This window comes from Humidesulfovibrio sp. (genome assembly GCF_035560995.1).
In the GTDB taxonomy this organism is placed as follows: domain Bacteria; phylum Desulfobacterota; class Desulfovibrionia; order Desulfovibrionales; family Desulfovibrionaceae; genus Humidesulfovibrio.
The window spans coordinates 1-42,976 of sequence record NZ_DATMYK010000044.1 but is presented as its reverse complement, the minus strand read 5'-3'; the positions used below and the strand labels follow the sequence as shown (position 1 = coordinate 42,976).

30 protein-coding genes are annotated in these 42,976 nt (G+C 62.3%); 20 read left to right on the top strand and 10 right to left on the bottom strand.

Features of this window, described 5'->3' with window-relative positions:
• Window positions 1-329 precede the first annotated feature (329 nt).
• Both VN419_RS01570 and VN419_RS01565 read right to left on the bottom strand, forming a co-directional pair.
• The gene (locus VN419_RS01570) at window positions 330-1,340 is read right to left on the bottom strand and encodes a glycosyltransferase family 4 protein (RefSeq protein WP_325643726.1); all 1,011 of its coding nucleotides are present in this window, start codon (window positions 1,338-1,340) and stop codon (window positions 330-332) included.
• A complete protein-coding gene (locus VN419_RS01565; protein ID WP_325643724.1) occupies window positions 1,337-2,494 on the bottom strand; it encodes a glycosyltransferase family 4 protein in 1,158 nt (385 codons plus the stop codon). Before VN419_RS01565 ends, VN419_RS01570 begins: the two co-directional genes overlap by 4 nt.
• A 158-nt stretch (window positions 2,495-2,652) precedes the next feature.
• Between VN419_RS01565 and VN419_RS01560 the strand changes: the two genes are divergently transcribed.
• A complete protein-coding gene (locus tag VN419_RS01560; RefSeq protein ID WP_325643722.1) occupies window positions 2,653-3,288 on the top strand; it encodes a phosphatase PAP2 family protein in 636 nt (211 codons plus the stop codon).
• A 32-nt stretch (window positions 3,289-3,320) separates the two neighbouring features.
• Here VN419_RS01560 and VN419_RS01555 read toward each other — a convergent pair whose 3' ends face one another.
• Genes VN419_RS01555 through VN419_RS01545 form a run of 3 tightly spaced genes read right to left on the bottom strand, consistent with a single transcriptional unit; the run spans window position 3,321 to window position 6,994 of the window.
• Complete coding sequence (locus VN419_RS01555) at window positions 3,321-4,064, bottom strand: TVP38/TMEM64 family protein (RefSeq protein WP_325643720.1); 744 nt, start codon at window positions 4,062-4,064, stop codon at window positions 3,321-3,323.
• Window positions 4,054-4,440, bottom strand: a complete 387-nt coding sequence (locus VN419_RS01550) for a hypothetical protein (RefSeq protein WP_325643718.1) — start codon at window positions 4,438-4,440, stop codon at window positions 4,054-4,056. The genes VN419_RS01555 and VN419_RS01550 overlap by 11 nt, the downstream gene beginning before the upstream one ends.
• A gap of 19 nt (window positions 4,441-4,459) precedes the next feature.
• The gene (locus tag VN419_RS01545) at window positions 4,460-6,994 is read right to left on the bottom strand and encodes a diguanylate cyclase domain-containing protein (RefSeq protein ID WP_325643716.1); all 2,535 of its coding nucleotides are present in this window, start codon (window positions 6,992-6,994) and stop codon (window positions 4,460-4,462) included.
• 141 nt (window positions 6,995-7,135) lie between these two features.
• Between VN419_RS01545 and panC the strand changes: the two genes are divergently transcribed.
• The 3 genes from panC to metK are packed head-to-tail and all read left to right on the top strand — an operon-like array spanning window position 7,136 to window position 9,547.
• Window positions 7,136-7,984 carry a pantoate--beta-alanine ligase gene (gene panC / locus VN419_RS01540; RefSeq protein WP_325643714.1) on the top strand — a complete coding sequence of 283 codons (849 nt, stop codon included), beginning with the start codon at window positions 7,136-7,138 and terminating at the stop codon, window positions 7,982-7,984.
• 6 nt (window positions 7,985-7,990) lie between these two features.
• Window positions 7,991-8,350: an aspartate 1-decarboxylase gene (gene panD / locus VN419_RS01535; protein WP_325643712.1), complete on the top strand. Its 360-nt coding sequence runs from the start codon at window positions 7,991-7,993 to the stop codon at window positions 8,348-8,350.
• Window positions 8,351-8,377: 27 nt separating this feature from the next.
• On the top strand, window positions 8,378-9,547 hold the full coding sequence (metK, locus tag VN419_RS01530) for a methionine adenosyltransferase (RefSeq protein ID WP_325643710.1): 1,170 nt from the start codon (window positions 8,378-8,380) through the stop codon (window positions 9,545-9,547).
• Window positions 9,548-9,722: 175 nt separating this feature from the next.
• Here the strand turns inward: metK and VN419_RS01525 are convergent, their stop codons facing one another.
• The 3 genes from VN419_RS01525 to VN419_RS01515 are packed head-to-tail and all read right to left on the bottom strand — an operon-like array spanning window position 9,723 to window position 13,677.
• On the bottom strand, window positions 9,723-11,399 hold the full coding sequence (locus tag VN419_RS01525; RefSeq protein WP_325643708.1) for a glycosyltransferase family 4 protein: 1,677 nt from the start codon (window positions 11,397-11,399) through the stop codon (window positions 9,723-9,725).
• The gene (locus tag VN419_RS01520; protein WP_325643706.1) at window positions 11,396-12,547 is read right to left on the bottom strand and encodes a glycosyltransferase; all 1,152 of its coding nucleotides are present in this window, start codon (window positions 12,545-12,547) and stop codon (window positions 11,396-11,398) included. Before VN419_RS01520 ends, VN419_RS01525 begins: the two co-directional genes overlap by 4 nt.
• Window positions 12,547-13,677, bottom strand: coding sequence for a glycosyltransferase family 4 protein (locus VN419_RS01515; protein WP_325643704.1), 1,131 nt, complete (start codon window positions 13,675-13,677; stop codon window positions 12,547-12,549). The genes VN419_RS01520 and VN419_RS01515 overlap by 1 nt, the downstream gene beginning before the upstream one ends.
• A gap of 204 nt (window positions 13,678-13,881) precedes the next feature.
• Here VN419_RS01515 and VN419_RS01510 point away from each other — a divergent pair, with 204 nt between their 5' ends.
• The 8 genes from VN419_RS01510 (at window position 13,882) to asnB (VN419_RS01475) (ending at window position 26,375) form a co-directional block, all read left to right on the top strand.
• Window positions 13,882-16,509: a bi-domain-containing oxidoreductase gene (locus VN419_RS01510; protein WP_325643703.1), complete on the top strand. Its 2,628-nt coding sequence runs from the start codon at window positions 13,882-13,884 to the stop codon at window positions 16,507-16,509.
• Window positions 16,503-18,866 (top strand): methyltransferase domain-containing protein, encoded by a 2,364-nt coding sequence (locus tag VN419_RS01505; RefSeq protein WP_325643700.1) that lies wholly within the window; start codon window positions 16,503-16,505, stop codon window positions 18,864-18,866. Before VN419_RS01510 ends, VN419_RS01505 begins: the two co-directional genes overlap by 7 nt.
• A 103-nt stretch (window positions 18,867-18,969) precedes the next feature.
• Window positions 18,970-19,779 (top strand): ABC transporter permease, encoded by an 810-nt coding sequence (locus VN419_RS01500; protein WP_325643698.1) that lies wholly within the window; start codon window positions 18,970-18,972, stop codon window positions 19,777-19,779.
• On the top strand, window positions 19,772-21,544 hold the full coding sequence (locus VN419_RS01495) for an ABC transporter ATP-binding protein (protein WP_325643696.1): 1,773 nt from the start codon (window positions 19,772-19,774) through the stop codon (window positions 21,542-21,544). The genes VN419_RS01500 and VN419_RS01495 overlap by 8 nt, the downstream gene beginning before the upstream one ends.
• 9 nt (window positions 21,545-21,553) lie before the next feature.
• Window positions 21,554-22,510 carry a class I SAM-dependent methyltransferase gene (locus VN419_RS01490; protein ID WP_325643694.1) on the top strand — a complete coding sequence of 319 codons (957 nt, stop codon included), beginning with the start codon at window positions 21,554-21,556 and terminating at the stop codon, window positions 22,508-22,510.
• Window positions 22,511-22,575: 65 nt separating this feature from the next.
• Entirely contained in the window at window positions 22,576-22,905 is a 330-nt protein-coding gene (locus VN419_RS01485) for a hypothetical protein (protein WP_325643692.1), read from the top strand.
• A complete protein-coding gene (locus VN419_RS01480) occupies window positions 22,902-24,269 on the top strand; it encodes a class I SAM-dependent methyltransferase (protein WP_325643690.1) in 1,368 nt (455 codons plus the stop codon). The genes VN419_RS01485 and VN419_RS01480 overlap by 4 nt, the downstream gene beginning before the upstream one ends.
• Before the next feature lie 117 nt (window positions 24,270-24,386).
• Window positions 24,387-26,375 carry an asparagine synthase (glutamine-hydrolyzing) gene (asnB, locus tag VN419_RS01475; protein WP_325643688.1) on the top strand — a complete coding sequence of 663 codons (1,989 nt, stop codon included), beginning with the start codon at window positions 24,387-24,389 and terminating at the stop codon, window positions 26,373-26,375.
• 168 nt (window positions 26,376-26,543) lie between these two features.
• Here the strand turns inward: asnB (VN419_RS01475) and rffA are convergent, their stop codons facing one another.
• Window positions 26,544-27,773, bottom strand: a complete 1,230-nt coding sequence (gene rffA / locus VN419_RS01470; RefSeq protein ID WP_325643686.1) for a dTDP-4-amino-4,6-dideoxygalactose transaminase — start codon at window positions 27,771-27,773, stop codon at window positions 26,544-26,546.
• 917 nt (window positions 27,774-28,690) lie between these two features.
• Between rffA and VN419_RS01465 the strand changes: the two genes are divergently transcribed.
• From VN419_RS01465 to asnB (VN419_RS01430), 8 genes are all read left to right on the top strand, one after another.
• Window positions 28,691-29,479 carry a class I SAM-dependent methyltransferase gene (locus VN419_RS01465; protein ID WP_325643684.1) on the top strand — a complete coding sequence of 263 codons (789 nt, stop codon included), beginning with the start codon at window positions 28,691-28,693 and terminating at the stop codon, window positions 29,477-29,479.
• Window positions 29,480-29,590: 111 nt separating this feature from the next.
• Entirely contained in the window at window positions 29,591-30,562 is a 972-nt protein-coding gene (locus VN419_RS01460) for a glycosyltransferase family 2 protein (RefSeq protein ID WP_325643682.1), read from the top strand.
• A gap of 264 nt (window positions 30,563-30,826) precedes the next feature.
• Window positions 30,827-31,696, top strand: a complete 870-nt coding sequence (locus VN419_RS01455) for a class I SAM-dependent methyltransferase (protein ID WP_325643680.1) — start codon at window positions 30,827-30,829, stop codon at window positions 31,694-31,696.
• A 121-nt stretch (window positions 31,697-31,817) separates the two neighbouring features.
• Window positions 31,818-33,812, top strand: coding sequence for a hypothetical protein (locus VN419_RS01450; protein ID WP_325643678.1), 1,995 nt, complete (start codon window positions 31,818-31,820; stop codon window positions 33,810-33,812).
• 93 nt (window positions 33,813-33,905) lie between these two features.
• Window positions 33,906-35,024, top strand: coding sequence for a non-hydrolyzing UDP-N-acetylglucosamine 2-epimerase (wecB, locus tag VN419_RS01445; protein WP_325643674.1), 1,119 nt, complete (start codon window positions 33,906-33,908; stop codon window positions 35,022-35,024).
• Window positions 35,025-35,053: 29 nt separating this feature from the next.
• On the top strand, window positions 35,054-36,295 hold the full coding sequence (wecC, locus tag VN419_RS01440; RefSeq protein ID WP_325643672.1) for a UDP-N-acetyl-D-mannosamine dehydrogenase: 1,242 nt from the start codon (window positions 35,054-35,056) through the stop codon (window positions 36,293-36,295).
• Between the two features lie 17 nt (window positions 36,296-36,312).
• Window positions 36,313-38,451 carry a bi-domain-containing oxidoreductase gene (locus VN419_RS01435; RefSeq protein ID WP_325643671.1) on the top strand — a complete coding sequence of 713 codons (2,139 nt, stop codon included), beginning with the start codon at window positions 36,313-36,315 and terminating at the stop codon, window positions 38,449-38,451.
• 7 nt (window positions 38,452-38,458) lie between these two features.
• The gene (asnB, locus tag VN419_RS01430; protein ID WP_325643669.1) at window positions 38,459-40,360 is read left to right on the top strand and encodes an asparagine synthase (glutamine-hydrolyzing); all 1,902 of its coding nucleotides are present in this window, start codon (window positions 38,459-38,461) and stop codon (window positions 40,358-40,360) included.
• 35 nt (window positions 40,361-40,395) lie between these two features.
• Here the strand turns inward: asnB (VN419_RS01430) and VN419_RS01425 are convergent, their stop codons facing one another.
• Window positions 40,396-42,792 carry an alginate lyase family protein gene (locus VN419_RS01425; RefSeq protein ID WP_325643667.1) on the bottom strand — a complete coding sequence of 799 codons (2,397 nt, stop codon included), beginning with the start codon at window positions 42,790-42,792 and terminating at the stop codon, window positions 40,396-40,398.
• Window positions 42,793-42,976 lie beyond the last annotated feature (184 nt).

The window sequence follows — 42,976 nt, the reverse complement described above, 5'->3', positions numbered from 1 at the left end:
GACCCCGCCAGAGGGCACGAGGCCCTCTGGACTCCCTGTGGCGCGGGATATTGCTTCAGGCGCGAAAGCAGCCTGAAGCAATATCCCGCGCGGAGGATCCGGGCGGGAGGCGACACGGGCCTGGGGCATGCGTCACCCCCGCGTCTTCACCCGCACTTGCGGCGAACTCGCAAAAGTCCAACAGACCTGCAACCGGCCCCCAGCCCTGCCCTGCCCCAACGGAGAAGCCCCGGAGCGCTTTTGCGCTCCGGGGCTTCTCGCTTGGCCTGCGGGTCCAGGGGGTGCATACCCCCTGGCGGGGTCTGGGGCAGAGCCCCAGCTCTTTCCCCTTACAGCCCCAGCGCCCGCCACAGTTCCGGGGCCATGCGCTCCAGGCTGAAGCGCTGCACCACGGTGGCGCGCGCGGCCTGGGCCATGCGCTCCAGCAGGTCGCGGTCGCCCGCCAGGGCCAGGATGTGCGCGGCCCAGTCGGACGGCTGGCGCACGAGCAGCCCGTCCTGGCCGTGGGTCAGGATCTCGTTGTTGAAGCCCACGGCCGAGGCCACGGGCACGGCCCCGCAGGCCATGTACTGCAGAATCTTGAAGCCGCATTTGCCGCGCGTGTACTCGTCGTCGGTGAGGGGCATGAGCCCGACCTCGAAGCCGCGCAGCTGGTCCACTTCCAGGCTGGGGCTCCAGCGCTCGAAGCTCACCATCTCGTGCAGTTCGCCCTCGTAGGCGTGGTCGGACACGATGCGGATATCCAGGCGCTCGCGGTGCGGGGAAAGCTGGCGCAGCACCTCGGGCAGGAAGAACAGGTTGCCGCTGGTGCCCATCCAGCCCACGCGGAAGGGGCCTATGCCGTGGGCGTCGGGCGGGGCCGGGGTGTATTTGGCGGTGTCGAGCAGCGTGGGCAGAACGAAGATGTTGGCCTGGGTCTCGCGCGCGTGCCCGGCCAGATAGTCGTTGCCCGCGATGACGAGGTCGACGTTGGCGCAGGCGTGGGCGAAGCGCGCCTTGATCTTGGCGGCCTTTTCCGCGCTGCCGGGCTGGCCGATTTCGGCCGGGTGCAGGGCCCACAGGGCGTCGTCCACGTCGTAGACGAGGGTTTGGCAGCGACGGCGGATGAGGGACAGCTCCCAGGGAGCGAAGAGCTTCTGCTGGATGACGATGACGCGCGCGCGCGGCAGGGTGAGCAGGAAGCCCAGGCGCTGGTGGATGGCCTTGGGCGCGCGCCGCCAGTCGACCGCAAGCCCGCGCGCGCGGCCAAGGTCCACAAAGGGCAGCACGCGGAAGCGCACGCTGGGCAGGGTCTCGCCCGAAGGCGTGAGGAACAGCAGGTCGAGGGCGGCTCTGCTCATGGGCGGCCTCGTTTTTCCAGCAGCAGTTGGTCCACCATGTCCAGATAGGGCGCAAGGCCGCTGGGCTGGCCGTCGGGCCAGACGAAGGCCGGGCGGGTGGCGTCCGCGGCTTGGGCCGCCGCGGTGGTGATGAGCCGGGCAAGGGTTTCGGCGTCGCCGGGATCGGGCAGGACAAGCTTCGGGTCCACGAACACGGCGCTGCCGTTGCGGCTGCTTGAAATGGCGGGCAGCCCGCAGGCCAAGGCCTCCAGCACGGCGTTGGAGCAGGCGTCGTAGTACGTGGGCAGGGCGAAGACGTCCGCCGCGCCGTAGAAACCGGGCATGTCGTCCACCTTCCCCGCGAAGCGCACGCGGCCCGCCACGCCCAGGCGCTTGGCCAGGGCGATCCAGGCGTCCGGGTGGCGGCCCCCGGCCACGGCCACGTGGAAGTGTTGCGGCAAGAGCGCCAGGGCGCGGATGAGCGTGCCCACGCCCTTGAGGGCGAAATTCGTGCCCGCGGTGCAGACGACGACATCGGCGGGTGTAAGGCCGAGCGCGGCGCGCAGCGCGGCCCTGCGCTCTGCGGGCAGGGGCTGGAAGCGCGAGAGGTCCGGCCGGTTGTAGACCACGCTGACGCGCTCCGGGTCCAGGGCGGGGTGGGCCTCCAGCAGCCAGTCGCGCACCAGGTGCGATACGCAGACCACGCGCTGGTCCGGGTTGGCGGGCGTATCGAACTGCCGGGCCTCCATCCACTTGATGACCGCTGCCGAGGGCGACAGCGCCCGGCGCAGGCTTTTGCCCAGGCGCGTCAAGCCTTCGCCGTGGGCGGCCAGGGTCAGGCGGTTGAAGATGTCCTGGGGTCCGCCGCCCACGCGCAGAATATCCTGGTTCCAGGTGCGGCCCAGGCCGATGACGAGGTCGTAGCCGTGCGCGCGCAGGTGCTTTTCCACCGCCCAGGCGAACCAGAGGTTTTTCACCGCGCGGCCGAAGGGCGGCCGGCCCAGTTCCACCGGGGTGACGCCCTGAGGCAGGCGGCCCTCGGCCCGGGCGCAGAGGAAGCTCACCGCGTGGCCTTGTGCGGCCAGGGCCTCGGCCAGGCGCCAGCCGAAGCCTTCCGCGCCGCCGTAGAGGCCCAGGCGGGGCATGGACAGGGCGATGCTGGCTGGCTGGGTCATGGCGTTTCCTGTGCTGAGTCTGGGTGCTGACGTTTTGGGGCGCGTTTCCGGCGGAAGTCTTGAACGAAATGCCCGGCTTTGACAAGACGCGGGACTTTGGCATAGCGTTTCGGCGTTGCGGAAAGCCCTCCGCGTTCCCCCATTCATGGAGGCCCCCCATGTTCACCGCTTCGCCCCTGGACCTGGACCTGCAACTCCTGCTGAACCAGCAATGGCGCGCCGCAGCGCTGGACGCGATCCTGCCGGTATTCTCCATGCGCGCCGCGCTGTTCATGCTTCTGGCGGGGCTGCTTGTATGGCGCTCGGCCCTGCGGGGCAAGGGGCAGGTGATCTATTTCATCGCCCTGGTGCTGGCCATGGGGGTGACGGACCTGACCTGCAACGCGGTGAAGCACGCCGTGGAGCGGGTGCGGCCCCAGCACACGGTCACGGGGACCTATTTCCAGGAATCCGGCCAGTGGCTGCGCCTTCCCGCGGACCACGAGCCGCGCGATACCGGCACCTCGTTCCCCTCGGCCCACGCGGCCAACTCCATGGCGGCCGCCGTGCTGGCCATGTGCCTGTGGCCCAGGCTGCGGCGCGGGCTATGGGCCCTGCCCCTGGTGGTGGGCTGGTCGCGGGTGTACCTGGGCAAGCATTATCCGTCGGATGTAGTGGCGGGCTGGCTTCTGGGGGCGTTCATCGGCTGGTGCTTCTGGCAGGCCTGGAAGCGCCTGGCCCCGCGCCTGACCCTTGCCGTGCTGCCGGACGACCTGTACCGGCCTTTCCTGCTGCCGCCGCCCGATTGTCGCTAACAGACCGCCGCTAACGGGCTGCCGCTAAAAGCTTACTTCGCGGACGGCTCCACGCGTTCCGCGCCGCTACCGTCCTCCCCGTCATCCTCCACAGGCACCGCGCCCTTGCGCTTGTACGCCCGGTACACGGAAACCCCGAGCCAGGTGGCCGCGGCCAGGAGCAGCACGGAAAGCCCGATGGACAGGGCCTTGCCCAGCGTGGTCTGGGCGTTCACCCCGGCCCCGAAGATGGCGAACACGAGGTTCTGCGGCAGATAGCCCAGGCCGGAGCTCAAAATGAAGGCCGCGGCCGGGATGCTCGTCACGCCCGCGGCCACGTTGGTGAGCATGTTGTGCCCCACAGGAAACAGGCGGATGGCCAGGGCCGAGCGCCAGGGATCGGAGCGCAGGAAGGCGTCCAGGCTGGCCACGCGACGGCCGAAGCGGTGCTTCACGAAATCGCGCCCCAGGGTGCGCGCCAGGCCGAAGTCCATGGCGCAGCCGAGCATGGTGCCCAGAGTGGCCAGAATGGAGCCCCAGAACCAGCCGAAGGCGTAGCCGCCGAGGAAGGCCGTCAGCTGCCGGGGCAGGCCCATGCCCGTCACCAGCCCGGTGAAGCCCAGAAAAAAGAGCACTCCGACCACGCCCTGGCCTTCCACATGGGCCAGCAGCCACTGCTTGTCGTCCAGGTGCTGCTCCAGCCCCAGGGCCCGGGCCAGGGCCACCAGAGCGCCGAACACGGCCAGCATGGCCAGGCCCTTCAGGACGGGCTTGAGCCCGGCCGCGCTATTTGCCACCAGAGCCCTCGCCGTTTCCGGCCCGTTTGGTGCGCTTGGCTTCGCGCTCGGCCGCGCGCCGCTCGGAGCGCGTGCCCTCGAACTTCTGGGGCTGCTCGCCGCGGGTGCTGTTGATGAGGCAGAAGCCGATGAACAGGGCCAGGGCCTGGGCCGCGCCCATGAGCAGGTCGCGCTGGATGATGGCGTACCAGACGCCCGCGCCAGTGCCGATGAGAAGCGGGATAAAGGGCCAGCGCGGGCGGCGGGTGGAGAGCTGCGGCAGGCCGAAGAGCCCGCGCCACAGCACGGCCATGAAGGCCACGAACTGCAAGGCCACGGCCACGGCCAAAAGCTGCGTGGACAGCGGAACCATCACGATGTCGGACATGGGGGACATTGGCTCTCCTTGACGGGGGCTAGAATCGGCTTCTGGACCCGGCCTTGCGGGCTTCCTCGTGCTTGCCCTGCAGAGTCAGGGCCTCCACCAGGGCGCCCCAGAATTCCTGGCGCTCCGGCATCAGCGCGGCGCTCTGCCGGGCCAGCACCTCGGCAATCTGCGGGTCCTCCCCGGCGTCCAGATACAGCCGCGCCAGCATATGCAGGGCGAAAGGATCGTTGTGATTGGCGCTGATGGCCAGGTGCAGATGCTCGCGCGCGCGGTCGGCCTGGCCTTTGGCCAGGGCCACGCGGGCCAGGGGGCGCAGGGCGCTGGCTTCTCCACCGGGCGCGGCCAGGGCGCGGGTGTACAGCGCCTCGGCCTGGTCCAGCTCGCCCGCGGCCTCGGCCAGGGAGCCCAGGCGCAGCAGGCTGAAGCAATGGCCGGGGTCCAGCTCCAGGCAGCGCTCGTAGGCGGCGCTGGCCAGGGCGTTCTCGCCCAGGCGCTGGCAGGCCCAGCCAAGATTGTAGTGGGCCATGACGTCGGAGGGCTCCGCCGCCACCACCAGCTCGAACTCGCGCCGGGCCAGGTCGGGCTTGCCCAGCTGGGCGTAGCAGATGCCGAGCGAGTTTCTGGCCAGCATGTTCTCGGGATCGGCCAAAAGCGAGAGCTTGAACTCCTCCACCGCGGCGTAGAGGTCGCCCTCCACGAAGAGCCTGTCGGCCGCGACGTTCAAGGACACGGAATCGAACAGGGCCACGCGGGGCGCGGGCAGCAGCAGCGCGTGCTCCAGGGCCTTGCGCGCGCACTCCAGGGCGTCGGCCTTGGCGAAATTGAGGAAAGGATAGCTGAACAGCCCCACGGCCAGATCCAGGCCATGCTCCGCCGCCGCCTGGGCGCACAGCTCCTCGGCCTTGGCCAGGGCCTCCGGCCCGGAGCCGCCGGGCAGGAAATGCACCAGCCCGCCCAGGCCGAAGCGCCCGCCAGCCGCCCGCGCGGCTTTCTGGCCCGATTTCTGGCCGGGCTTGGCCTCGCCGGGGCAGGCGCCGGAAACGGATGTCGCGGGCAGAAGGCAGCCCTGGGCCAGGGCGGCCACCTGGGCCACGGCCGCGTCCAGATGCTTCACCGTTCCGCCGCGCCGGTCCACAACGTCGCTCTTCTCGCCGGAAACTCCGGCCCCGCCAGGACTGACCACACGGGTGAGCACGACGGTGAAGGCGTCCGCCCTTTGGCGCACGCGGCCGAAAAAGGCCAAAAAGTCGCGGTAGCTGTAGAGCCCGGTGAGCATGTCGCGCTGGGCCGGGCCCTGGCCGCCCTCCTCCACCGGCTGCGCGGCGAAGAGGCTGTCGCGCTCCTGGATCAGGGTCAGGCGGTCGCCGGGCTCCGGGGCCCAGGCCGAGTCGCCCGCGTGCAGAATCTCGGCGAAGGCGATGTCCTCCTGCACCTCGGTGAGCACGATCTCACCCTTGTACAGCGCGGGCGAACGGCCCAGCAGGCGCTCGTCGCCGGAAAGGCGCGCCTCGATGGTGCGCTCCTGGAACTTGGGCGACCATACGAGGTAGCGCAGGCCCTCCTGCGCGCCCACGCCGCGCCCCAGAGTGACGGAAAGGCGCTGCATGGGCATGACCTCAAGGATGCGGCCGCCCGTGCGCGCGATGTCGAGAAAGCCGAAGACCCGGTTGCGGCCGTGGTCCTTGCTGGTGCCCACGGCCTTGGCCGCCGCGCGCATGAGGATGCGCGCCTGCTCGCCCGGGGTGCGCTCCAGCTGGGGGCCGCGCAGGCACTGGGGATAGTTGGCGTAGCCCAGGCTGGCCGAAACGCTGATCAGGTCGCCCGTCATTTCGTCCTGGAAGGACAGGCCGCCGATGGCTTGGCGCACCTGCTCCGCCAGTTGGAAGGCGCCCTTGGAGCTGGCGTCGGGCACCAGAATGGCGAAGGTGTCGTTGTGGATGCGCGCGGCCGTGACATGGCGCGGGCAGGCCCCGGCGATGGCCCGGCCCACCTGGGCCACCATCTGGTCGCCCAGCTGGTAGCCGTAGCGCTCGTTGATCCACTGGAAGGAGTCCAGGTCAAGCAGGATGACGCCGAGCGCGGCGCTGAAGCACTGCACGTCCGGGTCGGTGCGGCCGCCGGTGGTGGCCTCCAGGCAGTGCCGGATGAGGGCGATCTCCTGGCCGAGCACCTTGTGGAAGTGCTCGCGGCTGGCAAGGCCGGTGAGCGGGTCCGTCACCGAGCGCTTGTACAACAGCATCTGCTCCAGCACCTTGGTGGCCATGGCCAGATACACGGGCGGCATGGCCTTGGGCGCGCCAAGGCGCACCCCGCGCGCCACGAACACCCCCAGCACCCTGCCGCACAGCACCAGGGGCAAAATGAGCTCCCGGCTGCCCGCGTCGTAGCGCAGGCTCGGGGGCTGGCTCCCCTCGCGCGGGAAGTACAGGCTGTAGGTGGTGAAGGGCAGGAAGGCGCGGATGGCGTCCTTCAGGCTGTGTTCCAGGTCGATCAGGTCCTGGCGGGTGAGCTGGACGCTCTCGTCCTTCAGGATGTCGGTGAGGATGTCGGCGGCGGGTCGCATGCAGAACTCTCTATCCTGCCGCAACTTCCAGCACAAGGCCAAACGCCTGGGCCAGCGGCGGGAAGGGGGAAATATCAGTGGACAGCACCACCCAATCGTGCCATGTGTGCCTTCCAAAAACACACCCGCATGGGAACCTCCATGGACCTCCTGAACACCCCCGCAGCCTTACGCATTCAATGCCGCCAGTGGCGCAAACAGGGTCATTCCATAGCCCTGGTGCCCACCATGGGCTTTCTCCACGCCGGACACATGAGCCTCATCGATGAGGCCAGAAAACGGGCCGACAAGCTCGTGGTCAGCGTGTTCGTGAACCCCACCCAGTTCGGCCCGAACGAAGACCTGGACCGCTACCCGCGCGACCTGCCCCGCGACCTGAAGCTGGCCGAGGAGCACGGGGCCGACGCGGTCTTCGCGCCGGAGCCGGGGGCCATGTACGAACCCGACCACGCCACCTGGGTGGAGGTGCCGGAGCTGGCCAAGGGCCTGTGCGGCGCCTCGCGGCCTATCCACTTCCGGGGCGTGTGCACCGTGGTGCTGAAGCTTCTGAACCTCGTGCAGCCCGACGTGGCCGTGTTCGGCCAGAAGGACTGGCAGCAGCTGGCCATTTTGAAGCGCATGGCGCGCGACCTGAACCTGGACGCGGAACTCGTCGGCATGCCCATCTTCCGCGAGGCCGACGGCCTGGCCATGAGCTCGCGCAACGTCTACCTGACCGGTGACGAGCGCGCCCGCGTGCCCGCCATCCGCCAGGGGCTGCTGCTGATGCAGCAGCGCGTGAAAGACGGCGAAACCGACGCCGAGCAGCTGGGCCTCATGTTCCGCCGGCATATTGCCGATACCCTGCCTGATGCGCGCATCGACTACGCAGCCTTCGTGCACCCGGAGTCCATGGCCCCGGTGGCGCGCGTGGACAAAGCCACGCTGCTGGCCGTCGCCGTGTTCATCGGCAAGGTGCGCCTTATAGACAATATTCTCTTAGAGGGGTAAGTACCCATGCCCAGACGCACATTCATGAGCGCCAAGATCCACGGCGCCACCCTCACTTCGCTGAACCTGGACTACGAGGGCAGCATTTCCGTGGATACCGCCCTGCTCGACGCCGTGGGCATACTGCCCAACGAGCAGATAGACGTGCTGAATCTGGACAACGGGGAGAGGCTGACCACCTACGCCATTCCCGGCAAGCCGGGAGAGATCTGCCTGAACGGAGCAGCCGCGCACAAGGGCAAGGCCGGGCAGAAAGTTATTCTGGTGACCTACCTGGAGCTTGAGCCGCATGAAATTGCCTCGCACAAGCCCAGGGTCATACGTGTGGATGCCGCCAACAGGCCCGAGGCGGCCCACGTAACCTAATGTTTACCTGATATACTGGAGGATTGAATGATTTCGCCCAAAAGCCGCTACATGTTCACGTCCGAGTCCGTGACCGAGGGACACCCGGACAAGGTGGCCGACGCCATCTCCGACGCCGTCCTGGACGCCCTCATCGGGCCTGATCCCAGCTCCCGCGTGGCCTGCGAAACGCTCGTCACCACCGGCATGGCCTTCATCGCCGGAGAGATCACCACCAAGGCCTACGCCGACCTGCCCACCATCGTGCGCGAGACCGTGAAGGAAATCGGCTACAACAGCTCCGAGATGGGCTACGACTACGCCACCTGCGCCGTCATGTCCGCCATCGACAAGCAGAGCGCCGACATCGCCCAGGGCGTGGACCGCGCGAAGCCCGAGGACCAGGGCGCCGGCGACCAGGGCATGATGTTCGGCTTCGCCTCCAAAGAAACCCCCACGCTGATGCCCGCGCCCATCTACTACGCGCACCAGTTGTCCCAGCGCCTGACCTTCGTGCGCAAGCAGGGCATTTTGAAGTTCCTGCGCCCCGACGGCAAGACCCAGGTCGCCGTGGAATACGAGAACGGCAAGCCCGTGCGCATCGACAACGTGGTCTGCTCCGCCCAGCACGATGAAACCATCGAGCACGGCGACCTCGTCGAGGCCATCAAGAAGGAAGTCATCTACCACACCCTTCCGCAGAACCTCATCGACGACAAGCTGAAAATTTACGTGAATCCCACCGGCCGCTTCGTCATCGGCGGACCCGTGGGCGACTGCGGCCTCACCGGCCGCAAGATCATCCAGGACACCTACGGCGGAGCCGGCGCCCACGGCGGCGGCGCGTTCTCCGGCAAGGACCCCTCCAAGGTGGACCGCTCCGGCGCGTACATGGCGCGCTATGTGGCCAAGAACATCGTGGCCGCGGGCCTGGGTGAAGTGGCCGAAGTGCAGATCGCCTACGCCATCGGCGTGGCCGAGCCCGTGTCCGTGGTCTGCACCACCCACGGCACCGGACAGGTGGCCGACGACGTGCTGACCCGCGCCGTGCGCGAAGTGTTCGACCTGCGCCCCTACTTCATCCTGAAGCGCCTCGACCTGCGCCGCCCCATCTACAAGCTGACCACCAACTACGGCCACTTCGGCCGCGAGCTGCCCGAGTTCACCTGGGAAGCCACCGACGCCGCTGCGGATCTGCGCACGGCCTGCAAGCTGTAAGAACAAGAGCAAGAGAATATCCGCGGGGGGAGCATGCGCTCCCCCCGCGCCCCCCGCAGGCCAAGCGAAAGGGCCGGGAACGCGAAGACGCGTTCCCGGCCCTTTCGCTTGGGGCGAGGCCGGACGGGAGGCGGGACTCCGTCGAGACAGCCAATGGCCCTGTGCCCCAGGGAAACTACAGGGCGGGCTTCCGGGCGGCGCGCGCTTCTTCCCGGTCAGATGCGCCCGGGGGCTGAGACAGCTCCACAAGAGCGTCCATGATGCGCCTGGTATGCCCGCTCCAGGAGTGCCGCTCCAGCGCAGCCTTTCTGGCTCCCTCTCCAAGCTTGCGCCGCAGTTCCGGGTCATCGGCCAGCAGCTCCAGCGCCCGCGCCAGGTCCTGGGCATCGCCGGGCACGGTCTTGAGCGCGGTCTCCCCCTGCTCCAGCACCTCGTCCATCTGGTCCAAGGCCGAGGCGGCAATGGCCTTGCCCATGGCCATGTACTCGAAGAGCTTGGTGGGCGAGCCGAAAAAGCGGCTGCCATCGGCGTTTGGCACATGGGGCGCCACCAGGATGTCGCAGGCCGCCAGATGCGCGGGGCCCTCCACCTGGGGCACCGTGCCGGTAAACACCGCCAGATCGCGCACCCCTGCGGCGGTGAGAATCTCCTCGCAGGCGGCGCGCCGCACCCCGTCGCCGATGAACAGCAACCGGGCGGAGGAACGCAGGTCGGGCCGCCGGTCGAGCAGCAGGGCAAAAGCCTCGGCAAGTTTTTCAGCCCCGTGCCAGGCGCCGAATGTGCCGATGAAGCCAAACACCAGACGTCCTTCCAGACCGTGCCTGCGGCGCACCGGCTCCCCATCGACGCCTGGATGGTAGACCCCGCAGTCCACGCCGTTGGGGTTCACCAGAATCTTGTGTGCCAGAACGCCGCGCGCAACCAGTTCGTCGCGCAAGGGCTCGCTTACCACCACCACCAAATCCGCAGTGCGGAGGGCCACTGTCTCAATACGCTCCGCAAGGGCCGCGTGGGGCAGCCCGGTGCCCCAGTTGCGCGCCACCCAGACTTCGGAGCCGTTGTATTCGAGCACGAAAGGCAGATTTTGCTCAAGCGCCAGCTGGGTTCCGCTCCAGTTGTTCAGGGCATGGCGCTGGTACAGGAAGGACACGGGTCTGTCGGCCAGCAGGCGCCAGCACTGCGCAGCGAAGTCCTCGCTGAAGGTCAGGGCCGGAAGCCCGCGCTGGCTCCACAGCTTCCGGTGCGTCGGCAGGATGCAGTGGGTCTCGATGTCCCCGCGTACCGTGGGCAGCCTGTCGGTGGTGAAAAGCACCGGTGCGCCGCCGAAGCGGCCAAGATTGTTGCACACTCCGGCCACATGGCCCACGGAGCCTCCGGCCCGCAGATCGGCGATGAGATCCGTGCGCAGATAGGCAGGCTGGTCCGCCAGCCGCACTGGCGGCGGCTTGCGGTTCCTGGCCAAGGCCTCAAGCCTATGCAGCCGCACGTCCAATCCGGCCAGCCAGGTCTGCAGGGCCAGGGCGTCGCGCACATACCTCGCGCCGAAGCGCATCAGGTCGGCAACCCCAAGCGGGCGCACCAGTCCGCGGCCATCGGCGAGCACCACCCGGCGTCCCATCCACCGCGCAGCCAACAAGGCCAGCAAGGGGTCAGGCGCGAAATTCACCGCGCCAGTATACAGCACGACCAGATCGCAGGCGAGGAAGCGCCTCGCCAGTTCTCCGCTCTTGGCCCAAGCGCGCACCATGGCCGGATAGGCCGTTTTTGCGTCCAGAATGCCGGGACCAAAGGCCGGGACCAGTTTTTCCAGCGGGATGGCATCGGCATGATAGGCGAGGACAAGGGTTCTCATGACGCCCCAAGGTTCAGGAGTTTCAAGAGTTCCTCCAAGCGGGGTTGCCAGTCATAGTCAGCTGCGAAGCGCTGGCATTGGGCGACAGGTGGAGCGGCGGCGTTGGCTATGGCTTCGATGAACTCGCGGGCGCTGTCCACCAGGACTGCGGGCGAGCCAAGTTCCTCAAGAGTTCTCCAGCGGGTGGCCACCACGGGCAGGCCTGAGGCCATATATTCATAGAGTTTCAGCGGGTTGATGCCGTGCACCAGGTCGGGGAATGTCGCCACGTCAAAGGGAATCACCCCCACGGCCGCGTGCTGCATGTAGGCCGGCAGGGAAGCGTGGGGACGCGGCCCCAGCAGACGCACGTTGGACAGGCCGTCCAGGCGGTGGCGCGCCCCGCCCTCGGGCCCCACGACGACGAAGCGGTGCCTGGGCAGGGCGGCCGCGGCCTGGCGCAGCCACTGAAAATGGAACCACTCCTTCAGCACACCTGCGTACAAGACCACGGGCCGAGGGTCATCCTCGTATTCCGCCGGCCGGGGCGCTGGCTGCGAAAACAGGGCATTGTCCACGCCGTTGAGAAGCAGCGCGCTCTGTTTCGCGCCCAGAGAGGCCGCTGTCTCGGCCAAATGCGGCGCAGAATAGACCAGCGCGTCGACAAAGCGCGCCACGCTCTCCAGGGCGCGTTGCGCAGCGGGCGTATGGCTGGAAAAACCGGCGGGATTGTCCGCCAGACGGAAAACGCTCTTGCCGTGCCGCAGGCCGCGCCACCAGTATCCCTGGGCGATGGAGTCCACGTACACCAGATCGAATGCTTCAAACCCGGCGCGGGCCAGTACGCGGGCCGGATCAGGCCAGGCCATGGCGCTCCAATGACGCTGTACAGGCCAGGAACGCAGCAGAGGTCTCTCGTTCGGGGTGCACAGGGCCCCGGGCACCCAAGTCCAGAGCCTCTCCTCCACCCAGCGCCCGCCGGAGCGGTGCAGCTTCAGGCGTTCCCGCAACTGCGCAGACAGTCCGCCCAGCAGATGCAGCGGAGACACCGGGTCGCTCACAAAGGCCACGCGCCAACCGCGCTCCAGCAGGCAACGGGCCAGGTGGTGCGAGCCCACATGCCCCGGGCTGCCCCAGTAGTTGCACGCGCAAAACAACGCGTCAGGCATCAGCGCCCCCCTGCGGCGGCGGCCGCGATGAGCCCTTTGAGATGTGCCCGCAACCGCTCGGCGAAGGAGGCGTGACCATATCGCGCCAGCGTGGCTCCGTGCTGGGCCCTGGCCAGTGCGGCGCGCTCCGGGCCAGGCATGTCCGCAAGGCTCCTGAGCAGCGGCAGAATCTCTGCATCGGCGCGAAAGCGCAGCGCTCCCGTGGCCGCGGCGATCTCCGCCAGGCCGCCGGAATCACGCACGGCAGTGACGCAGGACAGGGCCATGCCCTCCACCGCCGCCAGCCCGAAGGCCTCCGCGCAGCGCGAGGGCACCAGACAGACCTGCGCGCCGAGCGAGCGCGCCGCGGCAGGCACATCCGCCACTCGGCCATGAAAAACCGCGTTGCCCGGCATGAGACGGCTCAGAGCCTTCGCAAAATCCTCATCGGCGAAATCAGCGGCGCCCAAAAAATGGAAGCGCAGCCCAGGCAGAGCGCTGGCGGCCTCAACGAGTGCGTCCTGCCCTTTTTCGGGCGAGAGCCTCCCGATGACGAGCACCTCACGCAAGGGGCTGTCGGAATGCCTGTCCTCGTTGGCCAGACCGCCGAAAGCCGCGCCGAGGCCGTTTTCCAGCACGCGCAGCTTCGGCAGACTCCGGCCGTCCTGTTCGAGCACGCCAGCCGCGAAGGACGAGGGCGCCACCAAGGCCAGACAGCCATCCTGCCGCGATGCGGCAAGGAGCAGGCGGCGTTCCAGGCCGCAGTGGGCAAGGTGCGTGTGGATGCAGAAAGGTGTGCCGGCCACGGCTGAGAGCCCCATGACTGCGGGCAGACAGCGAAGGCCGTTGACGTAGATGAGTTCCTGGCGGCTCAGAAAGCGGGCGTGCCGGGCCAGCAGCCCGCCAGTCCACAGGCCCAGGCGCAGCATGTCTGCCGGGCCTTTGCGCCCCTGCCGCAGCGACAGTTCCGGCAGGACGCGCGTTTCCGCTCCGGAGGCCCCCGCAGCGGCCAGCAAAGGGCCTCTTGGCGCCAGCACAGTCACGCGCGCGCCAAGGTCCAGCGCTGCAACGACGAGCTCCAGCAGCACCTGTTGCCCGCCACCAAGGGAGCCGTACTGGTCGAGAAAGGAAAGAGTTAAATTATGGAGCATGTGCAAGCATAACGCAGGAGTGGCTTAGGAACAAGCTGTTGAAGGAACGGTTCACCACTGGGTAGACCTTGACACCTTATCGAGTTCAACTACATAAACCCATAGCCTAATGAATGCTATGGGTTTTGGCCGAGCGGAGAAAACCCATATCCGGAGCTTATGAAACAACTCATCTGCAATAGCGCGGGAGCGCTTGTGGCTCGCATGCCTCGCCCTATTGCCCAGCGTGGGCAAATCCTCGTCCGCGTCCGCTATTCCTTGGTCAGCGTCGGCACGGAAATAGCTTCTCTACGACCCGCGCCCTGCGAACCCCAGACACCCTCTGAGCAATTAAAAAACGCCACGAGCCTGGCCTGCACCTACCTCGGCAAGGCCATTCGCCATCCGGACAAGGCCCTGCGCAAGATCAAGAGCATTGCGGCCCGCCACGCACAGCCCCTGCTTAAGCGCATGCGACCCACCACGTCCGCGCCCAATGCCCAGCCCCTGGCGCCCGGCAGCGCCGCCTGGGTCCGCCACAAAGCGCTGAGCTTCGAGGCCGGGCCCGCTGGGCTCTCCCTAGCTCTCACGTCCGACTCCAGCGAATTCGACTACCAGGCTGGCCTCGGCCCAATCGCCATCCCCGAGGGCCACTGGCCCTTGGTCCGCCTGAGCGGGAAAATCTCCGGCGGCACTCTCGGCATCGGCGTCACCGATGGCGAGGGCAATTCCTGGCTGGTCAACAAGATATATTCTCAAGGCGAATTTGCCGACGAGTTGGCCTGCCCGCTGGCCTCGGGGGCATTCCGCCTCATTGTGTCCAACACCGGTGAACGAAAGACCGTGGAGATGCGCCTGGACACGGTGGAGATCCTCTTTCTCCCCCAGGCCGAATCCCAGTCCTATCGGCCGGATACCGGCGACACAGGCTGGAACGTTGGCTATTCAGCCGCTGGCGAGGTGCTGTCTTGCGGCGAGGGTGTCACAGGTTTCGCCGTGGGCGACCTGGTGGCTTGCTGTGGGGCCGGCATCGCCAACCATGCTGAATTCATAAGTGTTCCCCAAAATATGGCCTGCCTCGTGCCCCAGGGCTGTCCCCTCATCGAGGCCGCGACAACCACCGTGGGTTCCATCGCCCTGCAGGGCGTGCGACGCACCGCCCCAGCCCTGGGCGAACGGGTGGCGGTCATCGGCCTGGGGCTCATCGGCCAAATGACGGCGCAGCTGCTGCAGGCCAGCGGCTGTCTGGTGCTGGGCATGGACCTGGATCCCGGCCGGGTGGAGCGGGCCCGGGCTCTGGGCATGAATGCAGGGGCCGACAGCCCGGAAGGCTTCCAAAAGCTTGTGCAGCAGGCCACCGGGGGCGTGGGCGCGGACAAAGTCGTCATTACCGCGGCCACCAAGTCCAACGCACCGTTGAACTTGGCCATGCAGCTGGTACGCGAGAAAGGCACCGTGGTCATTGTGGGCGACATCGGGCTCTGCCCGGAACGGCCCGCCTTCTACCGCAAGGAAGTGACCCTGCTCATGAGCACCGCTTACGGGGCTGGACGTTACGACCGTTCCTACGAGGTCGAGGGGCGCGACTACCCGCTGCCCTTCGCCCGCTGGACCATCAAGCGCAACATGCAGGCCTACATGGAGCAGATCGCGGCCGGCCGTCTGCACATCGACGGGCTCATCGACCGCGAGGTGGACATCGACCAGGCACCGCCCGTGTACAAGGAGCTGGCCGAAGCCAAGGGCTCCCTGCCGTTGGGCGTGGTGCTGCGCTATCCCGATGCGGTCGGCGAGGCCGAGCCGGTGGTCACCCTGCGCGGGCACAGACCCGTGAACAAGGCCCCAGTGCGTTACGCCTTGGTGGGGGCTGGCGCCTTCGGCACTTCCATGCTGGTTCCCCAGATGGACAAGCGCCCTGGCGTGTTCCAACACCTGGGCGTGGTCAGCGCTGACGCAGTACGCGGCGGCAACTACGCCCGCGAGAAAGGGGTGCCCTACCTGGGCTCCGACGTGGGCGCCATGGCTGCGCGGCCGGACATCGACCTGTTGGTGGTGGCCACACGCCACGATCAGCACGCCAAGGCCGTTGCGGCCGCCCTGGACGCAGGTAAGCACATCTTTGTGGAGAAGCCCCTGGCGACCACCTGGGAGGAATTGTCGCAGGTGGACACCGCCTGGCGCAATAGCCGTAGTCTTGAACGCCCGCCCCTGGTTATGGTCGGCTTCAACCGACGCTTCTCCCCGGCGGTCCAGACTCTGATTTCAGCCCTGGCTGGGCGCACCGAACCCATGCAGGTGCTTTACAGGCTCAATGGCGGGTACATTCCCCCCACGCACTGGGTGCAAACCCAGGAAGGAGCCGGCCGCAATATTGGCGAAGCCTGCCATATGTATGACGTCTTTCGGGCCCTGACCGGCCAGGCCGTCAGTTCCATCCAGGCTGCCTGCGTTACTCCGGGCGGGCTGCGCCTGCGCAACGACAACTTTTCCGCATGCCTTTGCTATGCCGACGGCTCTCAGGCCACGCTCCTGTATACCGCCCTGGGGCCTAAAACCGGACTGCCCAAAGAGCGCATTGAGGTGTTCTGCGGCGGCGAGGCCTACATAATAGACGACTACCGCAAGCTCACCCGCGCCTCGGACAGAGCCGTGCTCTGGGAAGGCGAGATGGACAAAGGCCATGCCAGTGAATTTGAGCTTCTGGGCGCGGCGCTGACTTCCGGCGCGGAGGCCCCCATTGCCTTTGATGAGATCCTGGAGACCACGGCGGTATCCCTGTACATTGAGGACTTGCTGTGCGGCCGGGCCACGGGCTGGGGCGGCGGCGAAGACGAGGAGAGCGCCGAATGCTGAGCCCCCCTCCGGCTTGGCTGCGCAGTCTGCCCAGGATCGTGCGCGTGCCTATCGGCATCATCCTGGGCTACCATGGCGGTCCCGAAGACATTTGCCGCAAGACGGCAGAGAAACTTGGCCTCGCGGAGTTCGGCCGCTCAGTGGTCGGCAAATGGAGGTCACCGTACCGCCGGGCCCGGTCGAGGGCGATATTGGACCGGCTGGCCGCCGAGGGTTCACCCGCGCCGGTCCCCTTCCCGCAGCACCCGTCTGGGCCTGGGGCTTACCTGCGTCTCGACTTCTGGGCGAAGATCAGCTCCGGCGGCAGCTACGGCCACACCTGTTATGTGGCCCAAGAGCTGGACAGGATCATCCCCGGTCTGACCTGCTACATGGCTCACCCATATGAACTGCTCGGCCACATGGGCATCCAACAGATCGTAGTGCCGATAGACAGCCCCACCTGCTCCGCCCTGGATCTGCTCGTCCAGGGCTTCGGCAGTCTGAAATGGCTTGAGACGGCCTTCAAAGCCAAGCGGCCGTCCTTCATCTACGAACGCCTCGTGCTGGGCAACCCTGTGGGAGCCATACTCAGCAAACGCTTGGGCATCCCGTATATCGCGGAGTACAACGGCTCGGAATTCGAGATGAGCCGCACCTTCGGCGACGGCCCCATGGACCTTGAGACCGAGCTGCAGCTTGTGGAGTCCTGGGCGCTACGCCAGGCCACCACCATCTCCGTGGTTTCAAGCGTTATCCGCGATAGTTTGGTGCGGATGGGCATTGAAGCCGAGCGCATCGTCGTGAACCCCAACGGCGTGGACACCGAGGCCTACCGCCCGGCCGGACCGGAGGAACGCGCCGCCTTGCGCGCCGAACTGGGCTTCGCCCCGGAGCACCGCGTGGTCTGTTTCTCCGGCACCTTCGGCGGCTGGCACGGGGTGGATGTTTTGGCCGAGGCCATGCCGCGCATTCTCAAGACTTCGCCGGACGTACGCTTCCTGCTCATCGGCGACGGAAACTTCAAGCATCTCGTGGACGAGACCGTGGAACGCCATGGCCTCCGAGACAAGGTTCTCATGACGGGGCGCATCTCGCAGCAGGAGGGGGCGCGCATGTATCGTGCCGCGGACATCCTTGTCTCCCCGCACTCGCGCAACATGTCCTCCACACCGTTTTTCGGCTCGCCCACCAAACTCTTCGAGTACATGGCGTTGGGAGGCGGCATTGTGGCCTCGGACCTGGAGCAGATCGGTCAGGTGCTGCGGCCGGCCATCCTTTCCGCCGAGCTTGATGCAGAACCCGAGGCCGCGGACAGGCGCGCCGTACTCTGTCCCCCGGGTGACGTAGACGCCTTCGTCAAGTCCGTGTGCTTCCTGGCCGGCAGGCCGGAACTCAGCGCACGCCTTGGGGCCAATGCCCGTGCGGCGGCGGTACGCGAGTTCACATGGCGGCAGCACGTGGAGCGGACATGGCGTTTCGCCAAAGGCGACGCCTCGGCTTCCTGGGGCATTAGTTCGTCCGCCCGGCAGGCCGACATCTGCGCCGAGTTCCCCGATCTGGACTCAGACGCCCGCGGCAACGCCCAGGCCCAGTGGAACGCCAATCCTTGCGGCGCCCTTGAGGGAGGCGACTTCAATAGCCTGAAATATTTCCTCGACGTGGAGCGAGCACGTTACGCCGAGCAGGACTGGATGCACGCGGTGGTGCCCTTCGACGCCTTCGCTGGGAAGCATGTGCTGGAAATCGGCGTGGGCCACGGAACGGACCTCCTCCAATTTGCCAAACATGGTGCGCACTGCCATGGCATAGACATCACCGACCGGCACATGGAACTCACCAAGCGCAACTTTTCCTTGCGCGGGTTCGAGGTGGACATCCGCCGCTCGGACGCCACGGCCATCTGTCATCCGGACGAAAGCTTCGACTGCGTGTACAGCTTCGGAGTCATCCACCACATTCCGGAGGCGGACAAGGTATTCGCCGAGGTGCGCCGGGTGCTCAAACCCGGCGGGGTGTTCTTCGTCGGTATGTACAACTTCTGGTCCGCGTTCCACTTTGTTTCCAAAATCTGGCACGACGGCCTGCGTGCGGGGAAGCTGTCGCGCCTGGGTTATGCAGGCCTTCTCTCCACCATCGAGTCCGGTGCTGATGGCATCGCGATCAAACCCTACGTGAAGCTTTACACCCGCAGAGAGCTGGCCCGGGCCGTGCGCGCCGCCGGATTCGAAGTTGAGAGTTCCGGCTGTGCCCAGCTCAAGCCCTCGCACTTCGCCAACCTGCACCAGGTGGCGAGGCGGCACTGGCGCATTATCAGCCGCATGGCCCCATACTGGGGCTGGTATGTGTACGCCCTCGGCCGCAAGCAGGGTGGTTAAGCATGCCCGGCAGCACCTTTCGCCCTCCGCTCAGGCTTGCATCGTCTTCAGCGCGAATGACCGGCTGGTCTTGGCCGAACGGTTTATGCCCATGAGGATTCCTATGCGCTCAGTGTTCGGCTCCATGGGAAAGATGGCCGGTCTGATCTTCCATTTTAGGAAGATTCTGTTCGCCACCACACGAGTGGAAATCAGCAAACGCTACGCGGGCTCCTCTCTTGGGCTCATCTGGGTGGTTCTCTACCCGATGCTGCTGCTCAGCGTGTACCTCTTCGTCTACCTCGTGGTGTTCAAAATGCGCTTTCCCGGTTACAGCGGGATGGACTACGTTCTCTACGTCTTTGCCGGGCTGGTCCCGTTCATCGGCCTCAGCGAAGCCATCCAGGCAGGCTCGGTTTCGCTCAAGCAGAATATCCATCTGGTCAAAAACGTAATGCTGCCCCTTGAGCTCATCCCTGTGCGCGCAGTGACTTCCGCCCTGGTGGGGCAGTGCGTGCTGCTCGCGCTGGTTGCGATTCTCGCCGCAGCCAACGGCACCCTCTCGCCTTTTGTGCTGCTGCTCCCCGTCGTGCTTGTGCTGCAGATGCTCCTGCTGCTCGGCGTCGTGTTCGTGCTTTCCGCCGTCTCTCTGGTCGTCCAGGACGTGAACTACTTCGTCAACCTCGCGCTGATGCTGCTCATGTTCCTCTCGCCCATCGGCTACCGCCCGGAGATGCTGCCGCCGGAATACGCCGCCGTGGTCTGGCTTAACCCGGTGTCCTACCTCTGCGACGCCTATCGCTTCACGCTGCTTTCCACCCACAGCCCTTCGCCGGCCTTCCTTTGGGCTTACGCTCTGTCCTCTCTTGCGGCCTTCGCACTCGGCTCCGCGTTCTTCCTGCGCTTCAAAGGGGCCTTGGTGGATTATGAATGACGTCCTCATCGCCGCAAAAGACCTCACCAAAACCTATCGGTTATACGCCAAGCCCAGCTACAAGTTCCTAGACGTGCTGGGGCTCTTGCGTGGGCAAGGAAAATACACGGAGCACCACGCGCTCAATGGGGTCAGCCTCGAAATCCGCCGCGGGGAAAAAGTGGCGCTCATCGGCCGTAACGGTGCGGGCAAAAGCACGTTGCTCAAAATCATCACCGGGGTAACGCAGCCGACATCCGGCCAGCTCAGCGTACGTTCCAAAGCCAGCGCGTTGCTGCAGATCGGCTCGACCTTCCACCCGGAATTCTCTGGCCGAGAGAACGTGCTCTCCTATCTCGCCCACCTCGGCGTCACCGGCGCGGAGGCGGAGCAGAAGCTCCTGGACGCCATTGAGTTCTCGGAGCTCGAAGAGTACATCGACCAGCCGGTGAAGTCCTATTCAACAGGCATGAGCGCCCGGCTCATGTTCTCCACCTCCACGATCATTCAGCCCGAGTTGCTTGTCATCGACGAGATACTGTCAGTGGGCGACGCCTATTTCGCGAAGAAAAGCTATGAGCGCATTGAGGAGTTGTGCAGCGGCGGGCGCACCACCATGCTGCTCGTGACCCACGACATATACAGTGCGCAAAAGCTCTGCGACCGCATGATCTGGATAGACAACGGCCGCGTGCTCATTGACGATGTGCCCGAGGTGGTGGTGCGCGGCTATGAGGACTCCATCCGTGTGCAGGAGGAGGCCCGGCTCAAGAAGAAGACTCTCCTGGCCTTACGTTCGGCGGGCAAAAAAGCATGTTGCGCCCTCGTCGAGATACGCGAGTTGGGAGGAAGGCATGCCCGAGCCCCCATTTTTTTCACACGCCTTTCGTTCCAAACAGCTGGTGGCCCTCAATACTCCGTAGATTGGAAGGCAGAACCCGGGACCGGGGTAGCGAGCATTGTCCGTGAGGGGAGCTGCTGGGGACCTCTAGCCGAAGCGGCGGGCAAGGAAGGGCGTGAAATGCTGAACCACGGCTTATATCCTAAGATAGCCGTCCAGTTCAGCATACCGAATCTCCACCTTCTCGATGCGCTGGAGAAAGGAGAAGCATATTTTGTCGTTGAGGCTATTTCCGAAGAGGCAGTTGAACTCGCGGCTACCGTAGAGATGGCAGGGAAGCGGCTCTCACTGACTCCATTTGCCTTGGAGGCAGGACGGTTGACGAGCGCAAGAGTCGAAATCGCTTCGAGCAACGAGAAGTCATACTACAGCAACGCACTGAATACTGCAGGGCGGCAAGGCACCGGGGCAGTATTGATCAACACGGCCCTCCTTCTCGGCCCAGATGGGAAAGAGACCTTTGAGCTTGAACACGGCCAACCTGCCAGCTTCCTTTTTGGCTACGATATTATAGACAAATCGCTACACGAGGAAAGCGACATCTGCATCGTCATTTTTCGAAAAGGAACGCGAGAAGACATATGCCATATAATAACGCGCGAACTCACGCTCAGTTTCGACAAGCCAAACGGAACGATTCGTCTTGACATTGAGAAGATTACCATCGGTGTAGGGACATACTCCGTTTGGATGTTCATCGCAAAGCACGGGTATTTCATTACCGAGCAGACAGTATTCTATACCATCAATCCAGATGTGCATTTAGTTTTGACAGACCTGTTAGAATTTAGCGTCAAGGGAGAACTATTTGCTCGAAATGCAGCATTTGTTGGCGAAGGCAAATGGTCTCTAATTGATAGTACATCACTTAACATGAAAAAATAGAGACATCTGATGAATGTGATAAAACAGTTACGCAACCTCATTAATATGTCAATTGATTCAATAAACATCAACCAGCAGAGCAAAGAAGCGCATATTAATACGGCACACGATAAAAAAGCCATCAAGCTAAGCCTCAAGGACGAACTGCACAAAATCTCCCCGTCGTTTGCCGATGCTTGCCTTGAAACGACAAAAGCATTGTTGGAACTCATCCCTAATGGTGATTACACTCAACTAGCAAAGCATTCCCCAGGCTTGTTAGGGTACGACTGGAACGCATATATATCTTGTAGCTCATTACGGCTTGCGCATGTGGCAAATGCCTTGGAGCGTTTTGGCGTTCCTGGCCAACGGGTTCTGGATTTCGGATCATACTTCGGGAATTTTTCGATCATCTCAAACAAGGCAGGATTCCTCACCACCGCGGTTGACAGCTATACTCATTATCATCCAGCGTTGAGCAATGAGAAGGAGATGTTGCAGCGGATCGGCGTTGAAGTACTGGACTTATCCTGCGACACTGAATTCTGCACAACCCATGCAGCCCAGTACGACTTTTGTCTATTACTTGGGGTCATTGAACATATCCCCCATTCACCCAAAAAAATTCTTGAGCTTGCACGGACAGTCCTTAAGCCCGGCGGGTTTGTTATTATAGACACGCCAAACATCGCATATTTATATAATCGCGAAAGGCTCATGCGCGGTGAAAGTATATTTCCACAGATTTCGCATCAATTTGACTGTCCTTTGCCTTTTGAAGGTCACCACCGAGAGTATTCACTAAGCGAAGTGCTTTGGATGCTAAAACGTGTCGGGTTTAACCCGGTGCACTCCGAACTGTTCAACTATTCAATCTTCTGGGCATCGGAAATTTATGGTGATGATGTAACGCGTTTTGAAGCGATGGAGGCAGACCCCTCATTGCGCGAGATAATTTTCGCAGTCGGGCAGCGCCCCTCGTAGCGCTTTAACCCGATCCGCTCTTCGCGGCTGTGACGTTCCACCTGGGCCCCGGAGGCGGGCGAATCATGATCGATAGCAAATTCGAGGGGCATTACATGGGTCTCTTGCGCATCACCCCGGCTGGCTGGGCAGAAGTCTTGCGTGTACGCGGCTTACTGGCGCAGGCCGATGCAGACTCCATGCACATGACAGGTATTCTGCAGCGGGTCATCAACGCCGGGCGTGTGCCAGTGCATGCCGTGCCGTACGACGGGAACTGGGGCGAGGTAGACAACCCTTCGGATTTAGATTTCTATAACGCGCAGCTTCACATGCCGGGGCAAGGAGCGACCTCTGCTCAACTCGCAGAAGGATGCCAGAGCAACACGCAACCAAGTGATGGTCCCAGCGAATGAATTATTCCCAGCTTTCCTTTAAGGACACGCTCGGCTTAAGTACCGAGGAACTGCAGCGTTCGCTGCTCAAGCTTCTTCTCGGCATGCACGAACTAGCGCAGGAGGCAGGCGAGGCAAGCAGGGAAATCGTGCCGACCCCCATATCAGCGATAACCCCCAAGGATCACAACAAAGCCCTGGAGATATGGCGGAGTGATGGTTTGCCGATGCTGCCCACTCTACCGGGCCGGCCCTGCCCCGCCTGCGAAGCCGAAACTTCGCATGCCGTCTTTGAGAGCTACGACGGATACACGTTCCATGAGTGCCAACGGTGCGGCACGTGGTATGTGCCGCTCGGGGTGACATGGGACCTTTTCGCCCGCCTGTTTGAAAAATCCCCGGCCGCTGCGGCGGTGGCAAAAGACGTGGCCTCGCAACGACGGTCACAGCTTGAGGATCAGGATCTTTCGCGTTTTCTGCGCTATTTGGCCGCAGTTATGCCCCTTCTTCCCGAGAGGGAGGGCTCCCTGCGCTATTTGGACATCGGGTGCAATGTTGGGCACTCGCTGCAGGCGGCCAAAAGTGTTGGCATACTGGCGCATGGCGTTGAGGTGGACCCATACCCCGGCGAGATAGCGCGACGAGAAGGGCACACTGTTGTCCGCTTTTTGGAGGACCTACCGCCGGGCAATTATGATATCATTTCTTTTTGGGAAACCTTGGAGCACATCGCCGATCCCCTGGCGGAACTGCAGCTCGCCAGCTCACGTTTGGCCGAGGGCGGACTCCTGGTGTTTACTGTGCCGAACCTTATGGCGCTTGGACTGCGCCTCCTCAGGGAGAAGTGCACCTACGCATACGGCGGCTTCAACTCACCAGGGCACATCAACTTTTTCAGCAAGCGCTCCATCGCCCTGCTCCTCGACCGGGCAGGCCTTTCGCTCATCAACGTGGACTACGAGTACTCAAACATGGGCGTCGAGCTGGCCGGTTACCTGCAAGGCGGAATCGACCCTGCACAGCCCTTCTCCATACTCTCCCCGCCAAAGCACTTGTCAGATTTTGTGAACGGCATTTGGCCCATCATCACCATGATCGAGTCGACCATGGGCACCCTGCCGATGATGCAGTGCATAGCCTGCCATAAGGGCAGCGAGCCGTTGTTCGCCGGCAAGCTCGCAGAAAAGACCCAGGCGGCTGCGGCGAATATCAGGGAACAGGCGATCGCGCGGCTCAAGGAGTCCCCGGATCCCGCCAGCCTGCTTGAGGCCATGAAGGAAGAGCTCCAGAAGCGCGACGATCATGTCGCCATGCGCATCTACCGCAGGATCGAGAAGATACGGACCTCGCTTCAGAGTCTGTTCCGGAAGCCTCGCACATCTTGAAGAACGCCCGATGCGTCTGACTGCCGCTGCTGGCTGGCACGAGACGCGTCGGCAAACTCCCCGGCAGGAATCTCACCCCCAGGTGGTGCGGACACCTTCGCCCGGTCCGGAAGGCCTATGTGTGGCATAGCTGGTGAGTTCAACCCCAAAGGCCAGACAGCAGATGCGTCCGTGATGTCGCGCATGACCGACGCCATGCGCCACCGTGGACCTGACGGTGCGGGCGTATGGCGTTCGCCGAGCGGCCGGTGCCTCCTCGGCCACCGCCGCCTGTCCATCATCGACCTGTCCAGCGCGGCCGATCAGCCCATGCACAATCGCGCCGGCACCGTGCATGTGGCCTTCAACGGCGAAATATACAACCACGCGCAAATCCGAGCCGAACTCGAATCCCTTGGCGTGCGGGACTGGCAAACCGACCACTCGGACACCGAGGTGCTTCTCAAGGCCTACGAGCACTGGGGGCTTGAGGCCATACAACGCTTCTACGGCATGTTCGCCTTCGCCATCCACGATGAGCGCGACCCGGCGCGCCCGGTGCTGCACCTGGTGCGCGACCGCATCGGGATCAAGCCGCTTTACATCGCTCAGCGCGGGCACTCCTGGCTCTTCGCCTCGGAAATCCGCGCGCTCATGCAGCACCCCCTCCTCTCCCCGGAGATGGACCTCACTGCGTTCTGGCACTACCTCACCTTCATCATCACCCCGGCGCCGCTGACCATGTTCCGCGGCGTATTCAAAATCCCCGCGGGCTGGCTGGTAACAATCGACCACGAGGGCCGGGCCAAGGCCAGCCAATACTGGGACTGCAAACCTTCCGCCGCCGACACCTGGCGCGAGTCGGACCTCAGCTTCGACGACGCCGTGGCCGAGTTCACCCGGCTCATGAGACTCTCCATTGAGCGGCGCATGGTCTCCGACGTGCCCTTTGGCGTACTGCTCTCCGGCGGCGTGGACTCGAGCCTCATCGTAGCCCTCATGAGCGAGATCATGGACCGGCCTGTGACCACCTTCTCCATCGGCTACGAAGGGCTGGACGACCTGAACGAATTCCAGCACGCCAGCCGTATCGCCGAACAGTACCGCACGGACCACCACACCACCCTCATCTCCGCCAAGGAGGCCCAGGACTTCCTGCCGCTGCTGGTGCGCCTGCAGGACGAGCCGATCGCCGACAATGTCTGCATCCCGCTCTATTTCCTGGCGCGCCTAGTGCGCGAACAGGGCACCACGGTGGTGCAGGTGGGCGAGGGAGCGGACGAGAACTTCCTGGGTTACTGGTGGTGCGAGCATTACCGCCAGAAATACGAGCAGGTATGGCAGGGCGGTACAGCCACCCCCTGGTGGAAGCGGCTCTTCGGCAGTCCGCAAACGCGAACCGCAAGCGCAGAGGACACGGCCATCCTGGGGCGCCGGGCCGCGGGGCAGGAACTTTTCTGGGGCGGTGCCGTGTGCTGGTGGGGCGATCTGCGCACCAAGCTCACTCCCGACCTCGCACCTTTCCGCCAGCAGGTGAGTTGCCCGGTGGAAGGCCTGCTGCCCTCGGCGCTCACCACCCTGGAGAGCGCCGATGTGGCTAGGCACTATCTGGGTGGGCTCACGGGAAACCTGGCCGAACCCGAGGTGCTCCAGAAAATCCCCTATATGGAGCTCAAGCTGCGCCTGCCCGAGCACCTGCTCATGCGCGTGGATAAGCTGACCATGGCCCACGCCATCGAAGCCCGGGTTCCTTTTCTCGACCACGACCTGGTTGACTTCGCGCGCAGGCTCCCCCCCTCCTACAAGCTCAAGGACGGCGTAGGCAAACGTATCGTCAAAAAGGCGGCCGAGCCCTATCTGCCACACGACATCATCTACCGCAAAAAGCAGGGCTTCGGCGCCCCGGTCGACCGTTGGCTCAAGGAACCGCGCTTCGCCGCCCGAGCCAAGGCCGTTACGGAACGCTCCCGCCTCGTGCGCGAGGGTTTCCTCGACAAAGCGTACCTGGGCACCCTGCTGGAGCAGGAAACCACTGTTGGCACGGGCCATTCGTTCCACCTGTGGACAGTGCTGAACGCACTCATCTGGCATGAGTCCTGGATCGAGGGGCGTGAGGACTGTTTTTGAGGTAACCGCGCCCTTCTCTGCTTCCAAGGCAGGACTCTTTATGAGGACGCGCCGTTGAAGACTCTCTGAGCCCAAGCAGCAGCCAAGCCGCAAGAAGCCTCGCGCAAAAGAAGTCTGGAATCGCCCGGATGTGTGGCGAGCCACAAAAAGCTGGCAACCAATGCCCAGCTACAGGGCGCTCTGCACAACCTCGACAATTCTGTTTTGCTGCGCTTCCGTCAAGCCGACCCAGAGCGGAAGGCGGAGCAGGCGTTCAGACAATTCTTCGGTATGCTGGAGTGAACCTGAACATCTCGTATGCAGTAACCCAAATGGCGAGCTATGCAGTGGAACATAATGGAATACGGCCTGAATACCGTTTTCTTTGAGTTTCGCAATCACTTCTGTTCGTTTGGAAAGCGACTCCAGTAGGATATAATACATATGGGCATTATGGGTGCAGCCGTCTGGAACAACAGGCCGTCTCAGGGTGCCAGAGGACTCTGCCTGTTCAAGCAACTGATGATAACGGGACCACAAATCAAGACGCTGCTGCGTGATGCTCTCTGCTTCATCCATTTGGGCGCAGAGAAATGCCGCAGTGATTTCGCTTGGGAGATAGGATGACCCCATGTCAACCCAGGTATATTTATCAACCTGGCCACGGAAGAATTTGTTCCGGTTAGTCCCTTTTTCTCGCAGTATCTCCGCACGCTCTGCAAACTTGTCATCATTAATTATAAGCGCCCCGCCTTCTCCAGAAATAATGTTCTTTGTCTCATGGAAGGAGTACGTTGCAAGATGGCCGATACCGCCAAGCGGTTTGCTTTCATAACTGCTCATGAGGCCTTGCGCAGCATCTTCAATCACGATGAGGCTATATTTTTTTGCTATGGCCATGATTCTGTCCATCTCGCATGGCACCCCCGCGTAATGGACTGGAACGATGGCTTTTGTCCGCGGAGTGATCGCGGCTTCGATTAATTCCTCGTCAATGTTGAGCGTATCTTGTCGAATATCTACAAATACTGGCACGCCCCCCCTCAAGATGAAAGCATTCGCCGTTGACACAAACGTATAGGACGGCATGATGACTTCATCGCCAGCCCGTATGTCTGCAAGCATGGCAGAGAGCTCCAAGGCACCTGTGCATGAATGCACCAGAAGTGCCTTGCACGACTTCGTATGCGCCTCAAGCCAGTCGTGACAGCGACGGGTGAATCCCCCATCACCAGAGAGGTGTCCCTTAAGATGGGCTTCTTCAATGTACCGAAGCTCACGGCCAGTCATGTACGGCTTATTGAAAGGAATAGAAGAGACGATCACTTTTTGCCTACCATTGTGTATTACCATGTTAAACAGCGAAAACGACTCACGCCAGGCTTCGACCCATTCTCCCGAGGATCCGAGGCCGGGCATGGAGACCTCGACGCCTGTCGCGACACGAAAGCAATCAGTGAAAAAAGCTGCCTCTACCCACAAGATGCGTTTTCTTGGCGAGCAGATAAACATCCCAAGCATACCATGAAAAGTCTTATGTGCCCTTAAAACGTCTATAGCCTTTGCTTAGCAACGATGGGCAGACGCGAGCCAGTGGAAAATACTGACCCTCAACACGATACACAGCGGAACGGCTAATTGCAACAATTTTAGAGCATTGCCACGCGCAACACTGCCAATCCCCCAACGCACACAATTCAAGCGAGTCAGGTTGCTCCTTGGCATGATGCCCCCAAAACCTGGAATTCCATTCGTGGTGCGACGTATTGGTTGCGCCCACGGCGCAAGCGGTGCTCTTCTGCCCCAAGCCCTCAGCCGCACGACCTCCAAAAACACGTTTCTTGCCCAAGGGTACAAGCCACGCAAAGCTCCCCATGGTGCGGAAGAGCGGGCCTGGCATGGGACGAACGTGGACCGCAAATTCATAACTGCCGGTTTCTTGACGGGACAGCGTTCGCCCGTTGAGCTGGAGACGTTATCATACCTCATGTCACTCGCCTGGGATAGCTTTGGGAAAGCTATCTCACCGACCGCACTTTTTTAAAATCCCAAGCCCCGTAGGAGTTGTTTCACTTTGAGTACTAGCGAAGTTGCCACCACCTTGACATACGTGGTCCGTACGCATATTGATTTGAGAAAATAACATGCAAACCCTTATAGCGCTCATCTCATTGACACGCGACGCACGATGGATGACGGACACCTTCGCTAATGCCGGTGCCTTCTTCTGTGCACCTCAAAGCGTAAAAATATCAGCGACACAATGGCGCCAACGCCCGTGATACGCAAGTTGGCGGGGAAGATGTTATTGCGAGAGCAATATCTCGGGAGAGCAGATGGTTTTCAAGGATCATATTAAAGAGTATTGGCAATCTCAGGGCCAGACGCACGAGAATTCCCATTGGGCGTCCTGGGGTGACAACTGGATGATTGATCTTGAGATTGAGAATATTTCGAATCACATTAACGAAGGTGACCACGTCCTCGACATTGGCTGCGCCAATGGACATGGCACCATTCGCCAGACGCAGCTGAAACGCGTCGGCAGCATAACAGGTGTAGACTTCGCCGAAAGCATGATCACTGCCGCCAAAAGTGCCGCGCACGCCCAGAAGCTTACCGACACCGTGACCTTCCTTGAAGGTGATGTCCGGCAGCTGGAATTCCCGGACGCAACCTTCGACCTTGCCTATACAACCCGGGTGCTGATCAACCTGCCATCCTGGGAGCAACAACTTCTCGGAATTTCTGAATGTCTCCGAGTGGTTAAACCAGGCGGCGCTGTTATTTTCTCCGAAAGTTTCTGGGAACCGCTGATGCGCTTAAACGCGTTGCGAACTGTGGTCGGCCTCCCAGCCCTTACGGAGCATGACTACAACCGCTACCTAAAGCGGTCCAAACTTGAAGCGTATTTGGCAGCAGCTGGCTTGGACTACCAAATCGACGACTTCTCCTCTGTCTATTACCTGGGGTCCCGTTTTTTGCGCGAACTCGTGACAGACCCCAGTGCCTACCCCGGCTATTCGAATCCCATCAACGAAATTTTCCACGGCCTTGAAAAAAGGTTTTCGGGCGGTGGAATGGGCGTCCAGCAGGCGGTCGTCATCAGGAAAGGCGCCAAGTAGACGGTCACTGCCACTTGTTAGGCAGCGTCGACAAAACCGCTTCATCCGCAGCAGCAGATGGCGCTCAATCTTGCGTGGCGGGGATCACTGACGTAGCGAAAAGGTGCGAACATGACCACAGACCTCCAAAACGCTAAGCGTCAAGGCAGTCCTACGGGACCAAATCTGTCTATTGTGATACCGGTGTATGGTTCCCGCGAGATACTACCCAGGCTTCACCAGCGTATCGTCTCTGCTGTAGAACCGCTGGATTCTGATTTTGAATTGGTATTGGTGGATGATGACAGTAAGGACGGCTCCTGGGGAACCATCCAGGCGCTCACACAAGTCGACCCGCGCGTTCGGGGCATACATCTCGCAAAGAATTACGGCCAGCATTGCGCCGTTCTTTGTGGTCTTCGCGCTGCGCGGGGCAAGGTTATCATCACCTTGGACGATGACCTCCAGAATCCCCCCGAAGAGATCCCCAAACTGCTGCAACAGTTGGACGAAGGGTATGACGTGGTTTACGGTGCACCGGCCAAGCAGCAGCACGGTCTGTTGCGTGATGCCGCCTCCTTCGCCACCAAGTACGCCCTGCAGGCGGTCATGGGGGCCGAGACCGCAAGGAAGGTGAGCCCGTTCCGTGCGATGCGCGCAGAGGTTCGCGCGGCCTTCGCCGACTACCATTGCCCTTCCGTGAATATCGACGTGCTGCTGACCTGGGGCACAAGCCTCTTCAGTTCCGTCACCGTGCGACACGAACCGCGAACGGTTGGACATTCTAATTACACTTTGCGAAAACTCTGTGCGCACGCCCTCGACATGCTGACCGGTTTCACCACCATGCCCCTGAGGGTCGCCAGCTTCCTCGGCATGCTGTTTAGTACGTTCGGACTTGTTGTGCTGTGCTACACGCTGGTGCGCTATTTCATCTCCGGCAGCACTGTCCCCGGCTTCCCTTTCCTCGCTTCGATCATCGCCCTTTTCTCCGGAACGCAGCTTTTTGCTTTGGGCGTCATCGGCGAATATCTGGCGCGAATGCATTTTCGAACCATGAATCGACCGCCTTATGCCATACGCGAAACGACAAAAGATTCCTGAAGACCGTCTCCCAGGATATCCCCAGCGCCTCAACTTCCTGTTGCCTTGAAGTGGGACGACTTTACCCTCACAATATATAGCAGCAGACATACTCCCATCAATATCAATTTCATCTTTTTTTGACGTGTAGTTTGACAGCGTTGGCTGGTCTTCCAGGGTGACTCAGGGGGCCCGTATTGGTCATCGGCACTCACAGCTCCTCACGCAAAAGTTTTGTGCGTTTAGAAAAGTCTGAGGAACAATGATTATGTCGCAGGTGCTGACATGAAGCGTTGCCAGAATTGTTCAAACATGTTTGAAGCCAGCGGTTGGACTTGTCCTTCGTGCGGGTGCTGTCCCGATTCAATCGCCGGCTTTCCTCTTTTTGCCCCGAAGCTCACGGAGAACAGAGAGGGCTATAGAGAGGAATTTTACGCGGAGCTTGCTTCTCTGGAGCACGGTAATTTTTGGTTCGAAGCGCGTAATGCGCTAATCCTATGGGTGCTGCGCCGCTATTTCCCTGCCCCAGGCCGATTGCTCGAAATCGGTTGCGGAACGGGCTTTGTGTTGTCTGCCCTGTGTCGCAATTTCCCTGAGGCCGAACTGATGGGAAGCGAGGTGTTGCCTGCTGGGCTAAGCTTCGCAAAGCAGCGAGTGCCGAATGTCCAATTGCTACAGATGGATGCCCGAGATATCCCATTCTCAGATCATTTTGATCTTATTGGTGCGTTTGATGTCCTGGAACACATTCCCGAAGATGGAAAAGTTCTAGAGCAAATCCACAGCGCGCTTCGCCCAGGCGGTGGGTTATTAGTGACTGTGCCCCAACATCCATGGCTTTGGGGCCGTCAAGATGAGCATGCGTGCCATGTAAGACGCTATACGGCTTCCGGGTTGCGACAAGCAGTACAGCAGGCTGGATTCGTTGTTTTGTACGAAACGTCATTTGTTTCGCTCCTGATTCCACTTATGTTGCTCTCCAGATTGCGAATGAATTGGTCCGCACCAAATACGGATGCACTTTCAGAACTGCGCCTTAGCCGAAGCGGCAACGCCCTGCTCGGAACAGTCATGACGATAGAGCGTATGCTCATCAAATCAAAAATACGATTTGACTTTGGAGGATCACGGTTATTGCTTGCCCAGCGCCTTTAACCGCTCGTACCCAACTGAATTGGTGATGACTCCTTGCCCGCACACGCAGGTTGCATTGTATAGCTCGAACCTCTGTTTAGGAGCACTTCTTGGTCATGGCAAACAATAGCGTGGTCGACAAATGAAACGTTTTTATTGCGTTGCGAGGCAGTACATATTCTCAGACACGTTCATTCTGTGTTTAATATTCTGCTTTTCCGCGCTGTTTGGCGGAGCTGTCTACTTAAAGAAGTATGAGACAGCATCATTTTACCAAAGTGAATTTGCCCCCGCAGTATTTGAGGCAAGTGGATATGGATTCATCAACGCATCAAATATTGCCGAGCTTGATGGTTTTTTGGAATACCTAAACAGAAAAACTGCACGGTTTAATGGTGTCGAGTCAAATGCCGTTGTTAAGGCTATTCCTCTGGATGCCCTTCAGGCGAGTAGCCGTTACTTAATGGGGGCTGCGGCGCTATGTTGGAGTATCTTAGGAATTTCATGGCTAAATTTGTTTCCTCTTGCTGCGGCACTGTGTTCACTTACTGCTGTAGCGTCATTTCTTCTCGCACGACATTTTCTAGGAAAACTTCTTGCGATAGCCGTTACTGCAATATTTATTACAAGCCCTGCGAACATTAACCACCTTTCCGATCTTCGCGATTACTCGAAAGCTCCATTCATGATGTTTGGAGTTTTATTTCTTATCATCCTTGTCAAAGACAGACTTTCCCTCCGTCGATTTCTTGGTGTTTGTGTTGCCGCTGGAGCATGTGTTGGTATTGGAATATGCTTTCGGATGGACTTGTTGATACTCATACCCGCATTCTTTTTTACCTTATTTCTCCTAACGCCATATCCGATAACTAAGTTTATGCAGTGGAAGCTTGCAGGGGGCTTGCTGTTCATTGGAGCATTCATTGCTTTTGGATTTCCCTCCCTCGCTGCGTTTGGGAAAGGAAGTAACGCTTTTCATGTTATTGTTCTTGGGCTAATGCCTCAATTCACCTCGGCTTTAGGTGTTTCTGATGCAGAAGTATATCAGGTCGCGCAACACTACAACGACATGTTTGCGCTGATCCATACAAGTATTTTTGCTTCTAGAGGCTTCGGAGCTCCAGATTTACAGCTGGCAACAAGCAGCTACGATCATTTTGGGATGTTGTTTCTTTTGTCATACAGCAAGCTGTTCCCTGCGGATGTGCTGACCAGGGTATTTGGCGCAGTCTCAAATATCATTACGACCCTTCCGATTTACAATTTCAACTGGCTTAGCAAACTGTTGCCAGCCATATTTATGTTTATTCTAATTCGCACAACTGGGAAAAGCTTACGGCTTGGCCTAGCGCTCGTTTGTCTCATTTTATTCCTATGCGGCTATCCTGCGCTGCAATTTTGGCCACGGCATTACTTTTTTCTCGAGCTTATCTCACTTTTGGCAGTTACTGTAATCATACAGCTGCTCATACATTTTTCTACCAAAAGCATGACCGTGTTGTTTCGACAAGGAGGGCGGCCACAAGCATCTGGCATGATGGATTATCTACGCGGGAGCCTCGCCGGCTACTCTTTTAAAAACATATGCATATTGCTTGTCATCTTTGCTGCCATGTCGTTTGGACTATTCATTACACGCAGACTCCAACAACAGAACCTTGCTGCTTATCTGACGCAATATGAAAATCTTCCTCAAATTAGCATCGACCTGAAAACCATAGATTCTGGATCAGATATCACTATTTACCCTGTGGATTCCTTTTACGACACATCTTCCTCACATTCTCATCAAGCTCAGTACTGGTCTTTAGAAATTGATCCTCGTCGTTTCGATACAACTATTGCTGCTCCGTCTTATGAGATTTTGTATCACGGCTACACGCGGGCGTTTGATGACTTTTCCGAAAAAATTCTCATAGATACCACGAAACCAACTCGTCACGTTTTTTATACTCTTGCTTTCAAAAACCCAGAAGGGCTGCCCATTGAGTTTTACGGAATTCGAATTCCCAAGGCCTTAGCTCCAGCAATAACGAATTTTTCACGTTTGCAAGATGACCCATCGTTGCCGATCCTATTGCAGCTAACGTTCTTTGACGGCTGGCAGCGGTCCCCTCTTTACCAGCAGCTGAAATGAACATTAGGAATGGGCGCTTCTAATGCTGTACTCGGTGGGCAATATCCGGCACAATCGTATCGGCTTTTCCAAACACCATTCCATGTGAAGGCTATGGGAAATAAGGTACTTATCCTAGCAGGAACCCGGCCAGAGGCCATTAAAGTCGCTCCCGTCGTTTTGGCCTTGCGGGAGGACTCCCGTTACGAGTGTGTGCTTTGCTCCTCCGGGCAGCACCGTGAAATGCTGCGCCAGGCCTTTGCCGATTTCGGCCTCGTCCCGGACCGCGACCTTGACGTCATGGTAACAGGGCAGACCCTGGCCTCGCTCTCCTCGCGCCTCTTCGCCGAAGTGGACAGGCTGCTGGTGGATGAAGCCCCGGACTGGGTACTGGTGCAGGGCGACACAACCACGGTGATGTGCGTGGCCCTGTGCGGCTTTTATCGGGGCATCAAGGTGGCGCACCTTGAAGCAGGACTGCGTTCCTTCGACCTCCAGGCCCCCTTCCCGGAAGAGCTGAACCGGCGTGTCGCCAGCATCGTGGCGGATCTCCATTTCGCCCCCACGGACACCGCACGCGAGAACCTCCTTGCGGAAAAGATCGCCGCAGACCGCATCCTCGTCACGGGCAACACGGTCATCGACGCCCTGCTCTACATCCGCGACCAAGTGCGCGCCGAGAGGGGCATCCTCGACCCGCGCGTCCAGAAGGCCCTGGCAGAGGGCAAGCGCCTGGTGCTCATCACCGGCCACCGCCGCGAAAACTTCGGCGACGGCTTCCTCAGCATCTGCAGGGCCATCCGCCGCCTGGCGGACAGCCACCCGGACACGCTCTTCGTCTATCCCGTCCACCTGAACCCCAACGTGCGCCAGCCCGTGCTGGAACTGCTTTCCGACCGCGCGGGCGTTCTGCTTCTGGAGCCGCTGCCATACAAAGCTTTCATTGCGCTCATGGACGCTTCCACGGTCATCCTCACGGATTCCGGCGGCGTGCAGGAAGAAGCGCCCTCTTTGGGCAAGCCGGTGCTGGTGATGCGCGACGTGACCGAACGGCCCGAGGGAGTCGCCGCCGGCGCGGCAAAGCTGGTGGGCACCGACGAGGAAGTCATCGTCGCCGAAGTAAGCCGCCTGCTGGATGATCCGGAGGCCTATGCCCGCATGACCAACACGATAAACCCCTATGGCGATGGCCGGGCGGCGCAACGCATTATTGCCGCCCTTCTAAACCAGTGACAGTCCGCAGCACAATGGGAAAACAACACGTGAACACAGTCTGCATGATCGGTCTCGGGTACATCGGCTTGCCGACGGCGAGCCTCCTGGCCACAAAGGGTTTTTCCGTCCACGGCATGGACGTGAACGAAAAGGTCGTCACAGCGCTCAACGCTGGAGAGATCCTCATCCACGAGCCGGCGCTCGACGTGATGGTGAAATCCGCCGTGGGTTCGGGCAGGCTCAAGGCCGCCACCACCCCGACAGAGTCCGACATCTTCATCCTGGCCGTGCCCACGCCGTTTCTCGCGGGCAAGAAGCCCGACCTCTCCTTTGTTGAAGCCGCCACGCGCGCGGTTGCACCGTACCTGCGCCACGGCAACCTGCTCATCCTCGAATCCACCAGCCCGGTGGGCACAACGGACCGAATCTGCGGCTGGCTCAAGGAGCTGCGCCCAGACCTGAACCTGCCCGGAAGCACCGACGGCGGCCCCCAGCTCTACGTGGCCCACTGCCCGGAGCGCGTTCTGCCCGGCCGCATCCTGCAGGAGCTGGTGGAGAACGACCGCGTGGTGGGCGGCGTGGACCGCGCCTCCACGGACAAGGCCGTCGAGTTCTATACGAGTTTCGTGCAAGGCGAGGTGCTGGCCACCACCGCCCGCACGGCCGAACTGGTGAAGCTCTCGGAAAACGCCTACCGCGATGTGAACATCGCTTTCGCCAACGAGCTGTCCCTCATCTGCCAGGAAATGGGCATCAACGTCTGGGACGCCATCCGCTTGGCAAACAGGCACCCGCGCGTCGACATCCTGACCCCGGGCCCCGGCGTGGGCGGGCACTGCATCGCCGTGGATCCCTGGTTCATCGTGGACAGCGCCCCCAAAACAGCGCGCCTCATCCGCACCGCTCGCGAGGTCAATGACAGCAAGCCTTTCTCCATCATCGAGCAGATACAGGCCAAGGCCGCACGCTTCACTTCCCCCAAGGTCGCCTGCCTGGGTCTGGCCTTCAAGCCGAACATCGACGACCTGCGGGAGAGCCCGGCGTTGTTTATCGCCAAAGAGCTCGCCGCGCGAGGCTTCGCGGAGATTCTGGCCGTGGAGCCGCACATCAAGGCCCTGCCGCCGTCCCTGAGCGAAGTGCCCAACCTGCGCTTCACGCCCCTGGCCGCCGCCCTGGACGAGGCCGACATCCTGGTGTTCCTCGTCGGGCACCGGCAGTTCCGCGCCATTGACCGCACCCTGCTGCTGGGCAAGGTCATCATCGACGCCTGTGGCCTGACTCAAGGTTGATCCAAGCGGGAGCTGGCATGCTGCAGGCGCTGATCAAAAAGGGCAAAGTTGAGCCCGCGGAAGTACCCGCACCGGTGGTGACGCCGGGCTGCGTGCTCATCAAGGTCGTGCATTCCTGCATTTCCGCCGGGACGGAGCTCTCCGGCGTGCAGGCCAGCGGCCGTTCCCTGGTGCGCCAGGCCCTGGAGCAACCCCAGAAGGTGGTCAAGGCGCTGAACATGATCCGCGCCGAAGGGGTGCAAAGGGCCTTGGCGCGCATCAAGAGCAAGCTCGATGCAGGCAGCCCCACCGGCTACTCGGCCTCTGGCGTGGTGCTGGCCGTGGGCCAGGGAATCGACGACCTGCGCCCGGGCGACCACGTTGCCGCAGCAGGAGCAGGCTACGCCAACCACGCAGAATACATCGATGTTCCACGCAACTTGGTCATGCGCCTGCCCGACGGTCTGGACTTCGCGCCGGCCGCCACGGTGACCCTTGGCGGCATCGCCATGCAGGGAGTGCGCAGGGCGGCCCTGGCCCTGGGCGAGCATGTCGTCGTCTATGGAGCGGGCATCCTGGGACTTTTGGCCTTGCGCATGGCCGTGCTCTCCGGTGCGCGCGCCGTGGCCGTGGACATTGATGACCGACGCCTGGACCTGGCCCGGCAACTGGGTGCGGAGCTGGCCCTGAACCCCTCCAGGGAAGATGTTCTTGCCGCCCTCTCGCGGCACACGGGCGGCAGGCTGGCCGATGCGGTCATCTTCTGCGCCGCCACAGGCGACTCGAAGGTGCTTTCCACGGCCTTCGGCCTGCTGCGCCGGAAAGGCCGTCTCGTGATGGTGGGCGTGTGGGGCAGCGAACTGGACCGCAACGACATCTACGCCAAGGAGATCGACTTCCTCATCTCCACGTCTTACGGCCCCGGGCGCTACGACCCGGCCTACGAGGAAGGCGGCTGCGACTACCCGTACGACTACGTGCGCTGGACCGAGAACCGCAACATGGGCGAGTATCTGCGCCTGCTCGCGTCCGGCAGCCTCGATGTCGCGCCCCTCATCCAACAGACCTACCCCATCGGCCGCGTGGACGAGGCCTACGCGGCGCTGGGCGCCCCGGAAAAGCCGCTCATGCTGCTGCTGGACTACGGACGCGAGGTGCCCAATCTCGAAGACGCCGCCCAGGCCGACTTCCCCCGCTCCGTTCCGGTTGCCCCGCTACGAAGCAAGGACGGCCGCATCCGCTCCGCCGTGGTGGGCGCCGGCAACTACGCCCTGGGCGTCCATCTGCCGAACCTACAGGCCCTGAGCGAATTATTTTCCGTCCACGCCATCTGCAGCCGCACAGGCTCCCGGGCCAAGGCCGCGGCGGAGCAGTACCGCGCGTCTTACGCCACCACGGACTACCAGGAAGTGCTGGCCGACGGCGACGTGGATCTGGTGGTGCTGTGCACGCGCCACAACCTGCACGGCAAGCAGGTGCTGCAGGCCCTTCAGGCGGGCAAGCACGTGCTGGTGGAAAAGCCCCTTTGCCTCACCAGCGAGGAACTGGACGCCATCGCCGCGTTCTACGCCGGCCCCGGAGCCAAGCCCCTTTTGGCCGTGGGCTTCAACAGGCGCTTTTCCCCGCATGCTCAGGCCGTGGCCAAGGCCGTTTCGGGCCGCACCTCGCCCCTGTTTCTGCGCTACCGCATGCTGGCCGGATACCTGCCCCACGACCACTGGACCCACGGCCCGGAGGGCGGCGGGCGCATCGTGGGCGAGGCCTGCCACGTTGTTGACCTGCTGCGCAGCCTGGTGCGCTCGCCCGCGCGCTCCGTATCCGCAGCCTCGCTCCACCCTGCGGAAGGGCAGTACAGCGCCTCGGACAACAAGATCATCACCCTTGAGTATGAGGACGGCTCCGTGGCCTGCATCGAGTACTGCGCCCTGGGCGCGCCCGGCCTGCCCAAGGAGCTTCTGGAAGTCCATTTCGACGGCAAGACCCTGGTCATGGACAACTTCCAGTCCCTCGCGGGCCATGGGGTGAAAGTTCCTGCGCTGCCGCTCCCCCAGCCCGACAAGGGACAGCTGGCGATGTTGCGCGAGCTTGGCCTGGCGCTCGCAGGGCAGCGCGCTGGGTGGCCCATTGCCCTGGAAGAACTTTTGGAAACCACGGCCATAACCTTCGCCGCGCGCTGAACCCGGCATGTGCGGCATTCTCGGTATCATCGCCCTTGGGGGCGCGTCCTGGACGCCAGAGGCTGCCCTCATTGAGCGGATGCGCGACACCATGGCCCACCGCGGACCAGACGGCGCCGGACTGTGGATCGCCCCTGACCAGCGTTGCGCCCTGGCCCACCGCCGCCTGTCGATCATCGATCTTTCCGAAACCGCCGGGCAACCCATGCACAGTTCCTGCGGCCGCTACCACCTCACCTTCAATGGCGAGATCTACAATCACGCGGAACTGCGCCAAGAGCTCGTAACCTTGGGGCACACGGCCTGGCAGACTTCGCATTCGGACACCGAGGTCATTCTCAAGGCCTACGCCCAATGGGGCCGGGACTGCGTGCAGCGCTTCCGGGGCATGTTCGCCTTCGGGCTCTACGACAGCCAGGAGCGGACCCTTTGGCTGGTGCGCGACCGCCTGGGCATCAAACCCCTGTACTACAGCACGCACCACGGCCGCCTGGGCTTCGCTTCAGAAATCAAGGCCCTCCTGGAGGATCCGGAGCAGCCGCGAGCCATGGATCCCGAAGCCTTCTACCACTTCCTGTCCTTCCTCACCACGCCTGCGCCGCAGACGCTCTTCAAGGGCGTCCGCAAGCTGCCCTGCGGCTCCTGGCTCACCGTGGCCGCAAATGGCGACATCGCCGAGCACAGATACTGGGACCCCCTGGACAGCGCCATCTCCCTGGCCGGAGCCTCTGACAGGGAAATGTCCGAGCGCATCCTGGCCGAACTGGAGGCCGCCGTGCGCTACCGCAAGGTCAGCGACGTGCCGGTTGGCGTGTTCCTCTCCGGCGGCATTGATTCGAGCACCAACGCCGCGCTTTTCTCGCGCGGAGAAAGCCAGGCGGTAAAGACCTTTTCCATCGGCTATGAAGGCTCCTACGCCTCCTACCAGAACGAACTGCACTTCGCCCGGCGCATGGCCGACGAGATCGGGGCCGAGCACCACGAGCTGAAGCTCACCCAGGACGATCTGATGGATTTCCTGCCGCGCATGGTCTGGCTGCAGGACGAGCCCATCGCAGACCCTGTGTGCGTGCCGGTATACTACGTGTCCAAACTGGCGCGCGACAACGGAGTGAAGGTCTGCCAGGTCGGCGAGGGCTCGGACGAGCTTTTCTGCGGCTACCCCTCCTGGGGCAACGCCGTGCGCGTGGCGGGCTGGAACCGCCTTCCCGTGCCACGTTTTCTCAAGGCTCTCGGCTGCCGCGCGGCCGAGGCCATAGGCAAAACCAACTCGCACAAGTACGCCTATCTGCGTCGCGCGGTGGACGGCCAGCCGATCTTCTGGAGCGGGGCCGAGGCTTTTTTTGAGCACCAGAAACCGGGTCTGCTCGGGCCGGCGCTCAGAAACCAGCTGGCCGGGCTGTCGACTTACGAGGCCGTGCTCAAGCCCCTGCGCCAGCGCTTCCTGCAAAGGACCCGAGAAGCCTCGGACCTCAACTGGATGACTTACTCAGACCTGAACATCCGCCTGCCAGAACTTTTACTCATGCGCGTGGACAAGATGAGCATGGGAGTGAGCCTGGAATGCCGGGTGCCCTTTCTGGACCACAAGCTTGTGGAATTGGCCATGGCCATTCCGGCGGCCAGCAAATACCAGAAGGGCGAGCCCAAACGTTTGCTCAAGCGCGCGGTGCGCGGAATCATTCCGGACGAGATCATCGACCGGCCGAAGCAGGGCTTTGGCGTCCCTGTGTACGAGTGGTGCCTGGACCGCCTGGGCCAGCAGATGCGGACCACGCTGGAAGAATTCTGCAAAGAGACCGGGCTGCTGGACTGGAACGAGATCACCCGTTACCTCGACCGGCAGGCCGGGGCCCAGCTTTGGTATCTGTATAATTTCGCGCTGTGGTGGAAGGGCTACCTGGCATAACTCGAGGACAGTGCAGAAAGCCCGCGGGTTCGCCCTCAGCCGATGCTCCAGACCGCCATTCCGGTGAACGGTGCGCTCACCAGCCTCTGCGCCGCCTGAACCAGACCATAGCCAGGGGAATAGGCGAATTCCTCCAGCTCCCAGGCCAAGCCCTGCAAGGCAATGCTCAGCTCCACCCCATCTCGTTCAAGCAGGGCGGTTCCGTCCGCCAGCAGCCGCACGCGCACTTCCGGGTGCAGGTGCAGAGCCAGGCGGCAGTCCTCAAGGTTGCAGCTGTCCTCCACCTCGATCATGCCTGCGTCCGGCAGGCGCACGGTGCGCGTGTGCGGGGCCGCGAACCCTTGGTGCCGCGCGCTCCAGACCGATTCCGAGCACTCCAGCAGCTCCGGGCGCGCCTCGTTCAGCAACGTGAACAGCGAAGTGGCGCTGAAGCTGTTCTGTTCCTTTTTGGGCACAAAGAGGGTGTTGTGGTGCCGCGTTGCCCGGAAGCGGTTCCGCTGCCGCGGCAGGGGCGTGTACACATATGTGCCGGGATCAACGAGGAAAAGCCTGCCGCCCTTGGCCAGGCACAGGGAAAGCTGGTCGTTGTGCGCGTGGCCGCCATTGTCGTGCTGGCCGTTGGAGCCGCAGCGCAAGGCCAGATGAATCTCCCCAAGGGCATAAAAGTACAGACCGAAACCGGGATAGGCGCGCAGGCGGGATGGCGCGCGCGCAGGCCGCAGGGCCGGTGTTTGTGCGAATCTGGCCAGCCCGCGCACCAAATGCGTCTCCGGATGCTCCGGGGCCAGAGCCAACAGATCCGCACGCGGCAGCAGCCCAGCGATGGCCGCGGCCAAGTGCCTGTGATCGTTGATGCGTTCAAACGGTTCCGGCGAAACGCCAGCCTCCGGCCGGAGGCCGAAGGGCGCCAGTTCCTCACATGTCAGGAAGCTGAGGGCCGGGAGAAACTTGAACAGACGTCCGGAGTCGTTGTCTCCGATCTGGAAGATCTCGCCCGCCTCAGCACTGTAGTCGAGCAGGAAATCTCCGGCCCTGGCCACGCGGTCCATGATTTCCCGTGGCAGGAGGATGCGGTCCTCCTCAAGCCAGGGCCGTTCGCTTTGAAGAGGCGGCTGCCAGGCCCAGAGGCTGGCATCCGCTTTGCGCAAGCCCGCCACCGTGGCCGCGGGCAGGCCCATGACAAGGGCGGCGCCATACGTCACCAGTTCCCCGCACAGGCGGTGGTAGCTCGTTGATGCCTCGAAATTGGCGCCGTCGGCATGGAACTGCACGGGGGTCTCGCCCAGATACTCCTGCACGGCCCAGGCCAGGGCCGCCGTGGTCCGGGGGGTCTCCGGCAGCCAGGCGGACACGAACAGCAGTCCCACGATGTCGGAGTAATAGTGGTTTGCGCGCACCACCGGGTGGTATTCGATGTTGTTCACTATGTGCGTAAAGTGGTCCCAAAGCGTGCGCCGCAGTTCGAGCACAAAGCCTTCGTCCAGGCTGAACCCTGCGCTGGCCAGGATATCGTGCGTTGCAATGAGATTGGCGGCCCGGATGGCCACATCCATGGTGCAGAGCCAGTTTGGGCCAAAACGCGGCGGGCAGGCGGACGCGAAGTCCAGCATCTGGTCCTTGATCTCGCGCAGGTAACGCTCCGGAGCTTCGAAACCAGGCTGGCCATCGCGCGAGAGCATGGCTGCAAAGGCCAGCCAGGGCAGGTGCTGCATGCGCGCCAGCTCCCAAGGCACCTTCACGTCCACGCCATGGCGGTCAGCGTAGCGCAGGGAGCGCGATGGCTGGGAAGCGGGCCAAACGAAGCCCGTCTTGAAGTCCTCGTTCCAGCTGATGGGCGCGAAACCGGGGCTGATCTGCCCGCGCAGACGGCGGGCACAGTGCAGATTGTTGGGCGAAAGCGTGGCTGCCAGCCAGCGTCCGCCAGCATCCGGGCGGGGCTCCAGCGGCGGGTGCACCCCGCCATCCAAGCCCTGGCGCTGCTCCCCCCTGTCCAGCTTGACCCAGCCCGAGCCCAGCAGATCGAAGCGGTGCTCCAGGGTCAGCCGGGCCAAAGCGGCGTACTCCCTGGCATGCGGCCGCAGCGATTCCAGGGGCGGAGCCGTGAAGCAGGGGCGGTGCGCTCCCTGCGGCGGCTCCTGGTCATAGGACGGGGTGCGCGCGTCACGCCGGGCCCGAATCCTGTCGGCCAGCCCTGCGCGCAGCTTGCCCGCGATCTTGCGCGGCGCGGCGGCCGGGTCGCGCGCAATCTGCCGGAACACGTCCATGGCCCAGAGCACTCTGCGGCAGCCAAGGCTGTCGAACCCTGCGTAGGCCGCCTGCCAAGCATTCTTGCAGGCCCCTTTGGGATGCCGCAGCGCGTCCATGCAAACGCGGCGGCGCGGCCCGCCAGCGTCGTAAATGCCCTGCCACAGCTTCTTCACCTTGTGCATCATGATTTATGTCGCCTCGCTATGCCCGCCCAACAACCCAGCAACGGGTGACGGCGGAGCTGTACGAAGAAGCTCATTGACCGCCTGCGCCCTGATTCCGGGAGCCGGGGCGCATGTCGAGCACCTGGATGTCCGGGCTCAACTGCACAGCCTCAAAAAGTCCACTCTGAAGGACAAAAGGCGCGGG

What these genes read in the sequence shown, in the direction of transcription:
- VN419_RS01425 (WP_325643667.1), bottom strand. Translation starts at nt 42,792, where the DNA reads ATGATGCACAAGGTGAAGAAGCTGTGGCAGGGCATTTACGACGCTGGC.
- VN419_RS01485 (WP_325643692.1), top strand. Translation starts at nt 22,576, where the DNA reads ATGATCGATAGCAAATTCGAGGGGCATTACATGGGTCTCTTGCGCATC.
- VN419_RS01520 (WP_325643706.1), bottom strand. Translation starts at nt 12,547, where the DNA reads ATGCCTGACGCGTTGTTTTGCGCGTGCAACTACTGGGGCAGCCCGGGG.
- metK (WP_325643710.1), top strand. Translation starts at nt 8,378, where the DNA reads ATGATTTCGCCCAAAAGCCGCTACATGTTCACGTCCGAGTCCGTGACC.
- VN419_RS01565 (WP_325643724.1), bottom strand. Translation starts at nt 2,494, where the DNA reads ATGACCCAGCCAGCCAGCATCGCCCTGTCCATGCCCCGCCTGGGCCTC.
- VN419_RS01510 (WP_325643703.1), top strand. Translation starts at nt 13,882, where the DNA reads ATGCCTCGCCCTATTGCCCAGCGTGGGCAAATCCTCGTCCGCGTCCGC.
- asnB (WP_325643669.1), top strand. Translation starts at nt 38,459, where the DNA reads ATGTGCGGCATTCTCGGTATCATCGCCCTTGGGGGCGCGTCCTGGACG.
- VN419_RS01480 (WP_325643690.1), top strand. Translation starts at nt 22,902, where the DNA reads ATGAATTATTCCCAGCTTTCCTTTAAGGACACGCTCGGCTTAAGTACC.
- VN419_RS01460 (WP_325643682.1), top strand. Translation starts at nt 29,591, where the DNA reads ATGACCACAGACCTCCAAAACGCTAAGCGTCAAGGCAGTCCTACGGGA.
- VN419_RS01550 (WP_325643718.1), bottom strand. Translation starts at nt 4,440, where the DNA reads ATGTCCCCCATGTCCGACATCGTGATGGTTCCGCTGTCCACGCAGCTT.
- VN419_RS01490 (WP_325643694.1), top strand. Translation starts at nt 21,554, where the DNA reads ATGAATGTGATAAAACAGTTACGCAACCTCATTAATATGTCAATTGAT.
- VN419_RS01515 (WP_325643704.1), bottom strand. Translation starts at nt 13,677, where the DNA reads ATGCTCCATAATTTAACTCTTTCCTTTCTCGACCAGTACGGCTCCCTT.
- VN419_RS01465 (WP_325643684.1), top strand. Translation starts at nt 28,691, where the DNA reads ATGGTTTTCAAGGATCATATTAAAGAGTATTGGCAATCTCAGGGCCAG.
- VN419_RS01525 (WP_325643708.1), bottom strand. Translation starts at nt 11,399, where the DNA reads ATGAGAACCCTTGTCCTCGCCTATCATGCCGATGCCATCCCGCTGGAA.
- asnB (WP_325643688.1), top strand. Translation starts at nt 24,387, where the DNA reads ATGTGTGGCATAGCTGGTGAGTTCAACCCCAAAGGCCAGACAGCAGAT.
- panC (WP_325643714.1), top strand. Translation starts at nt 7,136, where the DNA reads ATGGACCTCCTGAACACCCCCGCAGCCTTACGCATTCAATGCCGCCAG.
- VN419_RS01570 (WP_325643726.1), bottom strand. Translation starts at nt 1,340, where the DNA reads ATGAGCAGAGCCGCCCTCGACCTGCTGTTCCTCACGCCTTCGGGCGAG.
- VN419_RS01495 (WP_325643696.1), top strand. Translation starts at nt 19,772, where the DNA reads ATGAATGACGTCCTCATCGCCGCAAAAGACCTCACCAAAACCTATCGG.
- panD (WP_325643712.1), top strand. Translation starts at nt 7,991, where the DNA reads ATGCCCAGACGCACATTCATGAGCGCCAAGATCCACGGCGCCACCCTC.
- VN419_RS01450 (WP_325643678.1), top strand. Translation starts at nt 31,818, where the DNA reads ATGAAACGTTTTTATTGCGTTGCGAGGCAGTACATATTCTCAGACACG.
- rffA (WP_325643686.1), bottom strand. Translation starts at nt 27,773, where the DNA reads ATGCCCGGCCTCGGATCCTCGGGAGAATGGGTCGAAGCCTGGCGTGAG.
- wecB (WP_325643674.1), top strand. Translation starts at nt 33,906, where the DNA reads ATGGGAAATAAGGTACTTATCCTAGCAGGAACCCGGCCAGAGGCCATT.
- VN419_RS01435 (WP_325643671.1), top strand. Translation starts at nt 36,313, where the DNA reads ATGCTGCAGGCGCTGATCAAAAAGGGCAAAGTTGAGCCCGCGGAAGTA.
- VN419_RS01545 (WP_325643716.1), bottom strand. Translation starts at nt 6,994, where the DNA reads ATGCGACCCGCCGCCGACATCCTCACCGACATCCTGAAGGACGAGAGC.
- VN419_RS01455 (WP_325643680.1), top strand. Translation starts at nt 30,827, where the DNA reads ATGAAGCGTTGCCAGAATTGTTCAAACATGTTTGAAGCCAGCGGTTGG.
- VN419_RS01500 (WP_325643698.1), top strand. Translation starts at nt 18,970, where the DNA reads ATGCGCTCAGTGTTCGGCTCCATGGGAAAGATGGCCGGTCTGATCTTC.
- VN419_RS01505 (WP_325643700.1), top strand. Translation starts at nt 16,503, where the DNA reads ATGCTGAGCCCCCCTCCGGCTTGGCTGCGCAGTCTGCCCAGGATCGTG.
- VN419_RS01560 (WP_325643722.1), top strand. Translation starts at nt 2,653, where the DNA reads ATGTTCACCGCTTCGCCCCTGGACCTGGACCTGCAACTCCTGCTGAAC.